At 39.2% G+C, this 57,671-nt stretch carries 57 protein-coding genes (1 of these 57 only partly in view); 32 read left to right on the forward strand and 25 right to left on the reverse strand.

Annotated features, from left to right (window positions below; all coding sequences use genetic code 11):
* The first annotated feature begins 136 nt into the window (after positions 1-136).
* Positions 137-379 carry a hypothetical protein gene (locus tag PMAN_RS07460; protein ID WP_010557474.1) on the forward strand — a complete coding sequence of 81 codons (243 nt, stop codon included), beginning with the start codon at positions 137-139 and terminating at the stop codon, positions 377-379.
* 171 nt (positions 380-550) lie between these two features.
* Here PMAN_RS07460 and topA read toward each other — a convergent pair whose 3' ends face one another.
* Both topA and PMAN_RS07470 read right to left on the reverse strand, forming a co-directional pair.
* Positions 551-3,259 carry a type I DNA topoisomerase gene (gene topA / locus PMAN_RS07465; protein ID WP_010557475.1) on the reverse strand — a complete coding sequence of 903 codons (2,709 nt, stop codon included), beginning with the start codon at positions 3,257-3,259 and terminating at the stop codon, positions 551-553.
* Between the two features lie 244 nt (positions 3,260-3,503).
* Entirely contained in the window at positions 3,504-6,854 is a 3,351-nt protein-coding gene (locus PMAN_RS07470) for an autotransporter outer membrane beta-barrel domain-containing protein (protein WP_010557476.1), read from the reverse strand.
* A 191-nt stretch (positions 6,855-7,045) separates the two neighbouring features.
* On the opposite strand from PMAN_RS07470, the gene PMAN_RS07475 reads away from it, so the two are divergent.
* Positions 7,046-8,377 (forward strand): dicarboxylate/amino acid:cation symporter, encoded by a 1,332-nt coding sequence (locus PMAN_RS07475; RefSeq protein ID WP_010557477.1) that lies wholly within the window; start codon positions 7,046-7,048, stop codon positions 8,375-8,377.
* Between the two features lie 77 nt (positions 8,378-8,454).
* Here the strand turns inward: PMAN_RS07475 and sohB are convergent, their stop codons facing one another.
* Both sohB and PMAN_RS07485 read right to left on the reverse strand, forming a co-directional pair.
* Positions 8,455-9,471 (reverse strand): protease SohB, encoded by a 1,017-nt coding sequence (gene sohB, locus PMAN_RS07480; protein ID WP_010557478.1) that lies wholly within the window; start codon positions 9,469-9,471, stop codon positions 8,455-8,457.
* 102 nt (positions 9,472-9,573) lie between these two features.
* Entirely contained in the window at positions 9,574-12,003 is a 2,430-nt protein-coding gene (locus PMAN_RS07485) for a VolA/Pla-1 family phospholipase (RefSeq protein WP_010557479.1), read from the reverse strand.
* A gap of 206 nt (positions 12,004-12,209) precedes the next feature.
* Here PMAN_RS07485 and PMAN_RS07490 point away from each other — a divergent pair, with 206 nt between their 5' ends.
* The gene (locus tag PMAN_RS07490; RefSeq protein WP_010557480.1) at positions 12,210-12,956 is read left to right on the forward strand and encodes a YciK family oxidoreductase; all 747 of its coding nucleotides are present in this window, start codon (positions 12,210-12,212) and stop codon (positions 12,954-12,956) included.
* Between the two features lie 72 nt (positions 12,957-13,028).
* Here PMAN_RS07490 and rluB read toward each other — a convergent pair whose 3' ends face one another.
* From rluB to PMAN_RS07510, 4 genes are all read right to left on the reverse strand, one after another.
* Positions 13,029-13,898: a 23S rRNA pseudouridine(2605) synthase RluB gene (gene rluB / locus PMAN_RS07495; protein ID WP_006792163.1), complete on the reverse strand. Its 870-nt coding sequence runs from the start codon at positions 13,896-13,898 to the stop codon at positions 13,029-13,031.
* Entirely contained in the window at positions 13,895-14,485 is a 591-nt protein-coding gene (scpB, locus tag PMAN_RS07500) for an SMC-Scp complex subunit ScpB (RefSeq protein ID WP_006792164.1), read from the reverse strand. Before scpB ends, rluB begins: the two co-directional genes overlap by 4 nt.
* Positions 14,486-14,633: 148 nt before the next feature.
* On the reverse strand, positions 14,634-15,155 hold the full coding sequence (locus PMAN_RS07505; protein WP_010557481.1) for an EF-hand domain-containing protein: 522 nt from the start codon (positions 15,153-15,155) through the stop codon (positions 14,634-14,636).
* A gap of 219 nt (positions 15,156-15,374) precedes the next feature.
* The gene (locus PMAN_RS07510) at positions 15,375-15,806 is read right to left on the reverse strand and encodes a hypothetical protein (RefSeq protein ID WP_010557482.1); all 432 of its coding nucleotides are present in this window, start codon (positions 15,804-15,806) and stop codon (positions 15,375-15,377) included.
* A gap of 240 nt (positions 15,807-16,046) precedes the next feature.
* Between PMAN_RS07510 and xthA the strand changes: the two genes are divergently transcribed.
* From xthA to rlmA, 3 genes are read left to right on the forward strand one after another with little or no spacing between them, the layout of a single operon-like run.
* Positions 16,047-16,853, forward strand: coding sequence for an exodeoxyribonuclease III (gene xthA / locus PMAN_RS07515; RefSeq protein ID WP_010557483.1), 807 nt, complete (start codon positions 16,047-16,049; stop codon positions 16,851-16,853).
* A 5-nt stretch (positions 16,854-16,858) separates the two neighbouring features.
* Entirely contained in the window at positions 16,859-17,506 is a 648-nt protein-coding gene (locus tag PMAN_RS07520; protein WP_010557484.1) for an energy-coupling factor ABC transporter permease, read from the forward strand.
* On the forward strand, positions 17,503-18,300 hold the full coding sequence (gene rlmA / locus PMAN_RS07525; protein WP_010557485.1) for a 23S rRNA (guanine(745)-N(1))-methyltransferase: 798 nt from the start codon (positions 17,503-17,505) through the stop codon (positions 18,298-18,300). The genes PMAN_RS07520 and rlmA overlap by 4 nt, the downstream gene beginning before the upstream one ends.
* Positions 18,301-18,316: 16 nt before the next feature.
* On the opposite strand, the gene yfbV is transcribed toward rlmA, so the two are convergent.
* Complete coding sequence (yfbV, locus tag PMAN_RS07530) at positions 18,317-18,763, reverse strand: terminus macrodomain insulation protein YfbV (RefSeq protein ID WP_006792170.1); 447 nt, start codon at positions 18,761-18,763, stop codon at positions 18,317-18,319.
* 282 nt (positions 18,764-19,045) lie between these two features.
* Between yfbV and PMAN_RS07535 the strand changes: the two genes are divergently transcribed.
* The 7 genes from PMAN_RS07535 (at position 19,046) to PMAN_RS07565 (ending at position 25,687) form a co-directional block, all read left to right on the forward strand.
* Positions 19,046-20,260, forward strand: coding sequence for an acetate kinase (locus PMAN_RS07535; RefSeq protein WP_010557486.1), 1,215 nt, complete (start codon positions 19,046-19,048; stop codon positions 20,258-20,260).
* A 1-nt stretch (position 20,261) separates the two neighbouring features.
* Positions 20,262-22,415: a phosphate acetyltransferase gene (gene pta / locus PMAN_RS07540; protein ID WP_006792172.1), complete on the forward strand. Its 2,154-nt coding sequence runs from the start codon at positions 20,262-20,264 to the stop codon at positions 22,413-22,415.
* Between the two features lie 223 nt (positions 22,416-22,638).
* Complete coding sequence (locus tag PMAN_RS07545; protein ID WP_010557487.1) at positions 22,639-23,025, forward strand: ACT domain-containing protein; 387 nt, start codon at positions 22,639-22,641, stop codon at positions 23,023-23,025.
* A 3-nt stretch (positions 23,026-23,028) separates the two neighbouring features.
* Positions 23,029-23,526 (forward strand): PTS glucose transporter subunit IIA, encoded by a 498-nt coding sequence (locus PMAN_RS07550; RefSeq protein ID WP_010557488.1) that lies wholly within the window; start codon positions 23,029-23,031, stop codon positions 23,524-23,526.
* A gap of 3 nt (positions 23,527-23,529) precedes the next feature.
* Positions 23,530-23,874, forward strand: coding sequence for an ArsC family reductase (locus PMAN_RS07555; protein ID WP_010557489.1), 345 nt, complete (start codon positions 23,530-23,532; stop codon positions 23,872-23,874).
* On the forward strand, positions 23,874-25,001 hold the full coding sequence (dapE, locus tag PMAN_RS07560; protein WP_010557490.1) for a succinyl-diaminopimelate desuccinylase: 1,128 nt from the start codon (positions 23,874-23,876) through the stop codon (positions 24,999-25,001). Before PMAN_RS07555 ends, dapE begins: the two co-directional genes overlap by 1 nt.
* Complete coding sequence (locus tag PMAN_RS07565) at positions 25,001-25,687, forward strand: M15 family metallopeptidase (protein WP_010557491.1); 687 nt, start codon at positions 25,001-25,003, stop codon at positions 25,685-25,687. Before dapE ends, PMAN_RS07565 begins: the two co-directional genes overlap by 1 nt.
* A gap of 8 nt (positions 25,688-25,695) precedes the next feature.
* On the opposite strand, the gene PMAN_RS07570 is transcribed toward PMAN_RS07565, so the two are convergent.
* Positions 25,696-26,565 (reverse strand): DMT family transporter, encoded by an 870-nt coding sequence (locus PMAN_RS07570; RefSeq protein WP_010557492.1) that lies wholly within the window; start codon positions 26,563-26,565, stop codon positions 25,696-25,698.
* Positions 26,566-26,875: 310 nt separating this feature from the next.
* Between PMAN_RS07570 and PMAN_RS07575 the strand changes: the two genes are divergently transcribed.
* Genes PMAN_RS07575 through PMAN_RS07590 form a run of 4 tightly spaced genes read left to right on the forward strand, consistent with a single transcriptional unit; the run spans position 26,876 to position 29,785 of the window.
* Entirely contained in the window at positions 26,876-28,240 is a 1,365-nt protein-coding gene (locus PMAN_RS07575) for a COG3014 family protein (protein ID WP_010557493.1), read from the forward strand.
* A gap of 8 nt (positions 28,241-28,248) precedes the next feature.
* On the forward strand, positions 28,249-28,674 hold the full coding sequence (locus PMAN_RS07580) for a YcfL family putative periplasmic lipoprotein (protein WP_010557494.1): 426 nt from the start codon (positions 28,249-28,251) through the stop codon (positions 28,672-28,674).
* 11 nt (positions 28,675-28,685) lie between these two features.
* A complete protein-coding gene (lpoB, locus tag PMAN_RS07585; RefSeq protein WP_010557495.1) occupies positions 28,686-29,300 on the forward strand; it encodes a penicillin-binding protein activator LpoB in 615 nt (204 codons plus the stop codon).
* Positions 29,301-29,317: 17 nt separating this feature from the next.
* Positions 29,318-29,785: an outer membrane lipoprotein gene (locus PMAN_RS07590; RefSeq protein ID WP_006792183.1), complete on the forward strand. Its 468-nt coding sequence runs from the start codon at positions 29,318-29,320 to the stop codon at positions 29,783-29,785.
* A 54-nt stretch (positions 29,786-29,839) separates the two neighbouring features.
* Here PMAN_RS07590 and PMAN_RS07595 read toward each other — a convergent pair whose 3' ends face one another.
* Together PMAN_RS07595 and PMAN_RS07600 are read right to left on the reverse strand one after the other, a co-directional pair.
* Complete coding sequence (locus tag PMAN_RS07595) at positions 29,840-31,057, reverse strand: pyridoxal phosphate-dependent aminotransferase (RefSeq protein ID WP_010557496.1); 1,218 nt, start codon at positions 31,055-31,057, stop codon at positions 29,840-29,842.
* A gap of 163 nt (positions 31,058-31,220) precedes the next feature.
* On the reverse strand, positions 31,221-31,565 hold the full coding sequence (locus PMAN_RS07600; RefSeq protein ID WP_008131485.1) for an Hpt domain-containing protein: 345 nt from the start codon (positions 31,563-31,565) through the stop codon (positions 31,221-31,223).
* 135 nt (positions 31,566-31,700) lie between these two features.
* Between PMAN_RS07600 and PMAN_RS07605 the strand changes: the two genes are divergently transcribed.
* Positions 31,701-32,294 carry a tRNA-uridine aminocarboxypropyltransferase gene (locus tag PMAN_RS07605; RefSeq protein WP_010557497.1) on the forward strand — a complete coding sequence of 198 codons (594 nt, stop codon included), beginning with the start codon at positions 31,701-31,703 and terminating at the stop codon, positions 32,292-32,294.
* 20 nt (positions 32,295-32,314) lie between these two features.
* Positions 32,315-33,106: a CLCA_X family protein gene (locus PMAN_RS07610; protein ID WP_033035021.1), complete on the forward strand. Its 792-nt coding sequence runs from the start codon at positions 32,315-32,317 to the stop codon at positions 33,104-33,106.
* On the opposite strand, the gene dcd is transcribed toward PMAN_RS07610, so the two are convergent.
* Positions 33,103-33,690: a dCTP deaminase gene (gene dcd, locus PMAN_RS07615; protein WP_006792188.1), complete on the reverse strand. Its 588-nt coding sequence runs from the start codon at positions 33,688-33,690 to the stop codon at positions 33,103-33,105. The two genes, PMAN_RS07610 and dcd, sit on opposite strands and share 4 nt — an antisense overlap.
* Positions 33,691-33,694: 4 nt before the next feature.
* Positions 33,695-34,771: an iron-sulfur cluster carrier protein ApbC gene (gene apbC / locus PMAN_RS07620; RefSeq protein WP_010557499.1), complete on the reverse strand. Its 1,077-nt coding sequence runs from the start codon at positions 34,769-34,771 to the stop codon at positions 33,695-33,697.
* Between the two features lie 187 nt (positions 34,772-34,958).
* Here apbC and metG point away from each other — a divergent pair, with 187 nt between their 5' ends.
* Both metG and PMAN_RS07630 read left to right on the forward strand, forming a co-directional pair.
* Entirely contained in the window at positions 34,959-36,980 is a 2,022-nt protein-coding gene (gene metG / locus PMAN_RS07625) for a methionine--tRNA ligase (protein ID WP_010557500.1), read from the forward strand.
* Between the two features lie 124 nt (positions 36,981-37,104).
* The gene (locus PMAN_RS07630; RefSeq protein WP_010557501.1) at positions 37,105-37,755 is read left to right on the forward strand and encodes a bifunctional 4-hydroxy-2-oxoglutarate aldolase/2-dehydro-3-deoxy-phosphogluconate aldolase; all 651 of its coding nucleotides are present in this window, start codon (positions 37,105-37,107) and stop codon (positions 37,753-37,755) included.
* A 91-nt stretch (positions 37,756-37,846) separates the two neighbouring features.
* Here the strand turns inward: PMAN_RS07630 and lepB are convergent, their stop codons facing one another.
* Positions 37,847-38,497 carry a signal peptidase I gene (lepB, locus tag PMAN_RS07635; RefSeq protein WP_010557502.1) on the reverse strand — a complete coding sequence of 217 codons (651 nt, stop codon included), beginning with the start codon at positions 38,495-38,497 and terminating at the stop codon, positions 37,847-37,849.
* Between the two features lie 168 nt (positions 38,498-38,665).
* Between lepB and PMAN_RS07640 the strand changes: the two genes are divergently transcribed.
* Positions 38,666-39,163: a fasciclin domain-containing protein gene (locus PMAN_RS07640; RefSeq protein ID WP_006792193.1), complete on the forward strand. Its 498-nt coding sequence runs from the start codon at positions 38,666-38,668 to the stop codon at positions 39,161-39,163.
* A 74-nt stretch (positions 39,164-39,237) separates the two neighbouring features.
* Here the strand turns inward: PMAN_RS07640 and PMAN_RS07645 are convergent, their stop codons facing one another.
* From PMAN_RS07645 to aceK, 3 genes are all read right to left on the reverse strand, one after another.
* Positions 39,238-39,489: a DUF2999 family protein gene (locus tag PMAN_RS07645; protein WP_006792194.1), complete on the reverse strand. Its 252-nt coding sequence runs from the start codon at positions 39,487-39,489 to the stop codon at positions 39,238-39,240.
* Positions 39,490-39,558: 69 nt separating this feature from the next.
* A complete protein-coding gene (locus PMAN_RS07650; RefSeq protein ID WP_010557503.1) occupies positions 39,559-40,521 on the reverse strand; it encodes a zinc-binding dehydrogenase in 963 nt (320 codons plus the stop codon).
* Positions 40,522-40,575: 54 nt separating this feature from the next.
* Positions 40,576-42,351 carry a bifunctional isocitrate dehydrogenase kinase/phosphatase gene (aceK, locus tag PMAN_RS07655; RefSeq protein WP_010557504.1) on the reverse strand — a complete coding sequence of 592 codons (1,776 nt, stop codon included), beginning with the start codon at positions 42,349-42,351 and terminating at the stop codon, positions 40,576-40,578.
* 117 nt (positions 42,352-42,468) lie between these two features.
* On the opposite strand from aceK, the gene PMAN_RS07660 reads away from it, so the two are divergent.
* Together PMAN_RS07660 and PMAN_RS07665 are read left to right on the forward strand one after the other, a co-directional pair.
* A complete protein-coding gene (locus PMAN_RS07660; protein ID WP_010557505.1) occupies positions 42,469-43,416 on the forward strand; it encodes a LysR family transcriptional regulator in 948 nt (315 codons plus the stop codon).
* Positions 43,417-43,934: 518 nt separating this feature from the next.
* Positions 43,935-44,372: a hypothetical protein gene (locus PMAN_RS07665; protein WP_006792199.1), complete on the forward strand. Its 438-nt coding sequence runs from the start codon at positions 43,935-43,937 to the stop codon at positions 44,370-44,372.
* Positions 44,373-44,384: 12 nt separating this feature from the next.
* Here the strand turns inward: PMAN_RS07665 and icd are convergent, their stop codons facing one another.
* Positions 44,385-45,653: an NADP-dependent isocitrate dehydrogenase gene (gene icd / locus PMAN_RS07670; protein ID WP_010557506.1), complete on the reverse strand. Its 1,269-nt coding sequence runs from the start codon at positions 45,651-45,653 to the stop codon at positions 44,385-44,387.
* 184 nt (positions 45,654-45,837) lie between these two features.
* On the opposite strand from icd, the gene PMAN_RS07675 reads away from it, so the two are divergent.
* Entirely contained in the window at positions 45,838-46,638 is an 801-nt protein-coding gene (locus PMAN_RS07675; RefSeq protein WP_010557507.1) for a M61 family metallopeptidase, read from the forward strand.
* A gap of 40 nt (positions 46,639-46,678) precedes the next feature.
* On the opposite strand, the gene PMAN_RS07680 is transcribed toward PMAN_RS07675, so the two are convergent.
* A complete protein-coding gene (locus PMAN_RS07680) occupies positions 46,679-47,230 on the reverse strand; it encodes a dienelactone hydrolase family protein (protein WP_010557508.1) in 552 nt (183 codons plus the stop codon).
* Between the two features lie 368 nt (positions 47,231-47,598).
* Between PMAN_RS07680 and PMAN_RS07685 the strand changes: the two genes are divergently transcribed.
* Complete coding sequence (locus PMAN_RS07685) at positions 47,599-47,766, forward strand: hypothetical protein (RefSeq protein WP_008131463.1); 168 nt, start codon at positions 47,599-47,601, stop codon at positions 47,764-47,766.
* A gap of 125 nt (positions 47,767-47,891) precedes the next feature.
* Positions 47,892-48,725: a transporter substrate-binding domain-containing protein gene (locus PMAN_RS07690; protein ID WP_006792204.1), complete on the forward strand. Its 834-nt coding sequence runs from the start codon at positions 47,892-47,894 to the stop codon at positions 48,723-48,725.
* Positions 48,726-48,784: 59 nt separating this feature from the next.
* On the opposite strand, the gene PMAN_RS07695 is transcribed toward PMAN_RS07690, so the two are convergent.
* The 5 genes from PMAN_RS07695 to rnm form a co-directional block, all read right to left on the reverse strand.
* Complete coding sequence (locus tag PMAN_RS07695; RefSeq protein WP_010557509.1) at positions 48,785-49,363, reverse strand: YceI family protein; 579 nt, start codon at positions 49,361-49,363, stop codon at positions 48,785-48,787.
* 1 nt (position 49,364) lies between these two features.
* The gene (locus tag PMAN_RS07700; protein ID WP_010557510.1) at positions 49,365-49,916 is read right to left on the reverse strand and encodes a cytochrome b; all 552 of its coding nucleotides are present in this window, start codon (positions 49,914-49,916) and stop codon (positions 49,365-49,367) included.
* 155 nt (positions 49,917-50,071) lie between these two features.
* Positions 50,072-50,896, reverse strand: coding sequence for a segregation and condensation protein A (locus PMAN_RS07705; protein ID WP_010557511.1), 825 nt, complete (start codon positions 50,894-50,896; stop codon positions 50,072-50,074).
* A gap of 6 nt (positions 50,897-50,902) precedes the next feature.
* On the reverse strand, positions 50,903-51,523 hold the full coding sequence (locus PMAN_RS07710) for an L-threonylcarbamoyladenylate synthase (RefSeq protein ID WP_006792208.1): 621 nt from the start codon (positions 51,521-51,523) through the stop codon (positions 50,903-50,905).
* Positions 51,520-52,374: an RNase RNM gene (gene rnm / locus PMAN_RS07715; protein WP_010557512.1), complete on the reverse strand. Its 855-nt coding sequence runs from the start codon at positions 52,372-52,374 to the stop codon at positions 51,520-51,522. The genes PMAN_RS07710 and rnm overlap by 4 nt, the downstream gene beginning before the upstream one ends.
* Positions 52,375-52,820: 446 nt before the next feature.
* On the opposite strand from rnm, the gene PMAN_RS07720 reads away from it, so the two are divergent.
* The 5 genes in view from PMAN_RS07720 to trpB are tightly spaced (at most 9 nt apart) and all read left to right on the forward strand, a layout consistent with a single transcriptional unit that may run on beyond the window.
* Positions 52,821-54,389: an anthranilate synthase component 1 gene (locus tag PMAN_RS07720; protein WP_010557513.1), complete on the forward strand. Its 1,569-nt coding sequence runs from the start codon at positions 52,821-52,823 to the stop codon at positions 54,387-54,389.
* 1 nt (position 54,390) lies between these two features.
* Complete coding sequence (locus PMAN_RS07725; RefSeq protein ID WP_010557514.1) at positions 54,391-54,993, forward strand: aminodeoxychorismate/anthranilate synthase component II; 603 nt, start codon at positions 54,391-54,393, stop codon at positions 54,991-54,993.
* 9 nt (positions 54,994-55,002) lie between these two features.
* Positions 55,003-56,040, forward strand: coding sequence for an anthranilate phosphoribosyltransferase (gene trpD, locus PMAN_RS07730; protein ID WP_010557515.1), 1,038 nt, complete (start codon positions 55,003-55,005; stop codon positions 56,038-56,040).
* Positions 56,033-57,397 carry a bifunctional indole-3-glycerol-phosphate synthase TrpC/phosphoribosylanthranilate isomerase TrpF gene (trpCF, locus tag PMAN_RS07735; protein ID WP_010557516.1) on the forward strand — a complete coding sequence of 455 codons (1,365 nt, stop codon included), beginning with the start codon at positions 56,033-56,035 and terminating at the stop codon, positions 57,395-57,397. The genes trpD and trpCF overlap by 8 nt, the downstream gene beginning before the upstream one ends.
* Positions 57,398-57,404: 7 nt before the next feature.
* Positions 57,405-57,671, forward strand: the 5' portion of a protein-coding gene (gene trpB, locus PMAN_RS07740) for a tryptophan synthase subunit beta (protein ID WP_006792214.1). It continues 918 nt past the right edge of the window; only the first 267 of its 1,185 coding nucleotides appear in the window; it begins with the start codon at positions 57,405-57,407; its stop codon lies beyond the right edge, outside the window.

Below are 57,671 nucleotides of genomic sequence, written 5' to 3' on the forward strand. Positions count from 1 at the left end.
TTTACGATAAATATATTTCGTTATCTTTTATTTAAAATTCGATTAAATTCAGCATACCAACAGAAGCGTTCTGCTTGGACATGTTTGTTTAATAGCGACAATCACCGCTATAAAACCATTTTTTAGGAATAAACGAATGAAAAAAGCATTACTTGCATCACTTACAGCGTCACTATTTGCAGTATATGCAACATACTCAGTAGCAGACGACACACCAGTAGCATCAGCACAAATGGTAAAAGAGTACACTGAGGTGTGTGTTAACTGGGCTAAAGACGACGATGTAATGAATGAAGACCTTTACGCGTATGTTTTAAATTGCGTAAATGATGAGCTTGAATCAGAAGGCTATCAAAAAGTAACTTCTGTAAAAATCTAACCCTGACTCAAAGGTATGCTTTAAGCCTGCCTTTGAGGCTACCTATGCTTAGCTAATTGAACAGCCAAAAAGCCGTTGCGAGCACAATTACTAAGCATAAAAAAACCGGAATAGACACATGCTGTGCATTCCGGTTTTTTGTAACTATAAGGTGTTAAAAACGCGCTTTAGTTACTTTTCATCTTTTTTTGCTTTTGCTTTAGGTTTTGCTTTAGCAGGGGCTTTTTTAGCAGCAGCTTTCTTTTTAGGTGCAGCTTTTTTCTTAGCTTCTTCTACCCACTTACCTGCTTCATAATGAGCAGTCCAACCAGTTGCTTTGCCGTCTATCTCAGTCATAACATACTGCGCTTTGTTTTTACGACTGTAGCGCACAACAGCAAGATTACCATCTGGGTCTTGACCTGGTGCGTCCGCTAAATAGTAGAATTTAGGGGATATACGATCTCTAAATCGTTTTAACTCTTCAACCTTAGGGGCTCGAGTTTCACGAGATTTAGGGAATGTATTTGCAGCTAAAAATATACCTGCAGCACCATCTCGTAATACAAAATAGGCTTCTGATTTTTCACATTCTAATTCAGGAATATGAACTGGATCTTCCTTAGGCGGAGCAGCTTCACCATTCTTTAGTAACTTACGTGTATTTTTACACTCTTCGTTATTACAGCCAAAGTACTTACCAAAACGTCCAGATTTAAGTTCCATGTCTGAGCCGCATTTATCACACTCAATAATTGGACCGTCATAACCTTTAATCTTAAACGTGCCTTGCTCAACAATATGCCCTTTACACGCAGGGTTGTTACCACAAACATGTAACTTGCGGGTCTCATCGATTAAATACGAATCCATCGCTGTTTCACAAACGGGACAGCGCTTCATTTGCATTAATTTTTCTGTTTCTTCGTCTTCAACATCAGCGGCAACCGCTTCATCGCCCGACACTAAATTCATAGTAGTAGTACAACGTTCTTTAGGCGGTAAGTTATAACCTGTACACCCTAAGAAAACACCCGTTGATGCCGTGCGAATACCCATTTTACGGCTACAGGTAGGACACTCTATATCAGTTTCAACCATTTCATTAAGACGCATGCCACCTTGTTCTGGTTCGTCTTTTGCAATGGTTAATTGGGTTGAAAAATCAGCGTAAAACTTATCAAGTACTTGCGTCCATACACGTTCACCTTCTGCTATATCATCTAAACGGCCTTCCATTTTTGCTGTGAAATCAAAGTTCATCAAATCGGTAAAGTTTTCAACCAGACGATCGGTTACAATTTCACCCATTTTTTCAGCAAAGAAACGACGGTTTTCTACCCGCACATAGCCACGGTCTTGAATTGTAGAAATGATAGAAGCATAAGTAGATGGACGACCTATTCCTCGTTTTTCTAACTCTTTTACCAAACTTGCCTCACTAAAGCGCGCTGGTGGCTTAGTGAAGTGCTGTTTAGGATCAAGTTCAACAAGTGTCAGTGTTTCTCCCACTGCAACAGCTGGGAGTGATTGATCTTCTTCGTTCTTCTTACGAACAGCTGGTTGCACTTTGGTCCAACCATCAAAACGAAGCACACGCCCTTTTGCCTTAAGCTGAAAATCGTTAGCCGCAACAGTTAAGGTTGTTAAATCGTACTCTGCAGGTACCATTTGGCACGCTACAAATTGACGCCATATTAATTCGTAAAGCTTTTTAGCATCGGCATCTACACCTTCAAGGTGTCCAGACAGCACAGTAACGCTAGAAGGACGAATCGCTTCGTGTGCCTCCTGTGCATTACCTTTAGAACTGTAGTTAATTGGCTCTTTTGGCAGGTATTTTGAGCCAAATTGTTCTGTAACGTATTCACGACACATTTCAACAGCATCTTTCGATAAGTTTGTTGAATCAGTACGCATATAAGTAATATAACCACCTTCGTACAATCGCTGCGCTAGCATCATGGTCTTTTTAACACCATAACCTAAACGTGTACTGGCAGCTTGCTGCATTGTTGATGTGATTAAAGGTGCACTTGGGCGACTTTTACTCGGTTTTTCTTCAACATTAACAACTTTATATTCTGCACTCTCAAGGCTTTTTACCGCCTCTTTGATCTGTGCTTCATTTACAGGTTTAAATGGCTTGTCTGCTTGTTTAGTGACTTCTAAACGCAGGTCAGACTCGCTATTTTTAACATCTGCATGAATATCCCAGAACTCTTCTGGAATAAACGCTTTAATTTCACGCTCACGCTCTACGAGTAATCTTACTGCAACTGACTGTACTCGCCCTGCAGATAAACCACGCGCTACTTTTGCCCACAGAAGCGGCGATACCATAAAGCCCACAACACGATCTAAAAAACGACGAGTTTGCTGAGCAAATACCATGTCAGTATTTAGCTCACCCGGTGTTTCAAACGCTTGCTGAATGGCATTTTTAGTAATTTCGTTAAAAACAACGCGTTTGTATTTTTCTGGTTCACCACCGATGATTTCTTGAAGGTGCCAAGCAATTGCTTCCCCTTCTCTATCCAAATCCGTTGCGAGATATATTTGGTCTGCTTTTTCGGCCAGCTTTTGTAATTCTTGAACAACCTTTTCTTTACCCGGTAGGATTTCGTAATGAGGCTGCCAGCCTTTTTCAGGATCAATCCCCATACGTGCAACCAAGTTTGTGTAATCTCGTTGCTGTTTATAAGCTGCTTTCTCATCCGGTGGCATTTTACGCACTTCTGCTGGCGTTTTAGTTGCCGGCACTTTTGCTTTGCTCGAACCTGAGGTAGGTAAGTCTCGTACATGTCCAATACTGGACTTTACGATAAAGTCATTACCTAAGTATTTATTAATTGTTTTAGCCTTAGCAGGTGACTCTACAATTACTAGCGATTTGCCCATAGTTGCCTATTTCTAACCAAATATTGAAAATGTGTTTACCGCATTAGCGGTGCGAATATTTATAGGTATATCTACAAACACTAGTTGTTACAAGCTTTTAATACAAACTTTTCAGTATTTACTGAATAAACGAACAATTTTTGTTGCTAATTTAGACAAACTGGTGTTTTTAGAATAATTGCTGTGGAATATATAGAACACAAAGAAAAATGCCAACCTAAAGGTTGGCATTTTTTACGATAACTTAAACATCATCGAAAATTGTGATGCCTGTCGAGACCGTTTTACTGGCCCCTAGTTGGTTTTCAAATTCAAAAGTAATACTTAAAACCCCACTTGTTTGGTCGTTACCATCAGTCTCTCGTGAAATTAATACATCCGAGTACATCGGTTTATCTGTGTTGGTATTAGGTATTGTTTCACTGTGACTAATAATTGACAGATCGCCATTGCTCGTTGTTAAAGACACTACTGTGTTTGCAGGTAATGGATTACCAAATTCATCTGTGTAGTGAATACGAACAGCCATTGATGTTAAACCAATGTCCACGGTAAGTGTTTCAGGGTCTGTTTCGTCAGGGTCATTAGGATCGAAATCTGGGTTATCGATTTCAACATTGTTGACAGAAAGGTCTATTGTAGCAACATCACAACGCTCAGTTACATCGGACTCTTCTAACTCTACAAAAGTTCTGTTACCAGATACTGAGCTTGAACAATCCGCAGGAACAAATACTTCAAATGGTGCTGGTAATGCATCCGTTTTAACCACAGAGAAACGTACATATGGTTCATCGCCTGACATAACTAACTCAATGTTTTTACGAACTTCAACCAACTCACGTGAACATTCGCCTGCAGCATTTGCAGCTTCACTACATAATAACCCATTGTAGAGGCCGTCAGCGGCATCGTAGATACCGTCGTTGTCTAAGTCACGCCACGTTTCGTTATGGCCACCACGCGAGTTCAACTCTGAACACGCATCTGATACAGGGTCGTAATCATCGCCGCGTGCATCACTACAATCCGCTTTATCAAAGCTGTTATTTTCGTTGTGATCAATAAAGGCTTCAGGTAAATCGTAGCTAGCGTAGTACTCGCCAATATCAAATAAGCCATTCGTACGCTTTATATCATCAGTTGATTGCTCATCAACAAAATTCTCTTGACCTTTAGTAACTGCAAGCACACTTACGCGCCCGCCCATTACTACGCCGTTTTCGTCATTCTTAGCGCGTGTAATACCATTAATACACGGTGCAGCTGCGCCGAAATAAGGGTCACAGTTAATTTGGCCTGTTTTAGGGTTTATACCCTCAGTTGTGGACGCATTACCGTCAATATCGCCTATTCTGTTGCCCCATTTGTAATCTTCAAATGGGCGGTCACCTTGAGAACGCCATGTAACAACACAGGTTGCATCGGTTGTTTTACATGTTTCTTCGTTGCTTGAAGAGCCAACCACACCGGCTTCTGAAAGCACTGTGGCTTCAACACCGTCACCGTTGTAATTATTAAACTGGTCACCAAAAAATACAGTTAAATCGGTTATGATACCGTTGTAGTAAAGCGAGTTAGTGTTAAATGTTGTTGGGCTTAAATCAAAGCTGTTTTGGTCAGTTACACCCGAGGCAAGTGTAAGCTGAGCAGAAACAGAACTAATTTGCTCAGAAAGTGGGATCAGGTTTAATGTACCCTCTGGGCAAATTTCATTGCTAGGATCCGTTTGGCACAATTGGAAGTCATCAACCCAACACGTTAAATCATCACCCTCTGGAAGTGCCTTAACATCGTCTTTAGACACATAACATGCTTTCACAACTAAAGGCCCAGGCACAATACCTGACGTTACTGTGGTTTGTACCAAACCTTCGTTATCTGTGTTGCCACTGGTAAGCGTTAAATTTGCAGCGCCTACCGAATCTGTTAGTTTAAAGTCAATTCGTTGCTGAGAAGACGCTATATTGTCAGCATCTAAAAGTTTAAAAGTAACGATTGATTGAGTTGGTAGGCCACCTTCACCTGGTGGAAGCGCAATAAATGTTTCGCTTACATCCACAAATTGAATAGACTGTACTGCAGAACTTTCCACGGGTATAACCGTTGATTCAGTAAAGTTTTGTCCGCCTGTTTCAACAGTAATAGTTACATCATCGTCAATGTTACATCCTGTTGCTCTATAAGTTGCTGTAGCAATACCATTTGACGATTTTACGCTGTCATCAATGACTGACTCACCAGCAATCGCACAGGTAGAGCTAAATTCAACGTCAGTAGCCGTTAAGTATAAATTACCATCTTCGTCTGTAAGCGTTACTTCAATTACAGTACTACCACCTGCTTTAAGTGGTATTACACTACCGTCATCATTGGTGTTCAAGCCGTTATCAACGCTAAGCGTTAAATTTGCAATACCCACTGCAAAGTTTAAAGATGCACTTTCATCGAGAGCCGTTGCTGTAACGGTTCCTGCGCCACCAGTATTGCCCGGTTGCAGCTTCAATAATGCAATACCAAAGTTATCAGTTAAAGCAGTGCCCGATGAAGGTAAAATTGTACCTAAATTAGTTTCAATATTTACGAGTGCGTTTTTACTGCCTTCGCCACTTTGTTCATTAGTGACTTCTACAAATAGCTCACCCAATTCAGAAGATGAAATACTGTTGGTCACAGTACAACCAGATGCTGCAGATAAAGGGTCTAATTTAACATTACTGCGGTTATCATCCCAATCAGCGTTACAGCCTGTTAGTAGTTTGATAGCCACTGAAAATTGCGCTTCATCTTGCGCTGCACCATCACCCGATGAGTAAAAGACAGCTGTGTTACTAACGCTCGTACCACTTGCTGGAGCGTAACTTGCTACAACTTGGCCAGCACCCGTTGCTACACCACTGCCCAATGTGACGCGAGCTTCACCTGAGTCATCAGTAATTGCAGTGCCAAGCTCTGGCGTTATAACGCCCGTAAAATTGGTATTAAAAGAAATAAGTTTATCCGCAACAGCAACACCATCTGATTTTAGTGTAGCAACAACAACACCAACGTTATCCGCAGTTACTGGATTAGCACTGGTAAATTTATCACCATTTTGGTCAACAATTTGGACTTCTAACGTTGTTGAGCCACTCACACCCGTGTCGTCACCTTGGCCACCCGTTGATTGAAATGCAAACGTGGCTGTATACGTTTCATCATCACCATTGTAGGTAGCAGTAACTTCACCAGCGCCTGCCTCAGAGCCTGCACTTAACTCGATTGTTGCTATGCCATCGTTTTGTGTTAGGGCTGAATCAGGGTTTAAAACCCCTATATCGTCAGCCAACGTAAAGGTAATGCGTTTACCAGCAACAACAGCGCCATCATTGTCTTTTAGGGTTGCACGTAAATCTAATGCCGCAGTATTCGTCACGCTATTTGATTTAGTTGCGTCTGCTTGAGAGTACCCTTGTAGCGTTAACGTATAAGTTGTTGTATCTGTGTCCGTATCAGTGTCACCAACTGTACCGCTTTTTTCAATTGATCCACCGCCACCACAGGCTGTGAGTAATAAACTGAGCAATAAAATGCCGAGTAGTCGCATTAAAGGCATGAACCTCTCCCTAGCGTTGTTATTATTAACAATATGTTGTTTACCTCATATTAACCTATAACTTAGTCTAAAATCACAGTTTTTTATTACTTTTTTGTACAAAAATATTTCGTGTAAATACTAATTTTTTCTGTAGTAAATAATTTCTTACTGGTAGTCTATGGCAAATTTATAAAAAGTAGATTCGGTGTATGTCAAAAATCGGTACGTTAAGTTTAACTACTCGCATCATGATTGGTATGGTGCTTGGTGTTACAGTTGGTTTTATATTTCAAGCAATCTTAGCTGGTCAAGACGATTATCTAATCCCTCTTGGATTATTCTCTTTGCCAATTAAAGCCTTTTTTGTTGATGGCATTTTTCATGTGGGTGGGCAAATATTTATTGCCAGCCTAAAAATGCTCGTTGTTCCTCTTGTTTTTGTGTCCTTGGTATGTGGTACCTGCAGCTTAAGCGACCCTAAAAAATTAGGACGATTAGGTGGAAAATCGATTGGCTTGTATTTGATTACAACTGCAATCGCTATAACGGTGGCTATGACACTTGCCTTATTATTTAACCCAGGTGAAGGCATAGGCTTGCCATCTCAAGCAAGTTACGATGCGAAGGAAGCTCCGACCCTCGCTCGTGTTATTATTGATATGTTTCCAACCAACCCGTTTGAAGCAATGGCAAAAGGCAATATGTTACAAGTGATTGTATTTGCATTGCTATTTGGTATTGCTATGGCATTAAGTGGCTCAGCAGGTAAACGTGTTGCAGCCGTTTTTGAAGATTTAAACACCGTTATCTTAAAGTTAGTAACGTTACTAATGAACATTGCCCCTTACGGTGTGTTCTTTTTAATGGCCAAACTATTTACTACGATTGAACTTAATTTGATTGTAAGTTTAGCTAAATACTTTGGTGTTGTTGTATTAGCGCTATTGTTTCATGCCTTTGTAAACTACACCTTATTATTAAAGCTCTTAACCGGCTTAAACCCTGCCACTTTCTTAGCAAAAATGAAACACACGTGTTTATTTGCCTTTAGCACATCAAGCTCTAGTGCAACCATGCCAATTACACTTGAAACTGCAACTAAAAAGTTAGGTGCTAGTAATTCTGTCGCATCATTTACTATTCCGCTAGGTGCAACTATTAACATGGACGGTACTGCAATCATGCAAGGTGTTGCTACGGTATTTATTGCACAGGTTTTTGCAGTAGATTTAACGGTATCCGATTACTTAATGGTAATATTAACAGCTACGCTTGCGTCTGTAGGAACGGCGGGTGTACCAGGCGTTGGTTTAATTATGCTAGCAATGGTGCTTAACCAAGTTGGTTTACCGGTAGAAGGTATCGCCATAATTATTGGTGTAGACAGACTATTAGATATGACTCGTACTGCTGTAAATGTTACAGGCGACTGTATGGTTACTTGTGCGGTTGCTAAAAGCGAAGGTGAGTTAGATGAGACTATATTTAACGACCCTAACGCTGCAAAAGATTTAGAAGATTACCATAAGTCAATTGACTAATGGCCATGCAGTTTTAAAGCTATAAAAAAACCCTGATAGTTATCAGGGTTTTTTATGCGTAACACCTTATGCCGTACTTAAGGATTTAGTGATTTAAACTTAGACAGCAAGTTTATGCCTATTTTATTAACGCCACTACTTAATCCAAGCGCAAATTTATCGCTTAGTCCTTTTTTTACTTTGTATTTTATTTTGTATATTTGACGTTCGCTTTGCTGTTCAAGTAATGCATCGTCGCTTGTTTTAATTACGTCAACTAATCCTTTTTCTATTGCTTGCGTTGCAAACCAATGTTCACCCGTTGCAACTTGGTCTATATTTAAACTTGGGCGCTGTGAACTGACAAACGTTTTAAATAAATCATGAGTTTGTTCAATTTCATCTCTAAATTTTTCACGCGCTTTGTCTGTGTTTTCACCAAACAGTGTCAAGGTTCGTTTAAATTCTCCTGCGGTAATTTGTTCAAACTCAACATCATTCTTTTTCAAGATTTTATTAAAATTTGGAATTTGCGCTATCACACCAATTGAGCCAACTATTGCGAAAGGCGCTGCCAATATTTCATCAGCTACACAAGCCATCATGTAACCACCACTCGCTGCTACCTTATCGATTGACACACTCAGTGGTATACCTGCCGATTTAATGCGTTGCAATTGCGATGCAGCAAGCCCATAGCCATGGACTACCCCACCACCACTTTCTAAGCGAATGAGGACTTTATCTTTTTTAGGGTCTGCAATTGAAATAATTGCCGTAATTTCTTCTCTTAAACTTTCAACTTCATGTGCATCCATGCTACCAATAAAATCAACAACATAAAGGCGAGGTTTTGTGCCTTCTTTATCTGACTTTTTGTCGAGCGCTTTTCGCTCTTTATCGTGCGCTTTAAGTTCTTTTTTACTTAATGTGTTTTGTAAAAAATCCTCTTTAAGCTCACTCAACTGAGCCGACACATCATCAATTTGTATTTCACCCTTTTTTGCTTTTGGCTTCACAGCAGCGCCAACAAGCATCATTAAAATAACCCCTATCGCAATAACAAAGGTAACTGTTTTGGCGAAAAACAAACCGTACTCGTATAAAAATTCCAACTGGTTTCTCCGATTTTAAATTTACGCTAATTTATCATGCTTTTAAGCAAAAAAAAGCCACTTTAAAGTGGCTTTGTACTAGATATATTTTAGAGTGTATATTTAATCAGTAACAACATCACTGTTTGTTACTAATAACATACGACCGCGCGTTGCTAAATAAACAGCAACTTGCATTTGCATTTCAGCATTTGCAGCAGCACTCCCCTCTACAGTAGAAGACTGAGCAGCATCTTGAGCAGGTGTTAAAATAGAACCATGATGACCCTTAGAAAATTTAACTAAGTAGCTAGCCGGTGCTTCTGTCATTGCTTGCGTTGTACTTACCGTTTCTAATCCCATAAAGTTTGCCAGTGGAATTGTACCAGAAATAGGATTGTTAGCTGCCATTGGTGGAATAACTTGATCTGGCTTGTTTTCACCGCCGTCGCCCACTACAACATTCGTATAAACAGGTGTACCTAACGCTTGTACCGCTGCTGCGTAATTAGTTGGATCGCCACTGTCTAATGCTGTTTGAGAAGCAAACGCAAACTGCGTAAACACGCCTTGGATATTAGTAAGCTTAGCTGTTTCGCCTGCCGTTGTTATAGAAGTAATATACTCGTTATAACCACACGTTAAATATGCTTCCATATCTGGCAACTCAGCACCACAGTTAGAAACAGCATCACCTTGCAAGAAGGCATTAAATTCATCAGCTTCAGTCGTACCAGCTTGAGAAAGTACAGAGCCTTGAATAAACGGACCAAATGCTGCTGATTCTAGTAAGAAGCTAGCTATACCACCGCCGCCACTTGCCAGAGCCACTGTATTTACATTAAATAATGGGTCAACAGTAGGCGCTAATGGATTATTAGCCTGTGCAATAAATGCAGGAGCAACAATAGAACCCAATGAATGCCCTATGTATGTTACATCTTGGCTGTTAATAGTTGCATCTTGTAAAAAGTTTAAGCCTAAACGTAAACCTAATAAATCAGCTGCTGATTGGCGTAAGCTATCACGAGCAACTAATAAAGAGCTTAAATTCATGTAGCTAAGTACTGAACCGGTCGTTGCATTAAAATCATCGTTGCCGTCACCGTCTACATCAACACCACGTTCACCATGGCGAGGGTGGTCTATTGCAACCGTTGCAAAACCTTGAATTGAAAGTTGAGCCGTTAGTGCAAGCATACTCTCTTTATTAGTTGTAATACCGTGCTGCATCATAACAACAGGCCAACCGCCTTCAGGCATCTCAATTGCTGGCAACTGTAACTGTGCACGTACACCGTTGATGATTGGTAAAATTGGTTTTGTCACCTGTACTGGTACGTTAGCCATACTTTGTACTTTAGGGATTGAGTTATATTTTGTTAAATGACGTGTGCTATCGATACCTAGGTCACGTAACTGTCCACCACTAAGCGCTGAACATAACCCATCATTTTCACTAATAGGATCAGTTGGGAATGCATCACCTGCAACCGCTTTGTAACCTTGAAGTGCTACAGCGTTATCACACATACCTTGCCAGTATGTATCGTTTAAATCGCTAATATCTGTGCCAGTTGGCGTACCAAGATACATAGGTAACATAATGCTACCTTTTTGATATTGAACGCCTGAAAACGCAGCAGATACTGTTACACCCTGAGATGCAAACACTTGTTGCACATTGACCATAGGTTGTTCAGGTACTTGCAATGCTGGTGTAGGCAAAGCATCGTTTTGTAAACTTGCAGCCAGTAAGTTTTTAATTGTGCCAAGTACTGGACCCGCTGACTGAATCGTCATCGCGCCAGAAAAAATAATATCTTCCTTTGAAATATCCCCAGAGCTCACAACTACGTTCTCGTAACTATTAACTGCACCTTGTAATGCAAGTTGAGAATCAGTAATTAATGGCGCTTCTTGCTTAACTAAGCCATAAGTAGATGACGGCGCAATAGAACGCCCCATAGAATCTTTAAGGCCTGTGGTTAATACATTGATGTACGAACTACCTGCTTTAAAAGGCTTAAGAGGGATAATAGCGACAGCATTTCCTGAAGCTTGAGTAACAAAATCAACACCGAATGTTAATTCGCCAACAAGCTTACAAGCTGCACCAGCTGGAGCAACAGAACATTCTGCATCTGTCAGGCTTGCGCCCATTATTACTTCAAAAATTCTTACGCTACCAGGTGTTCCAGCTGACGCTTCGTCAAGTGAAACATTTGGTGGAAATGTCAAATCAACTTTATAAGGAACTTGAGACGACCAGCCGTCCAGTGCGCCTAATGCTAACTGAGGATCAGCATATGCAGCACGTGGGATAGATACATTGTCGTCATCTAATTCACCTGGGATATTTAAAGTACCATCTTGGGTACCGCTCATTAACAAATCATTGGGAACAGAAATTACACCGTTAGCTGGATCAAAGCTAACCGTGGCCATAGGTACAACTGTAGCGGTTTCATTCTTAACATCTTCTAACGTTTCTCCGCCGCCACAACCTGCTAAAGCAGCAGTGACCGAGAGTGAAAGTAGCATTTTCTTCATATTGGTGACTCCGAACATATTTTATTTTTATAGTGTGTTTAATCAGTGTATCAAGTTAAAACAATGTAATCAGATTATTAATGAGACATTAGACCAGTTAAACTTAACGTAAAGTTTCTTTTTTCGCCACCTAATTTTTCAATAAATTCGATTACTTGTCGAATTGCTATGTTAAAATCAGAAAAAATCTATCAATTGGTACTTTTATGCACACTTATCAAGCAGCTGAAAATGCATTAAACGATAAAGTTATTTTAATCACTGGCGCAGGCGATGGTATTGGCCGGGTAGCAGCCATTACTTATGCAGAGCATGGTGCGACTGTCATTTTATTGGGTAAAACAACAAATAAACTTGAATGCGTATACGATGAAATTGTGAATGCAGGTTACCCAAAACCTGCGATTGTGCCAATGGATTTAAAAGGCGCAACAAAACAAAATTATCGTGATCTTGCTGCAACTATTGAGAATCAGTTTGGTCGTTTAGACGGGCTTTTAAATAATGCTGGCATATTAGGCTCTCTAGGGCCACTAGAACATTTTTGTTCATCTACGTTTGAGAACATCATGAAAGTTAACGTGACAGCTCAAGCAATGATCACCAAAGCATTATTCCCCGTGATGCGTAAATCAGACAATGCTTCTATTGTTTTCACTTCATCTGGTGTTGGTCGCAAAGGCCGTGAGTTTTGGGGACCCTATGCCATCTCTAAGTTTGCAGTTGAAGGTATGATGCAAACGTGGGCTTGTGAAGTAGGTAAAACCAACATTCGCGTAAACTGTATTAATCCAGGTGCTACACGCACATCTATGCGCGCATCGGCATACCCTGGTGAAGATAGGGATAAGTTGGCAACACCTGAAAGCATTATGCCGACCTATTTATATTTAATGAGTGATGATTCAATTGCAGTCAATGGCGAGTCATTAGACGCACAAATAAAAAAGTAACAGCTGTTTACTTTTATTAACCTCAATAAAAAAGCCGCAAATAATGCGGCTTTTATACAAAACGTCAAAATATCACTTACGCTTAGTCGACTTAACACGTTGGTTGTGCTTTTTAACCGCTTTACGAATTTGATTAATTTTAGCGCGTTTATCTTTGCGTTTTTCAGGCATAACTGAAAGTTTAGTTTGCGTTTCACGACCTAACTTAACCGTTTTACGCAAGTAGTTAACGGTTTCTAAGTCGTATTCAACCCAACCACCTTGTGGCACACGCTTATCTAGCTCTAGCTTACCGTAACGAATACGGATAAGACGCGACACTTCAACGTCTTGAGATTGCCATAAACGACGAACTTCGCGGTTGCGCCCTTCGTTTAACGTCACATTAAACCAGCGGTTAATCCCTTCACCACCTAGCGGTTTTATATTTGTGAATTTTGCTGGACCATCTTCAAGCTCAACACCACGCATCAGGTTTTTAAGTGTCTCGTTTGTTACTTCACCAAACACACGCGAAGAATATTCACGCTCTACTTCATAACTTGGGTGCATTAAACGATTGGCTAATTCACCATCGTTGGTAAACAACATTAAGCCTGACGTATTCACATCCAGTCGGCCTACAGCTATCCAACGATCGCCATCAATACGAGGAAGTCTGTCAAATACAGTACGACGACCTTCAGGGTCTTTACGTGTACTCAACTCTCCCTCGGGTTTGTTGTACATAATTACACGGCAAATTCTGTCAGCTTTTTCTTCAATTTTTACGGTATGACCGTCAACACGAATTAAATCGGTTTCTTCAACGCGGTCACCGAGTTTAGCTACTTTGCCATTAACACTAACACGGTTAGCGTCAATGTATTTTTCCATTTCACGACGCGAGCCTACACCAGCTCTGGCTAGGACTTTTTGTAACTTTTCACCTTGTATATTCATTCGGATGGTTCTCTCACAGAAGGATCACTTAATAACTGGTTTATTTTACTTTCTTGTTGCGCAGGTAACGCAGGTAAGTTTTCTAAACCCGTTAATGAAAAATAATCTAAAAATTGTTTAGTAGTGGCGTATAAAGCGGGCTTACCCGGTACTTCTTTGTGCCCTACCACTTTCACCCACTCTCTTTCGAGTAAGGTTTTAATTATATTCGAACCCGTTGTTACACCTCTTACTTGCTCTATTTCACCACGCGTAATGGGTTGACGATAAGCAATAAGTGATAATGTTTCCAATAAAGCACGTGAGTATTTAGGAGCTCGTTCTTGCCATAGGTTACTCAACCAAGGGCTCAAACTACTACACGCCTGAAATCGATAACCACTACCAACTTCAACAAGGCGAATACCACGGGTTTGAAAGTGTGTTTGTATTGTTTCTATAGCATCGTTTATACGTGACATAGAAATTGCAATATCCACTAAAACAGTGTCTTTAATATGGCGTTTACTTATGGGTTTGTCTGCAACAAAAATCGCAGCCTCAATGATTTCAACCAACTGCTCATCACTAATTCGCCGCCCAGCCATATACACTCTTAATAAATAAAAATACACAGCCATCTATTATGACAGAACAACCACTAACTAGGAAAATATATCTGGCAATTATCTAAAATTAGCCATAAAAAAAGCCAGTTAAAATAACTGGCTTTGATTTTTATGTTCTGAATTTTAATTAGCTGTGTTTAATTGACTCTAACGCTTCGTCTTCAGCTACAGATTTACCATATTTATTTATGTAGCCCATAAACTCATTTTTACTAATTCGCTTGTCTTCGTTTTTGTCCATATAACCAAAGTGATTTGAAATATCGTCGTCATTGCCTTCAACAACTGATATGTAACCATTACTATCGTTATCTAAACTGGCAAAACTACTTTCAATTTTGTCAAATTTTGCAATTTCAGCTTTAAAGGCTGATTCACTTACATCACTATCGGTTGCAACCTTGCCAGTGTTTAACTGCATGTAAGCATTAAATTCTTTACGACTAATTTCTTCATCCATATTGGTGTCGATATTTGAAAAGTGACCCCAAATATTATCGTCGTCAGCTTCAACTTTTGAAATAAAACCATCACTGTCGTTGTCTAGGCTTGCAAAGTTGCTGTCTATTTTATCAAGACCTTGATTAGATGCGCAGGCTGCTAAACTTAATGTTGCTAGAATAGTTGTTGCTAATGTTAACTTTTTCATAAGACGTGTCCTTCGTTGTTAATAAATGTCACAACAACTAATACAAGTCTGGTGCCAAAATAAAATAAATATAAATTTCAGTGTCTTACATAAATCCTGTTTATTATTTATTCTATTTTCAATACGTTAGCCTTGAAACCTTTTCAACCAACCTTGTAAATTTTGCAAAAAAAAAGCCCAGCTGTAAAAGCTGGGCTCTCATTAATTTTGTCGTGCTAATTAAATTGCAGCGTTTTGATAACGCTTAACAAAGTCAGTAACTTTCTGACCGTTACATTTAAGCGAATTTAAGTTACCTATTTTTTGGCGTACTGGCGCTAAACCTTGCTTTAATGCAGTCATACATAATTGAGTTTCTTGTTGAGCGTCTTTAGCAAACACTTCTACTTTGTTTTCAATTATGTTGTTTGTTGAATCTTTCTTTGCAATATCACGAATATCTTGGCCGTTACACATGATGCTTTGTGAGAAGCGTGATAAGTATACATTGTGCTTAGCTGCTAATTTACGTGCTGCAGAAAAACCTTCGTTTGCGCTTAATACACACAGCTTAGACTCAATAGAGCTGTCTTGGCTGAAGTAAGTGTTACTTTGAGCTGAAACAGAAGAAGATGCTAATAATGTTGCCGCTAAAAATAATTGTGCTTTCATGAGAGATCCTATGTGAACGAGTTTGCCAATGAATTTGCGCGCATTATATAGCCAATTTATTGCAGATCAATTGAATTTTTTATTTATTTTATAAATTAATACAACATTAACAATGTTTAAACTTTCACCACCATTTGATCAACATTTGCGCAGCTATTTTGTCATTTCAGACATGTTATGTAAGCTAAATTACTGATACAATTTGCTATCAAAATGAGAACAAATTTAAAGGTAAATCGAATGAAAGTGATTTCTTTCAATATCAATGGTCTGCGTGCTCGTCTTCACCAATTACAAGCTGTTATTGATAAACATCAACCAGACGTAATTGGCTTGCAAGAGATTAAAGTTCATGATGAAGCGTTTCCATTAGACGATGTTCAAAAAATGGGGTACCACGTCTACTTTCACGGTCAAAAAGCACATTACGGCGTAGCTATGTTATGCAAAAAAGAGCCAAAATCGGTCTTAAAAGGGTTTGCTACCGACACAGAAGAGTCGCAAAAGCGCATGATCAGCGTCACTATTGAACAAGATAATGGTCGCGACATTACCGTTATGAATGGTTATTTCCCGCAAGGCGATAACATCAATCACGAAACTAAATTCCCCTATAAACGTCAATTTTATAAAGATTTGATGACACATCTAGATACAAACCTCACTCCCGATCAGGATGTAGTTGTTATGGGCGACATAAATATATCACCTACAGATTTAGACATAGGTATTGGTGAGGTCAACGCTAAACGCTGGCTAAAAACAGGTAAGTGCTCTTTCCAACCAGAGGAACGTCAATGGCTATCAACACTTTTAGATTGGGGATTTAAAGATACCTTCAGAGAACTCTATCCTGATGTTAACGATCAATACTCATGGTTTGATTACCGCTCTAAAGGCTTTTTAGATAATCGCGGCCTGCGAATTGATGTTGTGCTTGCAACTCAATCACTTGCTGAGCGTTGTATTGAGTCAGGAATTGACTATGAGCTACGTGCAATTGAAAAACCATCAGATCATGCGCCAATTTGGTCAACGTTTAAATAGCTATAATGTTAAATACTGAAATACAAGGGCTGATATGGGCCCTTGTACTTGCTATTGCGATTTTTAGTTTCGACAAAAACACCTATAAATCGCTTTATAAAACATCTGCTAGGCAAACAGGTGTATTAGCCTGTGCGCTTGTATTTGCACTACTGTGGCGTATTAAAGCCGGTATTTTAACTGGCCTTGACCTGCACATACTTGGTATTACTGCAGCCACCTTAATATTGGGCTGGCGGCTAGCCATTTTGAGTAGCCTACTGGCAAGTGCCTTGTTGTTTTCATTTGGGCAGGTTAGTTTTAACCTTTTACCTGTACAAATACTTATTGGCGCTTTTATTCCCATATTATTGAGTTATTTAAGTTTTGTTGTGTGCTATCACTATTTACCAAAACATTTTTTTGTTTATATATTTGTTTGTGCCTTCATAACAGCTGGGGTTATAGCGTGCATAAAGATATCTTTAGGTGCCCTCTTTTATTTCTCTTTAGGTCAGTATAATTGGCAAGAACTTGCCGACAATTACGTTTATTTAAGTGCTATAATTTGGTTTCCAGAAGCCATGTTGAACGGAATGGCCATCACCATTTTAATTACATACCGTCCCCACTGGGTTAAAACTTTTTACGACAAGGATTACCTAGACTCATGAGTCTTGAATATCAATGCCCTTTATGTAGCAAATCGCTAACAAAAACTCAAAATACACTGCGCTGTGAAAGCAACCACAGTTTTGATTTTGCCAAAGAAGGCTACGTTAACTTACTGCCTGTTCAAAACAAAAACTCTAAACAACCTGGTGACTCGCTTGAAATGGTGCAAGCAAGGCGCACATTTTTAGAGCAGGGTTTTTATGCATTCTTACAACAAGCACTGAGCAATATAACAAGTACTATAAAAGGTAATAATATTATTGATTTAGGGTGTGGCGAAGGGTTTTACACCCACGCTATTGCTAATAATACTCAAGCGCAAGTTTATGGTGTAGATATTTCAAAGTCAGCTATAAAATACGCCGCTAAACGTTACCCCAACAGCAGCTTTAGCGTTGCGTCAATCAGTCAAGCCCCTTTTAAAGAAGGGTTTGCTGATATTCTTATAAGTGTATTTGCACCTTTATTTACTAAAGAGCTTGATAGACTCGCTAAACCTAATGCTACGCTTGTCGTGGCCAGCCCAGGGCCATGGCATTTAAAAGAGTTAAAAGCCTATATTTACCAATCAGTAAGCGAGCATACGAAAGTAGATGTGCCTGAAGGTTTTACAGAAACTCACCAAGATTTGATCACTCAACAGGTAACACTGAGTATTAACGATGTTAGAAACCTGATAATGATGACACCGTTTGCGTGGAAATTTAGACCTGAGCACTGGGAAACACTAGAAGAGAAAGGTGAACACCATGTCACCTTGTCGTTTTATATAACGCAATTTCAAAAAGCGTGATTAGTAGAAGCGTTTATTAAAACTGTTCTTTAGTGAACGCTTTATCCATTTTTTCAAACATATCTTTAAGTAAAGTTGCAAGCTCCAAATACCGGGGCTTTTTTTCACTTAACTTAGCTTGATAACCATTAGCAACCATTTTTGTATGAAGCTCTTTGTACCAACTTAGCATGGCTGGGTCTAATGGGGTTTGTGCTCGTTTACCCAACCACAATAAACCTTGTAGAGGTAAAGATAAGAAAAACAATGCACTTGCAATCGCTTGTGGTAAAAAATCAGGGCCGAGGTAATTTAGTTGAAAAAATAATGTCAACATAGCAAGAATGGGCATAACAGTAATGGCAAGTTCTGTTGCTCTAATTACCCTAAACTCACTAAACAATGGAGCTAACTCTTTTCGCATTGGCCATTGTTTTGCGTACTGTCTACCAATTTGAACTTGTGACATCACACTTTTTTGCATCATGACTCCTCACAATTACTAAATTCAATATATAAACTAGCTCGTATTTTACAAAGTGTAACACAAATACGGCGGGTTTCACTTAATCAATAAAAGTGCTTAATTATGCTGTTAAATTGTGCAAAATACTAAACTAAATACATCAAATAGTTTAAAATATAAAACTTATTCATGGGTCTAACGACCTTGTTTATAATATCTTTAGCATTTTAATTAAGACCTGAGTGTAACAGTAAATAATTAATGTTCACTTACTAAACTTTATTTATGGAAATTATATCTATGCCAACACCCGCTCCTAAGTCACAACATGTTTTAGTATTAAACTGTGGTAGCTCAAGTTTAAAGTTTGCCATTATTGATGCAAACACCGGCCATGAAATTATATCGGGCTTAGCAGAGCGACTAGGTGCAGCAACTCCGTCGGTAAAGTATAAATACAAAGGTGATAAAACACTTATTGATTTAGCACCAGAGCAAGCTCACGCTGAGGCTATTAATACGCTAGTAACGTTAATAAAAGATCACAAACTAGATGAACAGCTAATTGCTGTTGGTCATCGTGTTGTTCACGGTGGCGAGCACTTTACCAAATCAGTATTAATTAATGATAAAGTTATTGAAAGCATAACCCAGGCTGCAACACTTGCACCGCTTCATGGTCATGCCAACTTGCTGGGTATATCTTCCGCGCAAGACTCGTTTAAAGGCTTACCTCAAATTGCCGTATTCGATACGGCTTTTCACCAAACTATGGATAAGGTCGCATACCTTTATGCGCTGCCTTACAATTTATATACCGAGTTTGGTGTTAGACGTTATGGCTTTCATGGTACGAGCCATTTTTATGTTGCCGGGCAAACAGCAAAACTACTTAACCAACCTATTGAAAAAAGTAATTTTATTAGTGCTCATTTGGGGAATGGCTGCTCTGTATGTGCGATTAAAAATGGTAAGAGTGTCGATACAAGTATGGGCCTTACGCCACTTGAAGGGTTAGTAATGGGTACTCGCAGTGGCGATATTGATCCAGGTTTATTTAACTTTTTAACGACACAACTTGATTATAGTGCGCAACAAATAGATGACTTACTCAATCAAAAAAGTGGCTTGTTAGGCATTAGTGAACTTTCTAACGATTGCCGTACCATTGAAGAAGCTGCTTTGGCGGGAAATCAACAAGCAGCATTAGCACTCGAAATGTTTTGCTATCGTTTATCTAAGCAAATTGCGTCGTACATGGTGCCTTTGCAGCGTCTTGATGCGCTTATTTTCACCGGCGGTATTGGAGAAAACTCAGATATCATCCGTAAAAAAGTGATCACTCAACTTGGATTTTTAGGTATGGAATGTGACACGCAAGCAAATTTAGATGCTCGTTTTGGTCAACAAGGTGTAATTAGCACTGAGCAATCTCGTATCAAAACTGTCGTCATGCCAACGAATGAAGAATGGGTTATCGCCCTCGACTCTGCAAATATTGTTAAGGAGCTATAATATGGCACACCGTATTATGTTGATACCGATTTCTACGGGAGTTGGTTTAACATCTGTTTCCGTCGGGCTTGTGCGTGCGCTTGAGCAAAAGGCGGTAAAAGTTAATTTCTTTAAACCTATTGCTCAACCGCGCTCTGGCGAAACCGGTCCAGAAAAATCGACACAAATAATAAAGCAAGGCTCCCCTATTGACCCACCAACACCGTTTGCATTGGATTACGCAGAGCAAATGATTGGTGATGCAAAGGGCGACGACTTATTAGAAGAAATTGTTGAGCGCTTTGAAAGTAAAATTAACGACGATGAAGTTGCCATTATTGAAGGCATGGTTCCGACTCGTAAACAACCTTATGCAGGGCGCGTTAACCGTGAAATAGCGCAAACACTCGGTGCCGATATTGTATTTGTATTAACGCCTGGTAACGATAATATTACCCAGCTTGAAGATCGTCTTGAGATTGCAGCTGGTAATTACGGTGGTATTGACCACCCGCGTGTATTAGGCTGTATTTTTAATAAAGTTAATGCCCCTCTTGATGAAGAAGGCAGAGCACGCGCCGATTTAGTCGACTCTTACAAACCTGATGAAGTAGATAATGAACTAAACCGCTTAGCATCACTGCCAATTTTTAGAAAAAATCCATTTATGTTGCTTGGTGCAATACCATGGGACTTTGATTTAGTCGCACCACGAGTGAAAGACCTAAGTGCGTATTTAAAAGCCACAATTATTAACGAAGGTGACATGCTGCATCGACGCCTGCGTCGTATCACATTTTGTGCACGTACAGTGTCTAATATTTTAAACCACTTTACACCAGGTGCATTATTAGTTACTCCTGGTGATCGTTCTGATATTTTAGTAGCTGCGTGTTTATCAGCAATGAATGGTACTAAAATTGGGGCAATACTACTCACCGGTGGTTTTATGCCAGAACAACGTATTATGGCGCTGTGCGAACAAGCAATGCAAACGGGCCTCCCAATTTTAGCAACAGAGGCCGATACATGGCGAACATCGTTGTTACTTCATAACTTTAATATGGAAGTGCCAAGCGATGATGACCAACGTATAGAAAAAGTGAAAAGCCACAATGCTGAATATATTGACTCAGATTGGCTAAACTCACTGGCAAAAAATGTGGGGAAAACACGTAAACTCTCGCCACCAGCTTTCAGATACTTACTTACAGATAAAGCTCGTAAAGCAGGCAAAACGGTTGTTTTACCTGAAGGCAACGAACCTAGAACTATTAAAGCGGCTGCTATTTGTGGGCAACGCGGTATAGCAAAAACCATTTTATTAGGTGATCGCGAAGAAATAATGCGTATTGCTGAGCAACAAGGTATAGAGCTCAACGAAAATGTAAGTATTGTAGAACCAAGCAGCATCATTAATGATTATGTCGAGCCTATGGTCGAAATCCGAAAAAGCAAAGGTCTCACTGCTGTTGTAGCTCAAGAACAATTACTCGATAACGTAGTACTTGGTACTATGATGCTTGAACAAGGCAAAGTTGACGGACTTGTTTCAGGAGCAGTTAACACAACCGCTAATACAATTAGACCGCCATTACAGCTCATCAAAACGGCCCCGGGCTCATCGCTTGTATCGTCGGTATTTTTTATGTTGCTGCCTGATCAGGTACTCGTTTACGGAGACTGTGCAATTAACCCAGATCCAAATGCTGAGCAACTTGCTGACATTGCGATTCAGTCAGCTGACTCAGCTGCAGCTTTTGGTATAGAGCCGCGTGTTGCCATGATCAGCTACAGTACAGGTACATCTGGTACAGGAGCCGACGTTGAAAAAGTGCGAGAGGCAACCAAAATAGCTCAACAAAAACGTCCCGATTTGATTATTGATGGTCCCCTTCAGTACGATGCAGCAATTATGGAAAACGTCGCGCTTAAAAAAGCACCAAATAGCCCCGTAGCGGGTAAAGCAACGGTGTTTATTTTCCCTGATTTAAATACCGGTAATACAACCTATAAAGCCGTGCAAAGAAGCGCAGACCTCATCAGTATTGGTCCAATGCTTCAAGGTATGCGTAAACCAGTCAACGATTTAAGCCGTGGTGCATTAGTTGATGACATTGTATACACAATCGCACTTACCGCTATTCAAGCAGCGCAAGTCGAAGCACTTAATTAAAGGCTTTAATTAACATGTGCTTTTTATAGCCTAGCTAATTTCTAATTATAAATTAGTTAGTTAGGCTATTTATACCTCTCAACCCCCATAGTTATCCACAGAAATTGTGGGTAAGTATAAGTAGCTCATATTTTGCAGCTTAGTTACGGTGAGTTACCGCTTTAATTTATCTTTAATAATCTATACTATTAATAAATCGTCTTTGCTGTACCGCAGGTTTTTAATGTCAAAACAAACATTACAATTACACAGCACTATTTTGTCTATACATAGTTTAGATATTGATGCTGATATCCCTGCTGCTTTGTTAAAACTTCCGTTGTTTTTTATCTCAAAAACCCATGACGAACTATCAATTGTATGCCCCAGTAGTTTTGAATTACACAGCCTGGATACAGAATCTAATTGGCAAGCATTAGAAGTTATTGGCCCTTTAGGGTTTTCGTTAACAGGAATTATGGCTAATATTTCTGGCGTGTTAGCTAAAGCACAAATATCTATCTTTTCTATTTCAACTTACGATACTGACTACATACTTGTAAAAAAACAAACAGCGGCCCAGGCAATCACAGCACTAAAAAAAGATGGCTATAATGTGGTGACAAACTAATTTATGAAAGCACAACCAATAGAGCTTATTGCACAAAATAAAATCCCCCGTGATGCTATTAATATCACCAGTCCTTTTACGGGAAAGGTAGTAGAATTAAGTAATCACCCAGAGCCTTTGTTCAGTTTTGGTACACTTGGCCCCGGTGTTATGGTGCAAGCAACCAGTCATAAAATTTTAGCCCCCTTTGATGGGGTTTTACTGCAGGTTAAAAACGCAGGAACTGAATTTATTTTGCAGGCTAAAAATGGGTTAAAAATACTCATTAATTTAACCTTACCTGCCTCTGCAGCAATTACGCATACCCATATAGCACAGTTAAATGGCAGCCAAGTACTCAAAGGCCAACGACTTGCTTATTTTGACATTAGAGAATTAGACTCCCCCATGCTAGGAAGTTTAATATTACTTAATGGTCACAACCTGGGCACATTTCATTATTCACACCTGCATGTAAAAGCAGCTGAAGACACCTTATTAACTATTATTAAAAAGAAGTAACTTATGATCACTCTTTACGGAATTAGTAACTGCGACACAATTAAAAAAGCTAAAAAGTACCTTACAGATAATAATATTGAATTTACCTTTCATGATTACCGCAAAGAGGGTGTTAATGAACAAATGGTCGCTGAATTTGCTCATAAATTAGATTGGGAACAATTAGTCAATAAACGCGGAACTACATACAGAGCTTTAAGTGACGAGCAAAAACAAAATTTGACTAAGCAAAATGCTATTCAATTATTAGTTCAGCAGCCCGCTATGATAAAGCGACCAGTATTAGTTAACGGTACTGACTTTTATTTAGGCTTTAAGGTCGCGCAATACGATGAGATTTTTAAATAATGAATGAAGTAATTGCACTTGCACAAGCCTTGATACAGCGTGAATCTGTCACCCCAGAAGATGCCGGCTGTCAACAAATGATGAACGAACGCCTCGAAGCGATCGGCTTTAACATAGAGTCACTGTTTTTTACTGATACATTAAATACTTGGGCGCGTAAAGGCGACCAGTCGCCGCATTTTTGTTTCGCAGGGCACACAGATGTAGTGCCTACGGGGCCCGCAAAAAACTGGCAGCACCCACCATTTTCAGGGCTGGTAGAAAATGGTTTATTGCATGGTCGAGGAGCTGCCGACATGAAAGGCTCGCTTGCTGCCATGATTATAGCTACTGAGCGTTTTGTAACTAAATACCCGAACCACAAAGGATCAATTTCTTTTTTGATCACTTCTGATGAAGAAGGACCATTTATAAATGGAACCACCCGAGTTATTGATACATTAGAATCTCGCGGTGAAAAAATTGATATGTGTTTGGTTGGCGAACCTTCATCTCGGGATGTCTTAGGTGATGTAGTTAAGAATGGCCGACGCGGCTCGCTTACCGGATTCTTAAAAGTTAAAGGTATTCAAGGACATGTTGCCTACCCTCACCTGGCTCAAAACCCTATTCATTTAGCCACTAAAGCATTAACAGAGCTTAGCCAAACCCAGTGGGATAAAGGGAATGATTTTTTTCCGGCAACCAGCTTTCAAATATCAAATATTAACGGCGGCACAGGTGCAGGTAATGTGATCCCTGGTGAGCTAGATGTGCAATTTAATTTTAGATTTAGCACCGAAGTTACACATCAACAATTACAACAGCGTGTAATCGACATTTTACAAAAACACAACTTAAACTACGAGTTAAACTGGATTGTAAATGGTCTCCCATTTATTACAGAACATGGTCCACTCGTTGACGCAACCGTTAATGCTATTGAGTCTGTGACAGGATTAGTAACCAATTTAGAAACCACGGGGGGAACCTCTGATGGTCGCTTCATTGCTCAAACCGGTGCTAAAGTCATTGAGCTTGGGCCTCGTAATGCCACCATTCACAAAGTGGATGAGTGCGTAAGTACAGATGACTTAATTAAACTCACCGACATTTACGAGCAAATACTTGAGCAATTGTTAACCTAATGACTGATTTACAAGTACCCACGATAGCGTGTGTCACAGGGCAAAGTGATACACATTTAACTAAAATACAAAGCCATCGTTTGCATAGCGCTATCACTGCTGATTTTATAGCGCTACAAAATGCAGCTAAACAAGCTGGGTTTGACTTAACTATTGCATCAAGCTTTAGGGATTTTGAACGTCAAGCGCTAATTTGGAATAACAAATTTTCAGGACAAAGGCCTGTTTATAATTCACAACAAAAGGTTGTTGATTTAACGAACTTAAGTGACATTGATAAGTGTATTGCAATTATGCGTTATTCAGCTTTACCTGGGGCAAGCAGGCACCATTTTGGTACTGATTTGGATGTATATGACAAAGCCAGTGTTAGTGACGATTATCAACTGCAGTTATCTCCTCATGAATATGAGAAAAACGGTCCCTTTTCACCATTGAGTGAATGGCTCAGTATTCACCTTGAGAAATTTGGTTTTTATCGGCCTTATCGCGAAGATTTAAACGGGGTAGCTCCTGAACTTTGGCATATTAGTCACATTAAGCAATCACAATTGCTTAGTATTCAACTCACTGAAAGTGCTTTACGAAAATGCATTGAAAACAGTGAACTACTTGGTAAAAGTGCCGTATTGGCGCACTTACCTTCACTTTATAAGCGCTTTGTGACCAACGTTAGTCCACCATAAAAGAAGGACTACTCCTTCTTTTTATTTAAAATAAATATGAGTACCGCTGTTAATATAACTGAGCTGGCGATAACAAATTCAACCGTTAACTGTTCTTGTAAAAAAATAACACCTGCAAACGCTGCAACTACCGGCACACACAATTGCACAACCGCAGCTTGCGTGCTTTTAAGTAATGGCATTGCAACGTACCAAATACTATAGCCAATGCCAGAGGCTAAAGCGCCAGAAGCGCTAGCGAGTAAAATGCCTTCTATGGTAAGTGCGTTAAAGTAGCTCATACTAACAAGTAATAAGATGGGGAGCGCTACTAAACTTCTAATAAAATTAAACCCCGTCGTTCGTAAAGGCGATACACATACTTTGCCACGTATACTGTAAATACCCCAAGCAACACCGCTTATGGCCATCAATCCCGCTCCTATTAGCGAGGGCACCGCCGCTGAGGGCAGCATCAAATAAGCAAACCCCGTAACAGCAATCAAAAAAGCAGCCCACTGCACGGCGCTTAATTGTTCTTTTTTATATATACCCCAACCAATCATCGTAAGTTGCACGGCTGAAAATAAAATCAAAGCGCCTGTTCCGGTATCTAACTCAACGTAGGCTACCGAAAAACTAAGTGCATAAACAAGTAAACTAATGCTACTTCGCCAACTCCCTGTATCACTTAAAATAGCATCATTAAATGACCCATTACGTTTTAGATTATAAGTATAAACGCTCATAATAATACCTAAACATGCAGCACCGCTTAATAAACGAATGATGGTAAAGTTATAGGGATCTATATACCCCTCAGCTAATGCCATTCGGCAAAATAAAGAATTGGCGGCAAATGCTATTAAAGCAATAAATGTATATATAGCTGCTTTCAAAATAATCCTTTTCAACCTAAATCTGGTTATTAAACAATCTTTTTTTATGGGTGATGTAGTTAAATAACTTAAACTGCTATAAAAGTAAGTTATTTATACAGCATAAGGCAAAGTGTGCAAAAACTTTCAACTTAATAAGACCTTAACTTTTCGCTGTCTATTTCACACATTACTAAATTCACGCCTTATTCACATAGAACATGCATATTTACCTTAACGATGATATGGCTCTACGTTTTTTTACAATGTTTCACACTCTTGTTTAAAGTGAGTGTGTTAACCTGCTTAAGTAGATTAAAAGGAGTGCTGTGTGCGCAGAAGTATAATTTTAAGCGTTTGTTTTATTTTAAGTGGTTGTAGCTCTATAGGGTTTAACGACCTATTTAACGATTACGCCACACAAATGACGCCAGTGCGAAATGCTATTGAAAATAATAACCCACAACAAGCTAAATCGTTAATTGCAGACAATAGCACTATACACAGTAGTTACTTGCTTAATCAACTTGAGCAAGCGCGTATCAACGACCTTACTAATTCAGCTGATAACGCTCAAAGCAAATTCGAAAACGTATATGCTCAAATGCACACTAAACGCCAAGCAGCAAAGATTCAACTAAGTGCCGGGCTTGAACAAAGTAATGCATTATTTACGAATGACTCAGCAATTACCTATGTACCACCTGCTTACGAGATGAGCATGCTGCATAGCTATAAAGCGCTTAACTACGTGTATAAAAATGATGTTGAAGGTGCACTGGTCGAAATTCGCCGAGCTAATAAAGTACAAGCCGATGCGCTTAGCGAGAATGAAGCAGAAATAGATTCCGTAAATAATGAAGCGCAGCAGCATTATCCAAGTATGAATAATGTGACAAGAGACGTTAAAAATGGCTTTCAAAACGCATACACTTTTTACTTATCGGCTTTGCTTTACCAAAGTGCAAAACAGTTTGACGACGCCTACATAGACTACAAAAAAGCGTTAGCTATTCAACCAAATAATAAATATTTACAGCAAGATGTAATTCGCTTAGCTAAAAAACAAGGATTTCAGCAACAATTTGACGAATACACACAACGTTTTGGCGAACTTAGCACTTTAAAGCCTAACCATGGTGAAGTAATCGTATTACTTGAACAAGGTTTCGTGCCCAAACAAACTGAATTTAAATTAAGACTACCGATTGATACAAGTAGAGGTGATGTTCGTTTTTATAGCCTTGCTATGCCCGTATATAAAGACAGTGCTTACATTAGCCCTATACAAAATGTGAGTATTGCTGGACAAAAAGTAGCATTAGCGCCATTAGTTTATTTAGAAGCCCTAGCCGCTAAAACTCTTGAACAAAAAATACCAGGCAAAATTACACGCCAAGTATTACGGCTCATAACTAAAGAAAAAGTTCGCGCTGAGCTTGCGCGCAGCGCAGGAGATGTAGGCAACATTTTAGCCAATATATATAATTTAGCGTCAGAGCAAGCCGACACCCGAAGCTGGCTTACATTACCAAATCAAATTGCTGTAGCGCGTCAAAGTCTGACAGCAGGTGAACATATATTAAATATAGGCAATCAACCGCCTATTAGTTTTACCGTTAGTAAGCAAGGGTTAACTTTAATTTACCTAACCTCTATTAATAACTATTTTAACTACCATGTAGTTCAACTCTAGGAGACACCATGAAATACATAGTGCCAATGTGTGCCGTTTTACTGCTAAGTGCTTGTGCAACACAGCCTGTCACATCAGGTATAGCGGTTGAACAAAATAAAGGAAATTTTAATGATCAACTTAGAGTGGATAACCCTGATTTAGGTGAAAAACTCGCCATTACCGACGTTAAAACGCGTCAAACAAATCAGTTAACTGATGTGGTGGTTACACTATCTAGCCAATATAAAAAGTCACAATATTTACAGTATCAATTTAAATGGTTTGATAAAGATGGTTTTTTGATTAAAGGAAATCATTCACCGTGGCAGCCATTAACTTTATTTGGTTTTGCTAATACACAATTACCAGGTTTAGCGCCTAGCTCTGATGCTGTTACATTTTCACTAGCAGTTAGAAAAGTATCAACTGAATCTCAAGAATTTAAAGATTAAAGGAAACTATTATGAACACGACATTTAAAACAGCATCCACCTACGCATTGGTCGGGCTCAGTGCATTGATCTTAAGCGGCTGTGCTAACAAAGCCGTAGTTAGCTATGGTGACGCTCAAGCAGTTGAAACAACTGATATAAATTTTGGTTCTACCGATTTACAAAAAGTCGCGAGCCAAATGACCGACTCATTACTAAGCTCGCCAGTGGTGGGAAGCATGACTCAAAATAACCGTCCTGTTGTGTTTGTGGAACGTATTAAAAACAAAACCAGTGAGCATATTGATACAGAATCAATCACTGATTCTATCTCTACGCAAATGCTACGCAGCGGTAAGTTTCGCTTTGTAGACATGACACGTGTAGAAGCTGTTCGTGAACAGCTAACCTTTCAAAACGAAGATGCATTAGTGAACCCAGCAACTGCGGTTGCATTTGGACAACAAATTGGTGCGCAGTACATGTTGTATGGCAACTTATCAAGCATTGTTAAAACAAATGCAGATAAATCAGACGTATATTATAAATTCACAATGCGCTTAATGGATATGAAAAGCGGACTTATTGAATGGGCGGACGAAACTGAAATTCGCAAAACCAAAGAAAAATCAACCTTTGGCTGGTAAGCCGATAGGAGTAAGTTATGAAAGCAATTGCTGTAATTATGTGCGCTTTACTTACATTAAGTGCACCCACTTTTGCTAAATACGAGCGCAATAAAGCCGTAGCAGTTCAAAAAGTGTTGTTTGGTGACATTAAATCAGTACGAAACATCACCGAGCAAGAACTAATACAAGACAAAAAGAACGGCTGGAAAACGTTTGGTGGCGCACTTGTTGGTGGTGTTATTGGTAATCAATTTGGTGGTGGCAGCGGTCGTGCTATAGCCACAATTTTAGGCTCAGTTATCGGTGGTAGCGTTGCTAACAATAGTCAGCAAGGTAGCTATTACAAACAAACTCAGTTAGTTGAATTACTAATTCAGGTAGAAAATGGCGACCAATTTATGGTAGTTCAAGACCTAGACCAAGGTATGCGATTTCACAAAGGCGATAATGTGAGGTTAGTTTATTTAGGCGATAATACCGTAAGAGTAGATAAAGCATACTAATAACACGCCTTTAAAAACAAAAACGAGCCAACAGGCTCGTTTTTTTATAAAGTTTTATAACTGGCGATAATCTTTAAAGAAACGCTGCATTTTTTGCATGGCATCAGTTAAGTCATCCTTATTAGGTAAAAATACTAACCTAAAGTGATCAGGCTCTGGCCAATTAAACGCACGCCCATGCACTAACAATATTTTTTCGGCCTTGAGCAAATCAAACATCATTTGCTCATCGTCTTTTACATTAAAGTGTGCAGTATCAACCTTGGCAAACGCATATAAAGCGCCTTTTGGCTTTTTACAGCTAATCCCTTCAATCGCGTTTAAACCGCGCCATGCAATATCTCGTTGTTCGTATAATCGCCCGCCCGGATTAATTAAGTTATCAATTGATTGCACACCACCTAATGCCTGCTGAATTGCATATTGGGCAGGTACATTAGCGCATAAACGCATTGACGAGAGTATATCTAACCCTTTACTTAAGTCGTCCATGGCTGATGTTTTACCACTTAAAACCATCCACCCCATTCTTAGCCCAGCAGCACGGTAAGTTTTAGCTAAACCATTAAAAGTAATCATTGGCACATCATCACACAATGAAGCAATTGAAGTGTGGCTAACTCCATCGTATAAAATCTTTTCGTAAATTTCGTCGCTTAACAACAGTAACTTGTGCTCTCGCGCAATATCTATTAATTGCTTAAGCAGGTCATCACTGTATACCGCACCAGTAGGATTGTTCGGATTAATTAACACCAAGGCTTTGGTTTTAGAGGTGATTTTACTTTTTATGTCATCTATATCAGGAAACCAGTCTTGCTCTTCATCACATAAATAATGAACGGGATTACCGCCCGCTAACTTAACTGACGCAGTCCACAACGGATAATCTGGCGCAGGGATGAGCACTTCATCGTCGTTGTTAAGCAAAGCTTGAGTGATCATTTGGATTAGTTCACTTACCCCATTACCAATATAAATGTTATCAACGTCTAAGTTGTTTAACCCACGTTGTTGATAATGCTGGTAAACAGCTACTCTGGCTGAGTAAAGTCCTTTAGAGTCACAATAACCTTGGGCAGAATACAGGTTACGGATAATATCGCGATGCATATCTTCAGGCATATCAAAGCCAAATGCAGCTGGATTACCGATGTTTAATTTTAAGACTTTTTGACCATCGTCTTCCATTTTTTTAGCTTGAGCTAAAACAGGTCCACGAATGTCATAACATACGCCTTCTAATTTATGACTCTTTTTTATATCTGACATTTTACCTCTACTAGCTGGCGCCTGATGACCTTTGTAATTTGAGTTTTATAAGCAAGGTCTATTTTATCTCAACAATAAAAACCCGATTGCCTACTAGACTAACCGAGTAAAAATATAACACCAGTAAATTTAACAGCTTAAAACTGAAATTAATTCACGTTAACTATTGTGCATCTAACCATTGTTTAAATTTTGTTTGAGAGCCTTCTACCTGTGGCATTAAGTTGGCACAAGCATCCATCGCTTTAGCTAAGTCATCATCAACTAAGCTTAACTCTATGGTGCGCGAAACATCAGCTAAACTAGACGCACCAAACTGCGCGGCATTTGATTTTAAACTATGAGAATGACGAATCGCTGCCTCTTTATCTTTACCAATGGTTGCCATAACTTCAGAGCCCAGACGTTCAAACTCGGCACAACAAAAATCAAGCGTATCAGCAAACTGCTCGCCCAATAAAGATTTCATATTCTCTAACGCTGATGTATCTATGGTAATGTCTGTCATTATTTAATTCCTTCAACTATCCATGTTCATTGTATTTGATATAACTACTGTATATTGATAAATGAAAAAAAACCAACTTAATTGCTTTCATAAATGTATAATTTACAAGTTAATAATAGAGAGAAAGTTTTTAAAATGGCACGCATTCTTTGTACTCATTGTAATTTTGCACTTAATACCTGTGTATGCAGCGCTATTGAAACAATAACTAACAAAGTTAAAGTTATTATTCTACAACACCCCAGCGAAGAAAAAATAGCAAAAAACACGGCTAAATTACTCGACTTAAGTCTAACTGATTGCGAAATAATCAAAGGTGAAAACAGTGCTGACTTTAGTATGTTAAATAGTTTGCCAAAAGAATCAACAGTACTGCTTTACCCAAACGAAAACGCCACCTGCCTAGATGAACCAAGCTCCACAAAACATAAGCACATCACTCATTTAATTGTGATCGATGGCACATGGAAAAAAGCCTATAAAATTTTACAACTCACCCCTGCACTCAATAAATTTAGAACAGTGAGTTTTAATAAACTACCTAAAAATCGTTATACAATTCGTAAAGCGCTCCGTGCCGATAGCCTCTCTACACTTGAAGCCGTTGCTCATAGCTTGAGCTTAATAGAACATTTAAACCCAGAGCCTTTGTTTACTTTATTAGAAGAATTAATTAATAAACAAACCCAACATATGCCTGAGCACGTAAAAGCACGTTACTTAAATTAAATTTAGCTTTTGATAAACAGATGCGACATTACCCAAATAGATTAAAACGAGGATTTACTCGTCTAGGCCCCGACTATCGCTTTGATGACCAAGTTGATTTTAGCGATATAAGAACCACGTTTGGGTTCAGATCAATGGTGGTTGGTAAATGGGTAACCAAAGAAGAGCGCTATATTAGCGCTAATTTAATTTACGATGCGCTGGCCGACCTGGCGCAAATACTGCACCTACCACCTAGAGCAATTGGTCTGCGCGGAAAGTTAAATTTTGCATTTGGGCACGGTGGTCAAAAAGGTGTGCAAGCGCATTACAATGCAGGCAGTCAAACATTAGCACTTGCTAAAAATGCGGGCGGTGGTGCGCTCGCGCATGAGTGGTTTCATGCATTCGATCACCACATTAGTGAACATTTATTTAAAGTAAAACCACGCTATGGATTTGCTTCAAAGCTTTGGCTTTCAAATACACCAAATTTAATGCACCCACTCAATGACGCACTGAACAGCTTTTATAAAGAAGTATTTTTAGATGCAAGTGGCGAAAATGCCAATGAATTTGTGCAAGCATGTATTAAACACGACCAAGCCCATAATATGAATTATATGAGTATGCCTGAAGAAATTGCAGCTCGCTGTTTTGAAGCCTGTATATATGCACACCCAAATATAAAAAACAGTTTTTTGGTGGGCGGTTTGCAATCCAGTAATTTAATATACCCACCAGCACAACATACCACCAAGGCAAATAAAGCGCTTAACCACTATTTTCAACTATTGGGTTATGCGCTTCATAATTTACCCGATAAGGTTTAGCTGTTTTCATCACTTATGCGACTTGCAACTGCGCTACTCTGGTCTTTGTATTTAGCATCTTTACGAATGTTATACGGGTTTTCACAAGGCCCTGAGAGCATTTCGAAACTCATAGCGCCAATTTTCATCATTGGGCGCAGCGCTAAGGGTAATTTTCCTGAGTTGTAAAACTCCAATACAATATTACCGCTCCAGCCGGGATCAATTCGGTGTGCTGTTACATGCACCATCAAACCTAAACGCGCAAGCGATGAGCGCCCATCCAACCACCCTACAATATCGGCAGGTAGCGTTACTTTTTCATAAGTGATTGCAAGCGCGAGTTCACCTGGGTGTAAAAAAAACGCTTCACCGTCTGCAAGCTCAATTTCCTCACTCATGATTGATTCCATGGCTTTATTGAGTTGATCCTTTGGACCACTTAAATCAACGTAGGCTGCATTATGGGCATTGAACGTTCTAAATTTATTACCAAGACGTAAATCTGCTGTCACACCCGATATCATCTCACTACTCGGAGCAGGCTCTATAACTATTCGGCCATCTTTTAGGTGTTCTTTAATATGTGTATCTGAAAGTCTCATGCTTTTAATCTTCTGTAATCACAATTTCTATGCTGTTGTGATGCTGTTGATAATATAGCGTGCTGGCTATAAGCCTAGCTGCTGCGCTGTATGTTTTGCTTATTGCCGCATCGTTATCGCTAGCAATAAGTTTTCCTTGCTCAGAGTACTCTCTAATATCAATGGCAAGGGGAATATGGCTAAGTACCGGAACGCCATGCTTGTGGGCTAGTTTTTGTGCGCCCTCTTTGCCAAATACATGGTTTTCCTCACCGCAGTGGCTGCAAACGTAATGGCTCATATTTTCTATTAAACCAAGTACTGGCACATTTACTTTATTAAACATTGCAATGCCTTTTTGGGCATCAGCAAGTGCTAAATCTTGAGGCGTAGTTACAATCACAGTCCCACTGGCAGGTACTTTTTGGCTCATAGTAAGTTGTATATCACCTGTACCTGGGGGCATATCTACAATTAAATAATCGAGCTCGCCCCAATCAGTCTCGTTCAGTAATTGGCTAAGTGCACCCGATGCCATTGGGCCTCGCCATACTGTTGCGTCATCACTGGGTACTAAAAATCCAATAGATTGGGCTTTAATGCCATTGGCATCAAACGGTAGTAATTGTTTGTTATCTTTTGTTTTTGGCTCAGCACCAACAAGGCCCAACAACATAGGTATTGAAGGACCATAAATATCAGCGTCTAAAATACCAACTTTTGCTCCCTCGCCTTTTAACGCACCGGCTAAATTAACAGCTGTCGTCGATTTACCTACCCCGCCTTTACCTGAAGCAATAAGTACAATATGTTTAATTCCTTTAAACTTTGCAGGCTCTTGAATATCAACCTTAGCCTTTATTGAGATTTCAATATTTAAAACATCACGGACATGCTGCTCTACAAGGGGGATTTCTGATTGCGCAGCAAAAGGTAAAGTAAGAGTAATTTGTAATGATTTATCGTCGTTTTCAGAAATTGACTCAATAAAGCTTTCGTCAATTCCTACGGCAAAGGCCGCACTACGATAAGCCGCTAAAGCAGCAATAATCGGTTGTTTTTGCACCGATTTAGAAGAGAAAAGTTTCGACAGTCCAAACATAGCAATTAAATAGCGTTTCTTTGATGAAAAGTGCCTCGGAATTATGTAACATTCAGGTCATTAACACCAGTCAATTAATAAAAATCCATAAGCAGCGTGAGCGCATAGCCACCTGTTTATAGATAAATTAATGATAACAGCCGTTTAAATAGTAAAAACGGTATTTTATCCTCAATTCGGAATGATTATGGCACAGCGAAAGATCCTGATTACCAGCGCATTACCTTATGCAAATGGCCCAACCCACTTAGGTCATTTATTGGAATATATTCAAACTGATATTTGGTCACGTTTTCAAAAACTTCAAGGCCATGAAACGTATTATGTTTGCGCAGACGATGCCCACGGCACACCAATCATGCTTAATGCACAGAAGCAAGGGATCACACCTGAAGAAATGGTAAAAAATGTGAGCATTGAACGCCAACGCGACTTTGCTGATTTCAACATTAAGTTTGACAATTACCACAGCACGCATAGCCAAGAAAACAAAGAATTTAGTGAATTAATATACAACCGTTTAAACGATGCGGGCCATATAAAAAAGCACACTATTTCGCAATTATTTGACCCAGAAAAAGGCATATTTTTACCTGATCGCTTTGTAACCGGTACTTGCCCAACGTGTAAGTCTGAAGATCAAAATGGCGATAGCTGTGATTCGTGTGGCGCCACTTACAGCCCGACCGAATTAATAAACCCGCGCTCTGTCATGTCAGGTGCCGAGCCTATTTTGAAAGATTCTGAGCATTACTTTTTTGACCTACCAGCATTTGAAGGCATGCTTAAAGAATGGCTACACTCAGGTACTATTCAACAAGAAATGGCTAACAAGCTAGACGAATGGTTTACTGACGGCTTACAACAGTGGGATATCAGCCGTGATGCGCCTTACTTTGGTTTCGAAATTCCAAATGCCCCAGGTAAATACTTTTACGTATGGCTAGATGCGCCAATTGGTTACATGGCTAGCTTTAAAAACCTGTGTGATAAAAAAGGGATTGATTTTGACGCATTTTGGGCTGAAGGCTCAGAAGCAGAACTTTACCACTTTATTGGTAAAGACATTATTTACTTCCACAGCTTATTTTGGCCAGCCATGCTAGAAGGCGCTAAATTTAGAAAACCAACTAACGTATTTGCACACGGGTTCGTTACTGTAAATGGCGAAAAAATGTCTAAGTCAAAGGGCACGTTCATTAAAGCGCGTACCTACCTAGACAACCTAAATCCAGAATACTTACGTTACTATTACGCTGCAAAATTAAACAGCGGTATTATCGATCTTGATTTAAACCTAGAAGACTTTGCACAACGTGTTAATTCAGATCTGGTTGGTAAAGTCGTTAATATAGCGAGCCGTTGCGCAGGCTTTATTACCAAAAAGTTTGATGGCAAATTAAGCGCAACCATTATGCAACCAGAGCTCCTAGAAGAGTTCCAAGCTGCCGCGCCAAGTATTACCACCCATTTTGAGAACCGTGAATACAGTCGCGCAATTCGTGAAATTATGGCCCTTGCCGACAAAGCAAACCAATTTATTGATGGCGCAGCACCATGGGTATTAATTAAAGACGAAACTAAGCAACAAGAAGCTCACGATGTGTGTTCGCTTGGCCTTAACTTGTTCCGTGTTTTAATTACCTATTTAAAACCAGTACTACCGGCTATGGCCCAAAACGTAGAAGCGTTTTTAAACGATGATCTTGCTTGGGATGCAGTAAAGACGCCACTAGTAAGCCACTCAATCAATAAATTTAAACCGTTAATGCAACGCGTAGAAATGGACAAAGTAAACAAAATGGTTGAAGAATCTAAAGAAAGCCTAGAGCCGAAAGTAACAATTGACCCAAATAGCCCTCTTGCAAAAGAACCTATTAGCGAAGAAATTGAGTTTGACGATTTTGCAAAGGTAGACCTTCGTGTTGCTAAAATTGCAAAAGCAGAGCATGTAAAAGGCGCCGACAAACTACTGAAGCTAACCCTTGATTTAGGCGGCGAAACGCGTCAAGTATTCGCAGGCATTAAATCAGCATACGCTCCTGAAGACATTGAAGGTAAGCTAACAGTAATGGTTGCAAACCTTAAACCGCGTAAAATGCGTTTTGGTATGTCTGAGGGTATGGTACTTGCTGCAGGCCCTGGCGGAAAAGAAATTTATATTCTTAATCCAGACGACGGATCAGAGCCAGGAATGCGTGTAATGTAAATTTACACCTATGAATAAAATAACCGCTGACTCTCAGCGGTTTTTTTATATGTTATTTTATCCTATTTGCGACTTTTATCGATTTTTTGTACCATCGACCAATAACTAATAAAAAAGTAATACAATGCCTAGCACGGTTTCTCAAGAAAAGACTGTAACTCGCAACAAAATTTTAAAGCACAAAATAGTGGCTATTATTCGATTAAAAAAGCAATCAGATGTTGCACCACTTGTCGATTGCTTAGTTGAGGCTGGTATAAAAGTGCTTGAAATCACCTCTAATACACCAGGGTTTGAGCAAGAAATTAAAAATGCACGTATTCGTCATCAACATATTTTGGTGGGTGCAGGCACCATCACAAATACTAAACTAGCTCAACGAGCCATTAATGCAGGTGCACAGTTTATAGTAACCCCTAATACTGATAAGCGTATTGTGTCAGTTGCCCATCAGTATAATTTACCTGTTTTAATGGGGGCTTTAACGCCAACAGATATCTCTAACGCGATTGAGTATAATGCGGATATTATTAAGGTATTTCCAGCAGGTAGCATGGGAATTGACTATTTTAAGGCATTAAAAGGCCCATTTGATAGCGCCAATTTAATGCCCGTTGGCGGGATAAATTTAAATAACATTACTCAGTGGTTTGACGCAGGAGCTTGCGGCGTAGCCATTAGTAGTGATTTTTCAAAAGTGATTACTAGCCACGCTGACAAGCAAGCTCTTACCCAGTTAGTTCATGACTATTTAACTGACATACCCACTGATTAAAGGTCTTTAATTTGCTGTAATCACTAGGTATTGTTCAATACTTAAATTACATCAAATACTTAATACTCTGTTCAAACAAATCAAAATGCACTTAGTTTAAAGAGAGCAGTACACGCTCTTTCCTTGGTATGTAGTAATTATCGTAATCAAGCGAAACAATGACCTTATTTGCTTTTCCGAGTAGTTCACCACGAGGGATTAAACCAATTACGCGAGAGTCTGCGCTATTGTCACGGTTATCCCCCATTGCTAAATAGTAATCATCTGGAATGGTGATCGTTTCAAAGCCAGCTAATTGGGATGGTACATTTGCTACCCTAACGGTGTGCTTCTTACCTTTTAATATCTCTACTTTATCAACCGAGTCGATATTATTTTGCACATGTTCGTAGTTAAGCTTTTTGCCATTAATAATTAATTCGTTATTTACTAAAGAAACGGTATCACCAGGCACACCAATAACACGTTTAATTAACCGGTTATCTGCCGCTTGTGAGTCGAATACAATAATGTCCCCTGTCTGTGGCTCGTTAATTTTAAGCAAAGAAATATGCGTAAAAGGCACTCGTAAGTCGTACGCCATTTTGTCTGTTAAAATTCTATCTCCTTGCTCAATTGTAGGTTTCATTGAGCTCGTAGGCACTTCATACCAGTCGGCTACTGCACTTCTAAACACACTCATTAAGGCAATAAATACAATGAGTGAACGATTATTTTTCCAAAATTTATAAAGCACTTTCATAACTGCTCCCTTTAATTGATCAAGTAATGGTATGACCTAACAGCGCTTTAGCAGTTCAAAAAAGGATGTAACAAAAGATGTTTGACCAAAAAACGTTTTTGATCGATTAAATTTTCAGCAGCGTAGCATCTTAGGAATTTAGCAAATATTAACTTAAAGGAAACTAACATGTTTAAGAAGATAACCACCGCAATTTTAATTACCGCCGCAAGCATAGGGTTTTCATTTTCTGCACAAGCCAACCATCATGGCATGAAGAAAGATGTGGTTGATGTTGCGGTTGAAAATGGCTCGTTCACAACACTTGTTGCAGCCGTAAAAGCAGCCGGTTTAGTTGATACTCTAAAAGGCAAAGGGCCATTCACTATTTTTGCACCAACTGATGCCGCTTTCTCAAAGTTACCTGACGGTACCGTTGAGATGCTGTTAAAGCCAGAAAACAAAGAGAAGTTAACGGCAGTGCTAACCTACCATGTTGTCGCTGGAAAAATAATGGCAAAAGAGGTGGCTAAGTTAGATAGTGCCAAAACACTCCAGGGGCAGTCGGTAATGATTAAAACAAACATGGGTGTGATGGTAAACGACGCTAACGTGATGATGCCAGATGTTAAAGCAAGTAATGGCGTAATCCATGTAATTGACACTGTTCTTCTTCCAAAAGAATAAGCAGCAAAATTTATGTACAAAAAAAGAAGCATAAACGTAAGCTTATGCTTCTTTTAACGAATACTTAGACCTTATTACTGATTAAGCTTTTCTTTCGCTTCTTTTACTTTTTCAAAGTCTAAACCTAACTCATCGGTAGCCTCTTTGATTAAGTGAGGTTGTGTCATAACAACAGCCATTAATTGCTGAAGCTTTTCAGGCGGTATGCCAAGCTCCTGTACAAGCGCCATAGCCATCATTGGGTTTTGTGTAAACGCCTCGAATAACGCTTTTACTTTGTCATCACTTACATTATGTTCTTTTAAAATTGCAATTATTGGATTCATTTTTAACCTTGGTTTTATAATAACGTGTGTATGACTGAATTATATGGGCATAACGTGTAAAATAAAGCGTTATTCTACAAGCAATACGACTTTACCCGCGTTTTCGTTGCGCTCTAATATTGCATGTGCCTCTTGAGCCTGTGTCCATGGCAACGTTTTGTACACATTAAAGTCAAAGTTTTTAGATGCTATGTCGTTGTAAAAGCGTTCTACTAAGTCATCTCTTAGTTGGCGTTTAAAATCAATACTGCGGTTACGAAGGGTTGACGCATGAAACGAAATCCTTTTACGTAAAAGGGCTGCAAAATCAACCTCAGCAAAACGCCCATCTAAAAAGGCAAGCATAATTATTTGGCAATCCATGGCAGCAACTCGGGCATTTTTGTTTAAATAACTGCCTGCAACGGGGTCAACAATTACATTAGCGGTTAAATTATGGCTTTGCATGTAATCTACAAAGTCTGTGTTTTTGTAGTTAATTGTATGATCTGCTCCCAGCGACTTAGCGTGTTGGCATTTTTCATCAGAACCTGCGGTTATAACAACAGTTGCTCCTGCACTTTTTGCCATTTGAATAGCGGCACCACCTACGCCACTGGCCCCTGCATGTATCAATGCCGTTTGCCCATGTTGTAGCTTGCCAAGCTCAAATAATGCACCAAAAGCAGTTAAATACACCTCGCTGATGGCAGCACCTTCAACCATAGTTACATCATCAGGTAGTTCCATTAATTGTTTAGCATCTACCGCAACATATTCGCTATAAGCGCCACCTGCACACAGTGTAAAAATACGTTTATCGAGCCAGCTTTTATCAACTTCGTTACCCAGCTCTACCACAGTGCCTGCACACTCTAAACCTAAAATTGGGCTGTCACCTTTTGGGGCTGGGTACTTACCTTGGCGTTGCATGCAATCAGCACGATTCACGCCAATTGCAGCCACTTTAACAAGCACTTCATTATTTTTTAGCTGCGGTTTACGGGTATCACTAAAGGCAAGGTTTCCGCTTTCATGGGAAATATATTTCATTACCACTCCTTTGCTTTAACTAAAGTTGTACTTTAGACATGGGGGTAATTATTTCTATTTAAACCGCCAGCTTTGCTTGTACGGGTAAACATCAGGTAAAAAACCATTTTGTATTTGCTGCTGGCACTGTTGCCAATAGGTTGTTGTAAATAAGTCACTGTGGTGGTTGTTAAAACACTCAAATGCATGAGCATTTGCGCTAAAAAAAACCTTAAATTGACTGGGAAATATATCGTTTTCATCAATATCAAAATAAGAATGACTACTTAACTCCTCTAATGTATTTTGTGTTTGAGGTACATCTCTAAAATTACACTGAGTTAGTGGGCAAATCTCATCAAAGTCGTAAAACACAACACGCCCCCAGCGAGTAACGCCAAAGTTTTTCATCAGCATGTCACCTGGAAATATATTCGCCCCAGCTAAATCTTTAATTGCTTTTCCATAATCAAGCATTACATGGTCCAATGCGTGTTTATCGCAGTGGTTAATATATAAATTAAGAGGTGTCATTTTTCGTTCAACATACACATGTTTTAAAATAAGTGCCTTGCCCGATATAACTAAACTGCTATCAATGTGTGTTTTCATCTGCGTTAATAGTTCTTCACTAAAGCGGCTTAAATCAAACGCTAAATACCTAAACTCGTGTGTATCTACCAATCGCCCTACTCGGTCGGCTTGCTTAACAAAGTTATATTTTTCTTTTACTTGTGCTTTAGTTGCGGTTTTTGGTGCACTAAATTTATCTTTTATTACTTTATATACGTAATCTGAGCCTTCAATAGTAAATACCAGCATTACCATGCCAGGTGTACCAGGTGCGTTTATATATTTAAAACTTGCGGGGCTATTTTTAGTGGTGTCGACCTTGTAGCGGTAAAACTCGGTTTTAGCGTGTTTAATAAAGCCAATAGCGTTAAATAATTCAAAACGCTTTTTATGCGGCATAAGTACACTGAGGTAATCAACATAACGCGCGGGTTGGTCTGTATCTACCATAAAATAAGTACGAGCAAAGCCAAATAATAAGCTTAATTGATCGGCGCCCATCATAACCGCATCTATTTTTAAGCCTTTTTCGGTGTTTAAAATGGCAATAGCAAACGGCATATTATCGCCATTTTTAGCGATACAACGGCCAATCAAATAACAGGCTTTATTTCTAAAAAATAACGAGTTTGCGTATTCAATAAACCCGTCGTTTAAATTTATCAGTTCATAGACCTGCTTACATTGATGCTTAGCACCTTGCATTAGGGTTTGCTTTAAGCGCTTTAAATCGGCATTTAATTGGCAAAATGGAACTCTAAACATTTGCGTAGTAATAAGCTGTGAAATTGCGGTTTCAAACCCATTTTGAAGCGATATTCTACTTACTAAACTTTCAAATGAGCGTGGTTCACTTCGGTATTTGGCTTTTAATACAAATAAATGCACTGTACGAATTTTTTTATCGTCCCAAATAGCACCAAATGTTGAATTAAAGAAAGTATGCGCAATGGGTTTATTCTCATGGTGCTCAACCATATCCCCATAAATATTTTTAGCTAGTTGCCATGTGTGTGGGCAGTCTAGTTCTTGATAAGCAATTATTTTAACCGCTTCACTCACATTTTTTACTTGGCGCTCATAAACTTGTAACCGATCGCGCATTGCACGTTGTACATCATGATATTGGCGCTGCTCAAACCGGCTTTGTGCACCAAGTGTTATATTTAAAAACTCAGCAAACATCGCATCAAACCCTGCAAATACAGCACGTGCAAGCTTAGTCGCAATCACCTTTTGAAGAGCATTATTTGAATCATCGATTAACGTATTTGGCATGTTAACAACACTTATATTTTTACCCGTTATGGCGGTTATTTTTTATTAATTGTTTACACCTTAGCAAGCAGGCTTTAATTTAGATAATTAATACAGCAAATAAATAAGATTGATCTAATGAATATACGTAACGTCGATCTCAACCTTCTCGTCTATTTAAACGTGCTTATAGACGAAAAAAGTGTGTCTAAAGCCGCCAATAAATTAGCGTTAACACAACCGGCAATGAGTAATGCATTAAAGCGATTACGCGATTTATTTGAAGATCCGCTTCTTGTTCGCGCCGCAGGGTCAATGACCCCAACAGCCAAAGCACTCCTGCTTAAACCTGAAATAGAATCATTATTAAAAATGGCTGAAGCAATTACTCAGCCCAGTGAGCAATTCAACCCCGCTACGGCTGAAATAACCTTTAGAATAATGGCAAACGACTATTTAGAGTCAACGTTAATTGCGCCATTTATAACAGCGCAATTAAATAAAAATCCGGGTATTAATTTTGACGTTTTAAGCCCAAGCGATGTTAACTTACAAGACATGGAAAAAGGCACCATAGACCTTGCTATTAATCGCTTTAACGGATTACCGCGATCGTTTCACCAAGCCACTGTATGGCGCGATAACTACTGCTGTTTAACACACCCCAAGAATACTTTTTTACAAAATGCCACGCTCGATGATTACCTCAAAAAAGAACATATTTGGGTAAACCGGGCTGGTTGGGGCCCTGAAGCTGCAGTAACTAATAAGTCAGGTAAACAAAAATTAGGCTGGGTAGATGAAGCACTCTGGCAGTTAGAGCAAGCACGTAAAATTAGGGTATTTACCCGCCACTACATGATTGCCAGTTTACTTTGTCAATCAGAGCAACTGGTGGCGACATTACCACGCAGGCAAGCTAAGCTATTAACAACACATACTAACTTAGTAATAAGTCCACCCCCGTTTCAAATAGTGCCTATTGAGGTAAAAATGATATGGAGCCCACTGCTTCACCATGCGCCAGCGCATCAATGGTTACGCCGCGAAATGCTTGAGTTCGCTAAAACAGTAGCAGATAGGTAAATTTTAATATATCCATTACGTTTTTCAAAAAATACTGAAAAAATCTAAAAGCACATTCAATTTACTAGTAAATACATACTAAAAACGACGGGCTCGGTGAGAGGTAAGAAAAACACAACGTTTAAAAACTAGTTTTTCAATAAATAAAACATTGAGACACTCACTTTAATAAAGTGAGTGTCTCGATGTTTTGCTTTGGAGTCGTATAAGTCTTAGCAAGGGGAGTAACCTTACTCATTAGTAATTTGCAAAGCCGATACCATGTTTTTTATTTTAAATTAATTCAACACCTTAACCAATAACCCCATATCCCCTCTGCTGAAACTTGTACCACTTTTGTGCATTTATTTATTTTTTGCACCAAATTAAATAAAAAAGAAGCCAATAAATTTAGCGTAAATTAAATGAATAAAACTTAATATTGATCTAATCAATATCAGTTATTGAAAACAACAATTTCATTAATAATACAGTTAGCGCTAGAGTGAAGTTAAGCCAACAAACTAAGAGTATTTATTATGACAACAGCTTCTTTCACACGCCAAGACGGGTTATTCATCGACGCTAACTTACATCAGTTCATTGAAGAGCAGTTATGTTCTAAAGCAACATTACAAACAACAGATGTTTACCAAACACTGGCGACATTAGTTGATGAGTTTGGGTGTACTTGTCGTAAAACTAAACACCAACCAAACGATGTACTTGAAGTACAAACACTATTGAACGCTTACCAACTGCAAAACCATCCGCACTGTCATGTGGATGCGCAAACAACTGAAGCGGTACTTGATGAATATTGCTGCCAGGTTCCTGCAATCATTGTTGTTGCTTTAATGGATACGCTTAGTGGTACACAATGCGATGAACCAAATGCACACGACATCTACCATCGTGCCGCACAGTTAACTAATCGCCCATGCGTACATACAGTTAAAACTGCCTCAGCAGCTTAATAATGAATGTGTTTAAAAGTGCTCGATAACTTTATCTGCAAAGTCTGTGCAGCTTAAGGTTGTCGAGTTATGAGTTTTTGAAGTATCAATGCCTTGCTGGGTTAAATCAAAAGTAACATACCCACTTGCTAATGTATTTTCTAGAGCATTTTCAATAGTTAATGCCGCCTCATCCCATTTCATAAATTTAAGCATAAGTACTGCGCTCAAAATACTACTACTTGGATTCGCTTTGTTTTGCCCTGCAATTCGCTCAAATGTACCATGAGTAGGTTCAAAAAAAGCCACATCATTATTCAAGTTTGCAGCAGGCATAATGCCCACACCACCCACTTGAGCGCTGAGCATATCGGCTAAAAAGTCCCCATTTTGATTCGTAGTTGCCACTACATCAAACTGCTCAGGGTTCATTAAACATTGTTGTAGCATGTTATCGGCAATGACTTCTTTAATTATTAGAGGCGCATGCCCAACGCGCTCGATTTTCAGCCAACGACCATTTTCGTGCTCAATAGCATTAAATTCCTTTTTGGCGAGTGCAAAGCCCCAACGTTTAAATGCACCATCAGTAAACTTAAGCACATTGCCTTTATGAACAAAAGTGACAGAATCTCGATTGTTATTAAGGGCAAAATTAAGAGCGAAACGTGTTAATCGCTCAGAGCCTTCTTTGGATATATTTTTTATACCTATGCCGCAATCTTGTGAAAACCTAAGGCGTGTTACCCCCATTTCTTCACATAAAAAGTCGAGCATTTTTTCACTTTCAATGCTCCCTGCTTGCCACTCAATACCCGAATATACATCTTCGCTGCTATCACGAAGAACCGTAATGTTGGTTAAAAAAGGGTTTTTTAAAGGAGAAGGCAAAGCACTAAACCCTTTGATAGTGCGCATATTTACAAATAAATCCATTTCTTGGCGTAAAGCTACATTTAAAGAGCGGAACCCTCCACCCAAAGGCGTAGTTAATGGCCCTTTTATTGCTATTTTACAGGCTCTTACTGCTTGTATTGTTTCTTGTGGAAACCAATCACCATCGTAAAGCTTAGCTGCTTGCTCACCATTAAACACTTGCATCCAATGTATTTTTCGCTTGTTTTTGTAACAGTGTTTAATAGCGCAATCTACAATATTTCTCATAACGGGCATAACATCTTGCCCAACTCCATCTCCATTAATATAGGCAATAACAGGCTCTGAAGGAATAACCCACTGCCCTTGCTCATCTACCGTTATATGTTGCCCTTGCTCTGGCATTTTTATATGTTGGTATTGCATCATTAAAGCCTATAAATCAATGTATATGGTCGATTAAACCATGTTAATTAAGGCGTGTCTTTAATTGCCTTTTTATAGTTGGTATCAGTTTAAAAAATAACAAATAAGATGTGCTTATGTAGTTAAAAGGATGGTCTTATAGCGTGTACGGTTCGTATTAGTTTTTAAATATAGAGGGGTTTTAATGAAATTATTGTGGACGTTGCTATTTTTATACTCTTTAAACATCTACGCTCTTGAGGTTGACATACACGAGCTAGACTCGCTGTCTAAAAATGGCCAGCAAGTTGTCTCTACCTGGATTGATCAGAGTGTAAAAAAAACTGAAAATACGCTTGGGCCTTTAAAGCAAACTACCTTGCCTATTTATTTAAAGCCGCAATATTTTGCATTTGAGCCTGTACCATGGGCAACGGTAAAGCGTAGCAATCCCGATGGGATTGAACTTCATATTGATAGATACGCAAGTTTAAATGCATTTACTAAAGACTGGACCCTATATCACGAGCTATCGCATTTATATTTGCCGCTTTTCCCCTACTCTGCTTTTTGGTTAAGTGAAGGATTTGCCAGTTATATGCAAAACGTAATTATGCGAGACAGCGGTGTAATAACCCAAGCGCAATTTGTTCAACGATTAAATGCTGGGTTTAATAGAGGTAGACTACAAAGCAAAACAAAGTCGCAGCCCTTAAGTGAGCTTTCTGCTGATATGTGGAATCAAGGTGCACAGCAACGTGTGTATTGCACAGGCGCTGCATTTTTTGTTGAAGCCGATTTAGCACTTCACCAGCAAGGTCAAACCCTTGCTGAGATAATAAAAGCCTATCAACTATGCTGTAGAACAGCGCGTTCAAGTGCTAAAACGTTTATCAAAGACCTTGATAAACTCTCACGTAGTAGTATTTTTACTTCTTTATATGCAGAGTATAAAAACCGCACTGACTTTCCAAACGTGACTAAAAAATTAATAAACACACTTTGAGCTGTATTGATTTTACAGTTAGGCGTCTATCACCAAGATGCTAAAAATCATTTGAAGTTAAATAGTTACAAAAGTATTGATAGGCCTGTTCATTATAATTTAAAGAACGCTTATTCATAAATCCATGACAATAATCTGTTGGTTTGCAAATTACGTTTTGTTTTTTATTAAGCTCATTAATAACAGCAGTAACATCAAAGTGCACCTCATCGTAAGGAAAAATAAACTCACAGGGTACACTTGCGTCTAAATCTAAGTAGTTTCGTATTTGTGATGGATAAAAACCAACCACTTTTTTAAGATGTGGATTGCTTGTTAATAACTGGGCTCGCCATGCGGCACTAGCCCCTGCACTAAAGGCAATGCAAATTGTTGGCTCTGTGAGTCTATCAAATTGTTTATGCAGCATTGCCGTATACACGTTGTGGCCACATGCTTTTATAAAATTTTTATAGTTAAGTTCTTCACTTTCAATAACTTGCTCTTTCCCACTGTAAGGTTCAACAAGGGTGAACTGAGTGTTTAATGTTTTACAAAAGTCATGTAAAGCCGGTGTTTTTCCGTAAATATCACTTACTATTATGTAATGCATACGATTCCCTTTTGGTGTAATTCAAAGTATTTAACCCAGTTGATAAAGTCTACACTACAAAAACTATACAAATAACTTGCGAGCATAATTTATTTAGGTTACATTCCATCTCTGGTTTTAAGAAACCACTGCGGTTAACCTATTTACCCTGATCCAGTAAGCCCCGCACAACGTATATTTGAAAGCTAAGTTATTGTACGGCGAGTACCCCTTAAATAATACCGAGATGAATTTTACAATCATCGTAAAAGTGTCATAAAGATCGTCAACACTGTAATGAAGCTAAACACAACATCGTTAATTTATTGACTGCAATCTGCTATAAAAAATAGCGCAGAATAAATTACAAGAATAAAGTGAGTTTTATTATGTCTTATAAATATAACGGATCTATGATCCAAATAGCACATCCTGTGCAATCAATTTCAGTTAATAAACATCGTGTTATCTTTAGTGATACACAAGGTTTAAAAAACGCATTGTTTCAAAAAGCTAGCGATGCGCGTCAATTTGTTAAGTGGCTAAAAGTTAGCTAAGCAAAGCTATATCGCAATCCCATGCGCGATAACACGTAATATTATGCCAGCCTTGTTGCTGGCATTTTACTTTTTAATACTTAAGTGTTAAAACAATAATCCAATTACATTCGTTGGTTACTGCAATGTTACGTGTACTTTTCACTCTTTTATTTTGTTGCTCTCTAACTTCAGTTTGTCATGCTCAAACAATTAACTGGTTAACCAATGACTTTGCACCTTACTATATATTAAATGGTAAGTATCAGGGCCAAGGCCGCGACGAAACAATCATAAAATTACTCGAAGACCAACTACCTCATATCAAATTCAATCGTGTTGTGGTGCCTGCAAGTAAGCTAATTCAAACCCTTTCTGATAAAACAAATGACGCGTGCGTACTTTCTCTTTATAAAAACGAAAACAGAAAGCAACAAATGGTATTTACACAAGAAAGCTCTACTGTTGGTTTATCTCCCTCTGTTGCACTACATAAAAAGCTAGCAAATGCGCTATCGCTTAAAAACGACGCTGAGGTGTCTTTGTATGATTTACTACAAGAGAAAAAGCTAACATTAGGCGTGTCTTTGAGTCGCTCTTATGGGGAAGCTATCGATAGTATAATTAATTCAACGCCCGATGTTGACATTGTTATTCGCCCTACCCGAGATAGCTTAGCAAGTCTTACCTATATGCTTAACTTAAAACGCATTGATATTTTACTTGGCTACCCAAGTGAACATTTTTATTTAGCTAAATCAATGAACTTTCAAGATAACTTAACCCAAAGACCATTAACTGAAGCGCCTGCGTTAAGCTATGGTTTTATAGGTTGCACTAAAACTGAGCAAGGGATTAAAAATATTGCTTTGCTAAACAAACACCTTAAAGTAATCAAACAAACTGATGCATACATAAATGCCTTATCAAAGTGGTTGCCCGAGCATTTAAAGCCATTGCTAAAAGCAAGAATGAATTAACAAAAAAAACGCCACGTAATGTGGCGCTTTCAAAGTTAGTTGTATAATTACAACCCTGCTTATTTACGAATACCTTCAATAAATAACCCAATATCAACATGCGTCGACGCAGGTCCTAAATTATAGTTAATGCCATAGTCACTTAATTTAAGGCTTGTTTCGCCTTCAAATCCAACACGGTAACCACCCCACGGGTCTTGACCTTCACCTATTTTATCTATATCAAAGGTGATACTTTTTGTCACACCATGTAATGTAAAGTCACCAGTTACTTTGCCTGAATCATCGTTGTTAAATGTAATGTTAGTACTTTTAAATGTAGCCGTTGGGTATTTATCAACATTTAAAAAATCTTTACCACGTAAGTGCTTATCTCGCTCTGCATGGTTAGAGTCAAGACTGGTTGTATCTATATTCACCATTATTTGTGAAGCATTAGGTTTTTCTGCGTCATAATTGAATTCACCGTCAAACGTATTAAAACGTCCATGTAGCCAGCTGTAACCCAAATGTTTTATTTTAAAGTTCACAAAAGCATGCGCCCCTTTTGTATCAATAACATATTCAGCAGCATTTACAGCCGATGCTGATAAAACGAGAGCCGCCGATACAGCCGTATTTAGTAATAGTTTGTTCATTTTAATCTTCCTTCAATGGGGTAATCATTCTTGTTAAAGTTTTATCTTTATCTATAAAATGGTGCTTTAGTGCACCCAATGCATGTAAAACAACAAAACCAATTAATATACATGCACCGTAGTAATGAACTTTTCCTGCTATATCAGCTTGATCATCAAAAACAAAGTCGAGAGCAGACACATTAAACAGGGTAAAAACTTCAATGGGCCTTCCATCTGCAGTTGAGATCAAATAACCAGCTACCACAATCACAGCTAATAAAATGTACATAGCTATGTGGGCAGTATGTGCTAGTTGATTGACTTTAGTATTTGTACCTAGCGGTTTTGGCTGTTTAGAAAAAACACGCCATAAAATTCTAAAAATCAAAATAGCTGCAAGCGTAATTCCAATGCTTTTATGTAAATCAAGAGAACCTTTGTACCAACTGTCATAGTAGGTAAGTTCAACCATGTATAAACCCAAACCAAATAAGCAAATAACGGTAAACGCCATCAACCAATGCAATATAATGGCAACTAACCCATATGAGAGTGGGGTGTTTTTAAACATAATTAATATCCTGTGTTTTGATAACAACAAGATATAGAAAAGAAGTGCGCAGTAAAATAGCATGTGCAAACAGCTTGTGTGCATATATGCACATAAATGGTTTACATAGGGGAGTTTTGTGGTTAAAGAGAGTGTTTCAGTTTTACTCGAAGCGGCTATTCAGTGAGGCTTACGTATATTAAGCTCTCTTCATTAACTTGCAGGCAAGTAATAAGCCCTTCCTTGATAAGCTCAAGTATAGCTATAAAGCTTACGACAACCCCGCTGCGCCCTTCTGATGCTTTAAACAGTTCGTTAAACACAATTGCACTCTTTGCTTTGGAAAGCTGTTGTAATATTTGGCTCATGCGCTCGCGGGTTGATAACACTTCTGCTGTTATTTGATGATGCTCAAAGGTTTTAGCTCTCGCCATAACTTCACTTAAGGCAAGCATTAAATCTTTGAGTTCTAATTCGGGTAGGTTTTTGCTTGTATCGTCATTAATGGGCATTACCGCATGGGCAACGAAAATATCACGACCAACACGAGGAATATCATCCAAATTTTCAGCTGTTTTTTTAAACTGCTCGTATTCTTGTAGGCGTTTAATTAGTTCAGCACGAGGGTCTTCCTCTTCTTCGAGCTCTTCGTGAACAGGAAGAAGCAGCCGTGATTTTATTTGCGCTAACAATGCCGCCATGACTAAATACTCACCAGCTAGCTCTAATTGAAATTCGCTCATCATTTCAACATAGCTAACATATTGTTCTGTAATACTAAATATTGAAAGCTCAAGTACGTCAAGCTTATGTTTTTTTATTAAATAAAGAAGTAAATCAAGCGGCCCCTCAAAGGTTTCTAAAATAACTTCAAGTGCGTCGGGTGGAATATATAAGTCTTCAGGTTTATCAACAACGGCCTTTCCATGCAAAAAAGCCAGTGGCAGATTTTGCTGCACTGGCTCATTAATTACTGGTGGAAGTTTAGTCGTTGAAGCCACGTTTAATTACTCAAACGGGCTCACATCACCACAGCCAACACGCAGTATTTTTACATCGTCCTCGGACAAATCAATAACGGTTGTTGCCTGCTCTGGTAAGTATCCACCGTGAATAATTAGATCTACGTGCTTATCAAGCCTATCTAAAATCTCGTCTGGGTCCGACTCTGTAAATTCTTGTCCGGGTAAGATTAGCGAACACGACATGAGTGGCTCGCCCAACTCAGCTAAAAGCGCACATGCAATCGGGTGCTCAATAACACGTATGCCAATCGTTTTTTTCTTATCGTTTAATAAACGCTTAGGTACTTCCTTTGTGCCTTTAAAAATAAAGGTATAAGGTCCCGGCGTATTATTTTTAATCAGTCGGAATAATTGATTATCAACGCGTGCATAAGTAGATAACTCTGATAAATCACGACATACAAGTGTAAAATTGTCGTTTTTATCAATGCCACGAATACGCTCTATACGCTCTTTGGCTTGCTTATTACCAATGTTACAGCCAATTGCATAGCCAGAGTCGGTAGGGTAAACAACAACACCACCTTGTTTTATTATATCAACAGCTTGAGTTATTAACCTTGCCTGTGGGTTATCTGGATGAATATGAAATAATTGACTCATGTTAATGCCCCTTCTTGTCCTTCCCAAACTTGCCAAACACCTTGGCAATCTTTAGGTAAGTATAAATTTTTACCAAGCTCTAAATAGCTTGTCGGAAAATGAAAATCTGAGCCTTGTGAACATAATAATTCGTACTCTCGGCTGAGTTCACCTAAAAATTGACGTTCACTAGGTGCTTGCTGAGGTTGCGCTACTTCCATTGCATCTCCCCCTGCATTTTTAAATTCAACTAACAGTTTACGCAACCACTTATTAGACATTCTGTAACTACTTGGATGGGCAAGCACTGCAACCCCTCCTGCTGCATGTATTGCTTTAATAGCGGTTTGCATATCACACCAACAGCTTGGTACGTACCCCGTTTTACCTCGCCCTAAATACTTTTTAAATACTCCAGGGAAATTTTTAGCGACTCCACGCTGCATTAATGCACGTGCAAAATGGGCACGTGTAATTTGTCCATTTAAAGCAAGTTCTTTAGCTTGGTCGTAAATGCCTTCAAAGCCATTTTTTTCAAGGCGAAAGCCGATTTGTGTAGCCCGATCCTCTCGCTTTTGCTGCTGTGCAGTTAATAAGGCATCGAGCTCTTCGTTATCAATATTTATGTTTAACCCGACAATGTGGATCTCAAAGCTTTCCCACTTTGTCGATATTTCTGTGCCTGTAATTAATGACAGCGGAAGATTCTCTGACTGAATAAATGATTGAGCCGGTTTAATAGCTGCCACAGTGTCATGATCGGTAATAGCAAACACATCAATATTTTTATCTACTGCACGGTTTAATAATTCTTCAACCGTTAAATGTCCGTCTGAATGTGTTGTGTGGCTATGTAAATCATATTTTATCAAAAGAAAACTGCTTAAAATTAAGGTTTGAAGGTATTTATGCAAGTATAACAAGTTTTTTCATTAAATTGTTTTAAATAAACACTTGACACAAAAGCACTAGATACGTTTTACTGTAGCCACTTTAAGACACATAAAGAATTAAAAACAATGAACAATTCAAACCTAAACACAATTTGGTGGTGGCACTCGTAATTATCGGGTGATGAATTGTCGTGTCTGACAAAATTTCAAAACCCGCAAATATGCGGGTTTTTTTATAACTAAATTTTAATAAATACATAATAAATTTGAGGCAGAAAACATGAACAACGGTATTACTCTTACACATCATTGGTGGTGGCGCCTGGTATAGCGGGACGGTAATGATCTGTTTGTAATTTAGATATCGTTATTCAAACCCCGCATTGCACAGCATTGCGGGGTTTAATTTTTTGAGGGAATGAGGTTTGATTTTTAGTCATATAACAACTACGCCGGGTGAAGTAACGAGTATTACGCAAACACGCGACTACATCAGTAGTCCACTTGCGCTCTACGCGGCACTTGATAAACCTAACTCACTGCTACTTGAATCGGCTGAAATTGATTCTAAAGACAGTGTAAAAAGTTTAATTTTAGTCGATTGCGCATTGCGCATTGTTTGCCAAGGCAAAACAGTCACGATTACAGCCCAGTCAAACAACGGCCACCAGCTGTTAAGTTACTTACAAGCTCATGTTAAAAACTGCAATGCAGAATTAAACGATACAAGCCTAACCCTAAATTACTTGAGTACAAGTAACGACATTGATGAAGCCAGTAAACTAGTGGCCGATAATGCATTTAGTGCCCTACGAACCTGTATTAACTCAATCAAAAGTACCACCGACAACCCTTTCTCTCTATTTTTAGGCGGTGTATTTGCCTACGACATGGTTGCTAACTTTGAACAGTTAAGTGATGTTCCCGATGGCGAGAACAGCTGTCCTGATTATGTATTTTATTTAGCTGAAACATTAGTTGTAATAGACCACCAAAAACAGACCACCGAACTTATCGGTAACGTGTTTAACGGCCCAGACGTACACGCAAACTGCTTTGAAGTAGGCAAACAGCTAGAGCAGTTAAATAGCCTTTGCGATAACGCAGCCCAATACAGCGCCCCATTAAACAGAGGCGAATGTGAGGTGAGCGTAGACATAAGCGACAGCACCTATTGCGAACAAGTTATAAAACTTAAAAAGAACATTGTAGACGGGGATATTTTTCAGGTTGTTCCTTCTCGTACTTTCTCGCTGCCATGCCCTAACGCTTTACATGCGTATAGCCAATTAAAAGAACAAAACCCAAGCCCTTATATGTTTTACATGCGCGATGAGGACTTTGCTTTATTTGGCGCATCACCCGAATCAGCCCTTAAATACGATATTAATAACCAGCAGGTAGAAGTGTATCCAATTGCAGGAACGCGCCCTCGTGGTAAATTTGCTAATGGGCAAATAAACCCCGATTTAGATAGCCGTATTGAGCTTGAACTTAGAAACGATCAAAAAGAACGTGCAGAACACCTAATGCTTGTTGACTTAGCCCGTAACGATGTAGCACGCATTAGTGTTGCAGGTACACGTCATGCCAAAGAGCTATTAAAAGTAGACCGTTATTCGCAAGTTATGCATTTAGTTTCACGTGTTGTTGGTACATTAAAACCAGAACTTGATGCACTTCACGCTTACCAAGCATGCATGAACATGGGTACCTTAGTAGGCGCGCCTAAAGTTCGCGCAGCAGAATTAGTTCGCCAAACAGAAGGAAAACGACGTGGCAGTTACGGTGGCGCAGTAGGTTATTTAACCGGTGATGGTGCAATGGACAGCTGTATTGTTATTCGCTCTGCCTTTGTTAAAAACAACATGGCTTATGTTCAAGCCGGTGCCGGGGTTGTATTTGACTCAGACCCGCAATCTGAAGCTAACGAAACTCGCGCTAAAGCTCAAGCGGTTATTACCGCCATAAAATCAACTTTCGAGGCGGTATAACATGGGTGCATCACAGCCAATCAAAATTTACTTTTTAGATAACTTTGACTCGTTTAGTTACAACTTGGTAGACGAACTAACTATGCTCGGTGGTGAGCTTGTTGTGTATAGAAATAACATAAGCGCCGATACTATTTTTAATAAAATGCGCCAAGAGCAAGGCCAAGTATTACTTGTACTTTCACCAGGCCCAGGCACACCAAGCGATGCTGGTTGCCTCATGGATCTTATTGCGCTGTGTAAAGGCCATTTCCCTATGCTGGGTATTTGTTTAGGTCAACAGGCGTTAACACAAAGTTATGGCGGAGTAATCGGACATGCGGGTGAAACCGTACATGGTAAGTCGTCAATTATTGATCTAAGCACACACCCTGTGTTTGAAAATATGGGCGAGACAATGCCGGTGGCACGTTACCACTCATTAATGGCTACGCAAGTACCAGATAGCATAGAGGTAATAGCACAATACCAAGATATTCCTATGGCTATTTATCACCATGATGACGGTGCTCTGGGTTATCAGTTTCACCCTGAATCAATACTAACGCCCAACGGGGCTATGTTGCTGCAACAAAGTGTTGCTTACCTAACAAATAATAATTAAGAGGACGTTATGAGTACACATTTAACCAACGTACTTAATGTTCAACACGCCATTGAGCAACTTACGATTAAGCAATCACTCAGTTATAGCCAATCAAAAGCGCTATTTAATGAAATTATGCAAGGTAACATGAGCGATATTGAGCTAACAGCTTTGCTTATTAGTCTTAAAATGAAAGGTGAAGTGAGTGATGAAATAGCGGGAGCTGCGGCATCTATGCGTGAAAACGCAGTGGCTTTTAATACTACTTGCTCACAACTTGCAGATAGTTGTGGCACCGGTGGCGATGGGTCAAATACTATTAATATCAGCACCACTGCCGCTATTGTCGCAGCTGCAGCGGGTATTAACATGGTAAAACATGGCAACCGCAGTGTGTCGAGTAACTCAGGCTCTGCCGACTTACTCAAAGCTCTTGGTATTAATATAGATATAAGCCCAGAACAAGCAGCAAAATGCCTTGAGCAAACACACTTTACATTTTTGTTTGCACCTCATTATCACAGCGGTGTGCGCCATGCGATGGGTGTGCGTACTGCACTTAAAACACGAACTATTTTTAATATTCTAGGCCCCCTTGCTAACCCTGCGGCACCTGATGTGCAATTATTGGGGGTTTACGACGAGTCGCTATGTATGCCTATGGCGCAAACGCTTAAAACATTAGGCACACAACGCGCAATGATCGTACACGGTTCAGGCACTGACGAAATTGCTCTTCATGGGCCTACGCATGTTGTTGAATTAAACAACGGTGAAATAACCCAGTACACGCTCAACCCAAGCGATTTTGGCCTTGCAAACTATTCACTTGAACAACTAGCAGGTGAAGGCCCACAATATAACGCTGATGCAAGCGTTGCTATTTTACAAGGCAAAGGCACTGATGCGCACAACGCCGCTATTGTGGTAAATGTTGCTGCTCTTTTATATCTAACAGGTAAAGCCGATTCACTTAAAGATGGCGCACAACAAGTACACTCACTTTTAAGTTCAGGCAAAGCCATGGACACATTAAATGCAATTATTGAGGTAAGTCATGGCTAATGTATTAGACAAAATTGTTGCTGATAAAAAGCTAGAATTAATTGAACGAAAAGCCGCTCGCCCGCTTAAAAGTTTTAAAGATCAAGCGGTGCCAACCAGTCGTGATTTTTATAAAGCATTGGCGGCACCCGGTACGCAATTTATTTTAGAATGTAAAAAAGCGTCCCCTTCTAAGGGGTTAATAAGAGAACCTTTTGATTTAACTGAAATCACTGCAGCTTACAAAAAATATGCAAGCTGCATGAGCGTACTCACCGATACTAAATACTTTCAAGGTAGCTTTGACTACCTAGAGTTTGTACGTAGCCAAGTTGATCAGCCACTTATTTGTAAAGACTTTTTCATAGATGAGTATCAGGTTTATATGGCTCGTATTTATGGTGGCGATGCTATCTTACTTATGCTTTCGGTACTTAATGATGAAGAATACACAGCACTGCATAAGGTCGCTGATTCACTTAATATGGCGGTGCTAACCGAGGTAAGTAACGAAGAAGAAGTACACCGAGCACTTAACCTAAATGCTAAAATTATTGGTATTAATAACCGTGATTTACGTGACTTGAGTACCGATTTAGCTACTACTGAAAAACTACGTAAATTAATACCTGAAGATAAAGTTGTTATTTCTGAGTCAGGTATCTATACCCATCAAGATGTTAAACGCTTAGCACCGCTGTGCGATGGCTTTTTAATTGGTAGCTCGCTGATGGCCGAAGCTGATTTAGAACAAGCATGTCGCCGGGTTATTTTTGGGGAAAATAAAGTATGTGGACTTACTCGCAGCCAAGATGCGCAAGCTGCGTATAATGCGGGTGCTGTATATGGCGGTTTAATTTTTCATCCTAAGTCTCCACGTTGTGTTGATTTAGATTGCGCCCAAGCCATAACGCAATCAGCTCCCCTCAAATTTGTGGGTGTTTTTGTTAATGAGTCAACAGAGAAAGTTGCTCACGCCGCAAGTGTGTTAAAATTAGCGGCAGTTCAATTACATGGCCAAGAAAGTGACGATTACATTAAAGCGTTGCGTACACAGTTACCTAGCAATTGTGAAATTTGGAAAGCACAAGCAATTAAAGATGCGCTACCTACTCCTGTAAATGGCGTTGACCGCCACTTGTACGATACTCACAGTGATAAACAAGCTGGTGGAACAGGAAAAGTATTTGATTGGTCGCTTCTTCGCGATGCAACAACACCGTTTATGCTAGCTGGTGGCTTAAATCCAGACAATATTAAAGACGCGCTTTATCAAGGTGCCTTAGGCCTTGACTTAAATTCTGGGGTTGAAGACGCTCCGGGCAAAAAGTGCCCAAACAAATTACATCATGCTTTTACAAGTATCAGAAATTATTGAGGTTAAAATGCAAAATCCAGCTTATTTTGGCGAGTTTGGCGGTATGTTTGTACCCGAGTTGCTTGTCCCTGCACTTAAGCAGTTAGAAAACGAATTTAACAAAGCGCAAAAAGATCCTGAGTTTCAGGCAGAACTTAGCAAATTATTAAACGAGTATGCGGGTCGCCCTACGCCTCTTACTTTAACGCGTAATTTAGTTAAAAACCCAAAGGTTAAACTTTACTTAAAGCGTGAAGATCTACTTCATGGTGGTGCACACAAAACAAACCAAGTG

The sequence above is a fragment of the Pseudoalteromonas marina genome (assembly GCF_000238335.3).
Classification (GTDB): Bacteria; Pseudomonadota; Gammaproteobacteria; order Enterobacterales; family Alteromonadaceae; genus Pseudoalteromonas; species Pseudoalteromonas marina.

Bases quoted from the DNA above. Each gene is read 5' to 3' on its own strand.
- PMAN_RS07590 (WP_006792183.1), top strand. From the start codon at position 29,318: ATGAAAGCAATTGCTGTAATTATGTGCGCTTTACTTACATTAAGTGCA.
- PMAN_RS07650 (WP_010557503.1), bottom strand. From the start codon at position 40,521: ATGAAATATATTTCCCATGAAAGCGGAAACCTTGCCTTTAGTGATACC.
- PMAN_RS07580 (WP_010557494.1), top strand. From the start codon at position 28,249: ATGAAATACATAGTGCCAATGTGTGCCGTTTTACTGCTAAGTGCTTGT.
- topA (WP_010557475.1), bottom strand. From the start codon at position 3,259: ATGGGCAAATCGCTAGTAATTGTAGAGTCACCTGCTAAGGCTAAAACA.
- PMAN_RS07645 (WP_006792194.1), bottom strand. From the start codon at position 39,489: ATGAATCCAATAATTGCAATTTTAAAAGAACATAATGTAAGTGATGAC.
- scpB (WP_006792164.1), bottom strand. From the start codon at position 14,485: ATGGCTGGGCGGCGAATTAGTGATGAGCAGTTGGTTGAAATCATTGAG.
- PMAN_RS07565 (WP_010557491.1), top strand. From the start codon at position 25,001: ATGACTGATTTACAAGTACCCACGATAGCGTGTGTCACAGGGCAAAGT.
- PMAN_RS07675 (WP_010557507.1), top strand. From the start codon at position 45,838: ATGAAATTATTGTGGACGTTGCTATTTTTATACTCTTTAAACATCTAC.
- PMAN_RS07545 (WP_010557487.1), top strand. From the start codon at position 22,639: ATGTCAAAACAAACATTACAATTACACAGCACTATTTTGTCTATACAT.
- dcd (WP_006792188.1), bottom strand. From the start codon at position 33,690: ATGAGACTTTCAGATACACATATTAAAGAACACCTAAAAGATGGCCGA.
- trpD (WP_010557515.1), top strand. From the start codon at position 55,003: ATGAGTACACATTTAACCAACGTACTTAATGTTCAACACGCCATTGAG.
- aceK (WP_010557504.1), bottom strand. From the start codon at position 42,351: ATGCCAAATACGTTAATCGATGATTCAAATAATGCTCTTCAAAAGGTG.
- PMAN_RS07490 (WP_010557480.1), top strand. From the start codon at position 12,210: ATGCACACTTATCAAGCAGCTGAAAATGCATTAAACGATAAAGTTATT.
- PMAN_RS07550 (WP_010557488.1), top strand. From the start codon at position 23,029: ATGAAAGCACAACCAATAGAGCTTATTGCACAAAATAAAATCCCCCGT.
- PMAN_RS07485 (WP_010557479.1), bottom strand. From the start codon at position 12,003: ATGAAGAAAATGCTACTTTCACTCTCGGTCACTGCTGCTTTAGCAGGT.
- yfbV (WP_006792170.1), bottom strand. From the start codon at position 18,763: ATGCAAAAAAGTGTGATGTCACAAGTTCAAATTGGTAGACAGTACGCA.
- PMAN_RS07695 (WP_010557509.1), bottom strand. From the start codon at position 49,363: ATGAACAAACTATTACTAAATACGGCTGTATCGGCGGCTCTCGTTTTA.
- PMAN_RS07600 (WP_008131485.1), bottom strand. From the start codon at position 31,565: ATGACAGACATTACCATAGATACATCAGCGTTAGAGAATATGAAATCT.
- PMAN_RS07475 (WP_010557477.1), top strand. From the start codon at position 7,046: ATGTCAAAAATCGGTACGTTAAGTTTAACTACTCGCATCATGATTGGT.
- PMAN_RS07535 (WP_010557486.1), top strand. From the start codon at position 19,046: ATGCCAACACCCGCTCCTAAGTCACAACATGTTTTAGTATTAAACTGT.
- PMAN_RS07610 (WP_033035021.1), top strand. From the start codon at position 32,315: ATGCGACATTACCCAAATAGATTAAAACGAGGATTTACTCGTCTAGGC.
- PMAN_RS07520 (WP_010557484.1), top strand. From the start codon at position 16,859: ATGTTAAATACTGAAATACAAGGGCTGATATGGGCCCTTGTACTTGCT.
- PMAN_RS07460 (WP_010557474.1), top strand. From the start codon at position 137: ATGAAAAAAGCATTACTTGCATCACTTACAGCGTCACTATTTGCAGTA.
- icd (WP_010557506.1), bottom strand. From the start codon at position 45,653: ATGCAATACCAACATATAAAAATGCCAGAGCAAGGGCAACATATAACG.
- apbC (WP_010557499.1), bottom strand. From the start codon at position 34,771: ATGTTTGGACTGTCGAAACTTTTCTCTTCTAAATCGGTGCAAAAACAA.
- PMAN_RS07700 (WP_010557510.1), bottom strand. From the start codon at position 49,916: ATGTTTAAAAACACCCCACTCTCATATGGGTTAGTTGCCATTATATTG.
- PMAN_RS07710 (WP_006792208.1), bottom strand. From the start codon at position 51,523: ATGAGTCAATTATTTCATATTCATCCAGATAACCCACAGGCAAGGTTA.
- dapE (WP_010557490.1), top strand. From the start codon at position 23,874: ATGAATGAAGTAATTGCACTTGCACAAGCCTTGATACAGCGTGAATCT.
- trpCF (WP_010557516.1), top strand. From the start codon at position 56,033: ATGGCTAATGTATTAGACAAAATTGTTGCTGATAAAAAGCTAGAATTA.
- PMAN_RS07510 (WP_010557482.1), bottom strand. From the start codon at position 15,806: ATGAAAGCACAATTATTTTTAGCGGCAACATTATTAGCATCTTCTTCT.
- pta (WP_006792172.1), top strand. From the start codon at position 20,262: ATGGCACACCGTATTATGTTGATACCGATTTCTACGGGAGTTGGTTTA.
- PMAN_RS07685 (WP_008131463.1), top strand. From the start codon at position 47,599: ATGTCTTATAAATATAACGGATCTATGATCCAAATAGCACATCCTGTG.
- PMAN_RS07470 (WP_010557476.1), bottom strand. From the start codon at position 6,854: ATGCCTTTAATGCGACTACTCGGCATTTTATTGCTCAGTTTATTACTC.
- PMAN_RS07660 (WP_010557505.1), top strand. From the start codon at position 42,469: ATGAATATACGTAACGTCGATCTCAACCTTCTCGTCTATTTAAACGTG.
- PMAN_RS07680 (WP_010557508.1), bottom strand. From the start codon at position 47,230: ATGCATTACATAATAGTAAGTGATATTTACGGAAAAACACCGGCTTTA.
- lpoB (WP_010557495.1), top strand. From the start codon at position 28,686: ATGAACACGACATTTAAAACAGCATCCACCTACGCATTGGTCGGGCTC.
- lepB (WP_010557502.1), bottom strand. From the start codon at position 38,497: ATGAAAGTGCTTTATAAATTTTGGAAAAATAATCGTTCACTCATTGTA.
- PMAN_RS07555 (WP_010557489.1), top strand. From the start codon at position 23,530: ATGATCACTCTTTACGGAATTAGTAACTGCGACACAATTAAAAAAGCT.
- PMAN_RS07505 (WP_010557481.1), bottom strand. From the start codon at position 15,155: ATGAAAAAGTTAACATTAGCAACAACTATTCTAGCAACATTAAGTTTA.
- PMAN_RS07640 (WP_006792193.1), top strand. From the start codon at position 38,666: ATGTTTAAGAAGATAACCACCGCAATTTTAATTACCGCCGCAAGCATA.
- PMAN_RS07665 (WP_006792199.1), top strand. From the start codon at position 43,935: ATGACAACAGCTTCTTTCACACGCCAAGACGGGTTATTCATCGACGCT.
- PMAN_RS07690 (WP_006792204.1), top strand. From the start codon at position 47,892: ATGTTACGTGTACTTTTCACTCTTTTATTTTGTTGCTCTCTAACTTCA.
- PMAN_RS07595 (WP_010557496.1), bottom strand. From the start codon at position 31,057: ATGTCAGATATAAAAAAGAGTCATAAATTAGAAGGCGTATGTTATGAC.
- metG (WP_010557500.1), top strand. From the start codon at position 34,959: ATGGCACAGCGAAAGATCCTGATTACCAGCGCATTACCTTATGCAAAT.
- PMAN_RS07630 (WP_010557501.1), top strand. From the start codon at position 37,105: ATGCCTAGCACGGTTTCTCAAGAAAAGACTGTAACTCGCAACAAAATT.
- xthA (WP_010557483.1), top strand. From the start codon at position 16,047: ATGAAAGTGATTTCTTTCAATATCAATGGTCTGCGTGCTCGTCTTCAC.
- rluB (WP_006792163.1), bottom strand. From the start codon at position 13,898: ATGAATATACAAGGTGAAAAGTTACAAAAAGTCCTAGCCAGAGCTGGT.
- PMAN_RS07725 (WP_010557514.1), top strand. From the start codon at position 54,391: ATGGGTGCATCACAGCCAATCAAAATTTACTTTTTAGATAACTTTGAC.
- PMAN_RS07605 (WP_010557497.1), top strand. From the start codon at position 31,701: ATGGCACGCATTCTTTGTACTCATTGTAATTTTGCACTTAATACCTGT.
- rlmA (WP_010557485.1), top strand. From the start codon at position 17,503: ATGAGTCTTGAATATCAATGCCCTTTATGTAGCAAATCGCTAACAAAA.